This is a genomic window from Pseudomonas sp. LBUM1649 (genome assembly GCF_059716155.1).
This window is the reverse complement of record NZ_CP166807.1, coordinates 4,674,311-4,731,981: the sequence shown is the minus strand read 5'-3', so window position 1 is coordinate 4,731,981 and position 57,671 is coordinate 4,674,311. Positions and strand designations below refer to the sequence as shown.

Here is a 57,671-nt window from a genome sequence, read left to right as displayed (position 1 = left end):
GACGCGCTGTACCAGCAGCCGACCGTCGAGCACGTCTTCGATCTGTACGGTCCGTCGGAAGACACCACCTATTCCACCTGGACCCGCCGAGAAGCCGGTGGCCGCGCCAATATCGGCCGCCCGCTCAAGCACACCGCCAGCTATCTGCTGGATGCGGACCTGCAACCGGTGCCACAAGGCGTATCCGCCGAGCTGTACCTCAGCGGTGCGGGCATCACCCGTGGTTACCTGGCACGGCCAGGCCTGACCGCGGAAAAGTACGTTCCCAACCCGTTTTCCAGCACCGGCGAACGCCTGTACCGCACGGGTGACCTGACCCGTTATCAGGCCGACGGCACCTTGCAGTACGTTGGCCGTATCGACCATCAGGTCAAGGTTCGTGGCTTCCGTATCGAGCTGGGCGAAATCGAAGCACGGCTGTTGCAGCAGGCTGCCGTGCGCGAACTGGCGGTGCTGGCCCAGGACGGTATCAACGGTCAGCACTTGGTAGCCTACGTCGTGCCGAACGAGTCGGCGTTGCTGCTCGACCCCGACGCGCAAGCGACCCTGCGTGAATCCCTGAAGGCGGCCTTGCGTCAGCACCTGCCGGACTACATGGTTCCGGCGTTCCTGCTGTTCCTCGAGCAACTGCCGCTGACCCCCAACGGCAAGATCGACCGCAAGGCGTTGCCGGCGGTGGACGGCAGCCAGCAACAACGCGAACACGTCGCGCCACGCAGTACCCTGGAAAAATCCCTCGCCGCGATCTGGCAGGACGTGCTGGCCATCGACAACGTTGGCCTGGAAGACAATTTCTTCGAGCTGGGCGGCGACTCCATCGTCTCGATGCAGGTGGTCAGCCGTGCACGGCAGGCCGGGATCGTGCTCAGCCCCAAGGACCTGTTCCAGCACCAGACCATCCGCAGCCTGGCCCAGTCGGCGCGCAGTGGCGAGCAGCAACTGATCGACCAGGGCCCGGCCAGCGGCGTGGTGGCGTTGGCGCCGGTGCAACACTGGTTCTTCGAACAATCGATTCCCGCCCGTCAGCACTGGAACCAGTCGCTGTTGCTGATGCCGCGCCAAGCGTTGAACGTCGAAGCGCTGGACCGCGCCCTGGAACATTTGCTGACCCATTACGACAGCCTGCGCCTGCGTTATCAACACACTGCCAGCGGTTGGCAGCAGGCCTATGCCGCGCCGACCACCGACTCGGTGCTTTGGCAGCGTCAGGCGCCATCGCTCGAAGCGCTCAATGCCTTGTGCGATGAGGCCCAGCGCAGTCTCGATCTGCACAACGGGCCATTGCTGCGCGCGCTGCTGGTCGCGATGGCCGATGGCAGCGAACGGTTGCTGCTGGTGATTCACCACCTGGCGGTGGACGGCGTGTCCTGGCGTGTACTGCTGGAAGATCTTCAGCACTTCTACAACGGCGGCACTGCGCCGGCGAAAACCAGCACCTATCAGCGCTGGGTCGCGCGCTTGCAGGAGCATCTGCCAGCTTTTGAACACAGCCTCGGCCACTGGCAGACCCAACTGCAAGACGCACCGGACGACCTGCCGTGCGAGCGCCCGAGCGGTGCGCTGGAAAACCGCTTCGAACACAAACTCGAACTCAAGCTCGATACCGAGCAAACCCGCAAGCTGCTGCAACAGGCTCCGGCGGCCTACCGCACTCAGGTCAACGACCTGCTGCTGACCGCACTGGCCCGCGCCGTTTGCCTTTGGAGCGGGCAGGGCAGCACGCTGATCCAGCTCGAAGGCCATGGCCGCGAAGACCTGTTCGATGACGTCGATCTGACCAGCAGCGTCGGCTGGTTCACCAGCCTGTTCCCGGTCCATCTGAAACCCGCCGCCGACCTCGGCGCATGCATCAAGTCCATCAAGGAACAACTGCGCAACGTTCCTGACAAAGGCCTGGGCTATGGCGCGCTGCGCTACCTTGGTACGCCGCAGGTTCGTGCCGAACTGGCGGCGCTGGCGCAACCGCGCATCACCTTCAACTACCTGGGGCAGTTCGATCGTCAGTTCGATCAAGGCGCGTTGTTCACCCCATCCACCGAAGGCAACGGCGTGGCGCAGGACCCGGCGGCGCCGCTGGGCAACTGGCTGACGGTCGAAGGTCAGGTCTACGGTGGCGAGTTGTCCCTGAGCTGGGGCTTCAGCCGCGAGATGTTCGACATCGCGACCATCCAGGGTCTGGCCGACGAATACGCGCTGCAACTCAACGCGTTGATCGATCACTGCTGCACGCTGCCAGCACCCCAGGCCACGCCGTCGGACTTCCCGTTGGCGCAGATCGATCAGGCGCAACTCGATGGGTTACCGCTCAGCATCGCGGCCCTCGAAGATCTGTACCCGCTGTCGCCGATGCAGCAGGGCATGCTCTTTCATACCCTGTACGAGCCGCAAGTCGGCGCCTATATCAGTCAGCTACGCCTGGACATCGGCGGCCTGGACAGTGAGCGTTTCACCCGGTCCTGGCAGGCTGCGGTCGAGCGTCACGACATCCTGCGCAGCAGCTTCCACTGGCAAGGCCTCGATACCGCACATCAGGCGATTGCCCGTCAGATCGCGTTGCCACTGCAAGTGCTTGAAGCGACCGATACCGACGCCCTGGCTGATGCCGAACGCGCTCAAGGTTTCGAACTGGGCACGGCACCGCTGTTCCGTTTGAAGCTGGTGCGTACCGGCACTGACACCTGGCACCTGATCTACACCAGCCATCACATCCTGATGGACGGCTGGAGTAACGCGCAGTTGTTGGCCGAAGTGATCCAGCACTACGCCGCCGGCCAGCCGTTGCCAGCGCCCACCGGGCACTACCGCGATTACCTGGGCTGGTTGCAGCAGCAATCAACGGTCGCCGGCGAACAATTCTGGAAAGCCGTCCTGGCACCGCTTGAAGCGCCAACGCTGCTGGCCGAAGCCTTGCGCCCTCCCGCCGGTGGCGAAGGCAGCGAGGAATATCGCGTGGCCATCGACCGTCGCGCCACCCAGCGTCTGGCCGAGTTCGCCCGTCAGCAGAAAGTCACCCTCAACACCCTACTGCAAGCGGCGTGGAGCCTGTTGCTGCAACGCTACACCGACCAGGATTGCGTGGCGTTCGGCGCCACTGTGGCCGGGCGTTCGGCGCCGTTGCCGGGGATCGAAGAACAGCTCGGCCTGTTCATCAACACCCTGCCGCTGGTGTGCGCGATGAAGCCGGACCAGACCGTCAGCCAATGGCTGGACGAATTGCAAGGCCTGAACCTGGCCATGCGCGAGTTCGAGCATGTGCCGCTGTACGACATTCAGGGCTGGGCGGGGCAGCAGGGCTCAGCGCTCTTCGACAGCCTGCTGGTGTTCGAAAACTTCCCAGTCGCCCAAGCGCTGAAGCAGGGCGCACCGGCCGGGTTATCGTTCAGCAACCTGCACAACCACGAGCGCACCCACTATCCGTTGACGTTGGGCATTGAACTGGGCGAAGGCCTGGGGTTGGAGTTCAGTTATGACGCGGCGCGTTTCAGCGCGGCTCAGGTCACACAGTTGTCAGCCAATTTGCAGCACCTGCTGATGCAATTGGTGGCATCGCCGGATGCGGCGTTGGGCGAGTTGGAACTGCTCGATGTCGAGGGAAAAAACGCGGTGCTCGCGATCAGCCAGCCGCCTGCGGTTGAGTTATCCACAACGCTTTTGGCCCACGAACAAATCGCCGCGCAAGCCGCTGCCACTCCAGATGCACTGGCATTGCAGGTGGACGGCCACACGCTGAGCTACGGCCAACTCAATGCACAAGCCAACCATCTGGCCCAGCGCCTGATCGACAAGGGCGCCGGGCCCGGCAAACGCGTCGGCCTGGCCGTGCGTCGCGGTCCGCAACTGATCGTCAGCCTGTTGGCGGTACTAAAAAGCGGCGCGGCCTACGTGCCACTGGACCCGAAATACCCGGCCGAACGCCTGGCCTACATGATCGACGACAGCCGCCTCGACGTGTTGCTGCACCAATCCGGCCTGCTCGAAGAAGTTCCAAACGTACGGTGCCTAACCCTAGAAGACACCTCACCCCCTGTAGGAGCAAAGCTTGCTCGCGATAGCGGTCTCCCAGCCGCCGAAGATCTCGCCTACATCATCTACACCTCCGGCTCCACCGGCCACCCCAAAGGCGTCGCCATCACCCACGCTGCCCTGCGCGAGTTCTGCCAAACCGCCGCCGACTACTCCAAGCTGTCACCCACGGATCGCGTCTTACAGTTCGCCACCTTCAGCTTCGACGGCTTCATCGAGCAATGCTTCCCCGCGCTGTGCGTCGGCGCGGCGTTGATCATGCGTGGCGATGACCTGTGGGACGCTGGCCGACTGGCCGCCGAAATCGTCGATCAGGGCGTGACCGTGGCCGACTTGCCGGCCGCCTACTGGTTCCTGCTGGCCGGTGAATGCGCCAGCGGTGTGGTGCGCAACCTCGGCGATTTGCGCCAAGTGCACGTCGGCGGCGAAGCCATGTCGGTGGAAGGTCTGCGCCTGTGGCATCAGGCCGGTCTGAGTCACGTGCGCCTGCTCAACACCTACGGGCCGACCGAAGCGACAGTGGTGTCCAGTGTGCATGAGTGCCGCCTGGAGGATGCCAGCGATGCATTCGGCATCCCGATCGGTCGCGCCATCGCCGGTCGCGCGTTGTACGTACTGGATTCGGCCGGTCAGTTGCTGCCGGCCGATGGCGTCGGCGAGTTGTGCATCGGCGCGCCGGCCTGCCTGGCGCAAAGCTATTTCGACCGTCCGGCGCTGACCGCCGAACGTTTCCTGCCGGACCCGTTCGCCCGCGAACCGGGTGCGCGGCTGTACCGCAGCGGTGACCTGGCACGCTACAACGCAGGCGGCGATCTGGAATACGTCGGTCGCATTGACCATCAAGTGAAGATTCGCGGTTTCCGCATCGAGATGGGCGAGATCGAAGCTTGTCTGCAAGCCCGGGACGAGGTGCGCGAAGCCGCCGTCATCGCCCAGGACGGCACACTATTGGTGGCGTACGTCGTGGCCAGCGGCCCGGTGGTTGCTCAGGTCGAGTATCTCCAAGGGCTCAAAGCCGTTCTGCAGCGGTCGTTGCCGGAATACATGGTGCCCAACCACATGGTCCTGCTGGACAAGTTGCCGCTCAACAACAACGGCAAGCTCGACCGCAAGGCCTTGCCACGGGTCGAAGCGGGCGATGTGCAACGCGACTTTGTTGCCCCGACGCAAGGGCTGGAAACGCAACTCGCGCAGATCTGGCAAGAAGTGCTGCAGGTCGAGAAAGTCGGTCGCGACGACAATTTCTTCGAGTTGGGCGGCCATTCGTTGCTGGTGCTGCAAGTGATCTCCCGCGTACGACAGCAACTGCAACTTGAGCTGTCGGTGAGCAGCCTGTTCTCCGCGGCGAATCTGGCGGAGTTTGCCGAGCGCGCTGCGCAAGCGAACCTCAGTGGCCAGCCGCAGCTGCAACGCGCATCGGACGATCAGCCACGCCTCCTGTCCTACGCCCAGCAACGCCAGTGGATTCTCTGGCAACTAGACCCGCACAGCGCGGCCTACAACATCCCGGCGGCGCTGCGCCTCAAAGGCCCGCTGAACCGCGAAGCCCTGCGCAAAACCTTCGCCCAGTTGCAGGTCCGCCACGAAACCCTGCGCACCACCTTCGAACAGGATGGTCAGCAGGCGAGCCCGGTGGTGCATGTTGAGCTGCCGTTGCAGTTCAACGAATGGCCAATCAATGAGTCGGCGATCAACAGTGCGGTAGCCGCAGAAATCGCCCAGCCTTTCGATCTGCGCAACGGCCCGCTGTGGCGCTGTTTGCTGCTGCAAGTCAGCGCCGAAGACCATGTGCTGGTACTCACCGTGCACCACATCGCGGCCGATGGCTGGTCGATGCAGGTGATGGTCGATGAATTCAGCGCGCTGTATCAGGCGGCTGTCCAAGGCCATACGGCAAACCTGTCGAGCCTGCCGGTGAACTACAGCGACTACGCCCGCTGGCAGCGCGACTGGCTGGAGGCCGGCGAGGGCGCGCGGCAATTGAATTGGTGGCGCGAGCAACTGGCGGGCAGCCAGGCGCTGCTGGAGTTGCCGAGTGAACTGACCCGTCCGGCCCGCCGCAGCGAGCGAAGCGAGCGCGGCGCCAGTCTGACGCTGAACGTCGATCGTGAATTGCTGGCCGGTTTGCGCGTGCGCGCGCAGGAACAGCAAGTGACGCTGTTCATGCTGTTGCTGGCGAGTTTCCAGACCTTACTGCACCGCCAGAGCGGGCACGCGGGCATCAGCGTCGGCGTGCCGAGCGCCGGACGTTCGCGTCTGGAAACCGAAGGCCTGATCGGCTTCTTCATCAATACCCAGGTGCTGCGCGCCGAGATCGACGGGCAGCAACCGTTCAGCGCCTTGCTGCAACAGGTCAAGCAGGTCGCGCTGGACGCGCAGGCTCATCAGGACTTGCCGTTCGAGCAACTGGTGGATGCCCTGCAACCGGATCGCAGCCTCAATCACAGCCCATTGTTCCAGGTGCTCTACAACCACCAGCAACAACTGGGCGCGAGTGTCGAGCGCGTGGTCGCCGGCCTGCAGGTCGAGCGCTTGCACTGGCAGCAACACACCGCGCAATTCGATCTGCTGCTCGATACCCAGGAGCAGGGCGACACGCTGGCCGCCAGCCTGAGCTACGCCACCGATCTTTACGACGAGGCCTCGATGCAGCGCTTCGCCGAGCAGTGGCTGAACCTGTTGCGTGCAGTGGTCGAAAACCCACAGCAGCGCGTCGCCGAATTGGCATTGCTGCAAGCGCCGCAAAAGCACGCGTTGATCCAGCACTGGAATCCGACGTTCGAGGCGCAACCTCAATCGCCAAACTTGCATCAGCTGTTCGAAGCTCAAGCCGCGCAACAGCCCGACGCCATCGCACTGACCTATGAAGGCGAGCAACTGACCTACGGCGCGCTCAATGCCCAGGCCAACCAACTGTCACGCAAACTGCGCGAGCAGGGTGTCGGCCCCGAAGTGCGGGTGGGTATCGCCACCGAGCGGGCGATGCCGCTGGTGGTCGGCTTGCTGGCGATTCTCAAGGCCGGTGGCGCCTACGTGCCGCTTGACCCGCAATACCCGGCCGAGCGCCTGAGCTACATGATCGATGACAGCGGCATTGGGTTGCTGTTGACCCAGGCTCACTTGATCGACGGCTTGCCGGCCCGCGAAGGCGTGCAGGTCCTGGACCTGGCGGCGTTGCAGCTGGACCACTACAGCGCCGACAACCTGCCGCCGTTGGCGACCCCGGACAATCTTGCCTACGTGATCTACACCTCCGGTTCCACCGGCCGACCCAAAGGCGCCTTGCTCAGCCATGGCAACGTCGGACGCTTGCTCACGGCCACCGCTGCCGAATTCAATTTCGGCGCGGACGATGTCTGGACCCTGTTCCACTCCTATGCCTTCGATTTTTCGGTGTGGGAGTTGTTCGGTTCACTGTGCACCGGCGGGCGCCTGGTGATCGTGCCGTACTACATCAGCCGCGAGCCGCAGGAGTTCCACCGCCTGCTCTGCGATGAAGGGGTGACGGTGTTGAACCAGACCCCGACGGCCTTCCGTCAGTTGTTGCCGATAGCCTGCGCCAGCCCACGCCACCTGGTGTTGCGCCAGGTGATTTTCGGTGGCGAAACACTGGAAGTGGCCAGCCTGCGCCCATGGTTCGAACGCTTCGGCGACCAGCAACCGACCCTGGTCAACATGTACGGCATCACCGAAACCACGGTGCACGTGACCTACCGCGCGATCCGCCTGGCCGACCTCGACGGCAAGGCCCAGAGCCCGATCGGCCTGCCGATCCGTGACCTGCGCTGGTATTTGCTCGACAGCCAGTTGCAACCGGTGCCGGTGGGCGTGGCGGGTGAGCTGTACATCGCCGGCGCCGGCCTGGCGCGCGGTTATCACGGGCGTTTCGGCTTGACCGCCGAGCGCTTTGTGCCGAGCCCCTTCGATGCCTCGCAACGTCTGTATCGCAGCGGCGACCTGGCGCGCCAGCGCGCCGACGGCAGCATCGACTACCTGGGGCGGATCGACCAGCAAGTGAAGATCCGCGGGTTCCGCATCGAACTGGGCGAGATCGAAGCCGCGCTGCTGGCACAACCGGGCGTGCGCCAGGCGGTGTTGAGCGTGCACGCGGGCGACGCCGGGCCACAGTTGTGCGCCTACGTGGTGGCCGAGCGAACCCCACACGACCCAATCGCCTGGCGCGACAACCTGCGCGCCGCGCTGAAGGTCGACTTGCCGGACTACATGGTGCCCAGCCACTGGCTGTTGCTCGATGTCTTGCCGCTGACCAGCAACGGCAAGCTTGATCGCAAGGCCTTGCCGGTGCCGGATGCCGAGGCCTGGCAACGACCCTTCGAAGCCCCCGAGGGCGAGCTCGAACAGCAACTGGCGGCGATCTGGGCCGACGTGCTGGGCGTGGCGCAGATCGGCCGGCTCGACAACTTCTTTGAACTGGGCGGGCATTCGCTGCTCGCCGCCCAGGCCAGTGCCCGTGTGGAACTGGAACTGGGTATCGAGCTGCCGCTGCGCGCGCTGTTCGAAAGCAACGACCTTCAGGCTTATGCCGCCACGGCCGGGCACCAAGCCCCGACTGACAACGATGCACGTCTGGATGCGCTTGAGTCGCTTCTAGACGAGATGGAGATCAACTGATGGAACACAGCACTGCCTCGCGTATCGCCTCCCGCTTCGCTGGCCTGCCTGCCGACAAGCGCCGCGAGTTTCTGACAAAAATGCAGGAGCAGGGCGTGAGCTTTGGCCAACTGCCGATCCCGCCCGCCGCCGGGCCGCAAGCGACGTTTGAGCTGTCCTATGCGCAGCAGCGCCAATGGTTCCTCTGGCAGCTCGACCCGCAGAGTTCGGCCTACAACATTCCCGCGGCCCTGCGTCTGCTGGGGCCGCTGAATGTCGCGGCGCTGCAACAGAGTTTCGATGTATTGCTGGAGCGGCATCAGAGCCTGCGCAGCCGTTTTGTCGAGGACGACGGCCAGGTGATGCAGGCCTTGGCGTCGTTCACCACGCTACCCATCGAGCAGCACGACCTGTGCGGCTCGCCAGAAGCGCAGCGCCTCGAACTGGCGATGAAAAAAGTCGAGCAGGAAATCGCCCGACCGTTCGATCTGCAGCATGGGCCGCTGTTGCGCGTCAGCCTGTTGCAGCTGGACGTCGAGGATCATGTGCTGGTGCTGACCCTGCACCACATCGTCACCGATGGCTGGTCGATGGGCGTGTTGGTGGAAGAGTTTTCCCGACTGTATGCCGCCCATTGCCAGGGGTTGCGCGCGGAGCTGCAAACGCTGCCGATCCAGTATTCGGACTACGCCGCGTGGCAACGTCGGTGGATGGAAGCGGGGGAGCTTGAACGTCAACTCGATTGGTGGCGTGAAAAGCTCGGCAGCGAACAGCCGCTGCTGGAGTTGCCGACGGATCGCCCGCGACCGGCGCAACCGAGCCAGCGCGGTGCGCGTCTGGATTTCGCCCTGGATGCCACGCTCGCATCCGGCCTGATGTCCCTGGCCAAACAGCACGGCGTCACGCCGTTCATGCTGTTGCTGGCCAGTTTCCAGGCCTTGCTCTATCGCTACAGCGGTCAGGCCGACCTGCGCATCGGCGTGCCAATCGGCAACCGTAATCGCGCCGAAACCCGTGGCTTGATCGGCTTCTTCGTCAACACCCAGGCGATGCGCGCCGAACTCGACGGGCGACTGCCGTTCACTCAGTTGCTCGACCAGACCCGCGCCTTTGCGCTGGATGCCCAGGATTATCAGGACTTGCCGTTCGAGCGCCTGGTGCAGGCGCTGCAAGGCGAACGCAGCCGGAGTCACAGTCCGTTGTTCCAGGTGATGTTCAACCACCAGCAAGCCAAACCCGCAGCCGTCAGCGGCTTGCTGGCCGGCCTTCGTGTCGAGGCGCTGAACGCCACGGCGCACACCACGCAATTCGATCTGCAACTCGACACCCAGGAGGAGGGCGACAAGCTGTTCGCCAGCCTGACCTACGCCACCGACCTGTTCGACGCCGAGCGCATCGAGCACCTGGCCCGGCATTGGCGCAACCTGCTGGCCGGGGTGCTGGCGAACCCGCAAACCCCGCTGGCAGAGTTGCCGTTGCTGGAGGCCGACGAGCGCCTGCGCATCCTCGACGACCTCAACGACACCGCTCAAGCCTATCCAGGCGAAGTCTGCATTCAGCGGCATATCGAAGAACGCGTGGTTCAAAATCCTCAAGCGACGGCCCTGGTGTTCCAGGGCCAATCCCTGAGCTACGCCGAGCTGAACCTGCGGGCCAACCGCCTGGCCCACCACTTGCGCGCCCAAGGTGTAGGTCCGGAAGTGATCGTGGGCATTGCTTGCGACCGCTCATTGGAAATGGTCGTCGGCCTGCTGGCGATCCTCAAGGCCGGTGGCGCCTACGTGCCGCTGGACCCGGAATATCCGCTTGATCGCGTGAGCTACATGATCGAAGACAGCGGCATTTCCCTGCTGTTGACCCAGGAGCACCTGCTTGCGCAACTGCCGACGCCGGACAGCGTGCGCACCCTGTGCCTGCAAGCGGACGCCGAGTGGCTGAACGACTTGCCGGGCGATGATCTACCCAACCTGGCTGTCGCCGAAAACCTCGCCTACATGATCTACACCTCCGGTTCCACCGGAAAACCGAAAGGCGCGGGCAACCGTCATATTGCGTTGCATAACCGCCTTGAGTGGATGCAGGCCGCCTACAACTTGCTGCCCACGGACCGCGTGCTACAAAAAACGCCGTTCAGTTTCGACGTGTCGGTGTGGGAGTTTTTCTGGCCGTTGATGAAAGGCGCCACACTGGTCATCGCAGCGCCGGGCGAGCATCGCGATCCGCAACGCCTCGCCGCACTGATCGTCGAGCAGGCAATCACCACGCTGCACTTCGTGCCATCGATGCTGTCGGCCTTCATCGCTGCCGACGAAGCGCTGGCCTGCACCTCGCTGACCCGCCTCATCTGCAGTGGTGAAGCATTGCCGATGGAGCTGCAACGCCAGACCCTGCGCAGCCTGCCGCAAGCCAATCTGTACAACCTGTATGGCCCGACCGAAGCGGCCATCGATGTGACCCACTGGACCTGTGTGGAAGAGGGCCGCGACAGCGTGCCGATCGGCCGACCGATCGCCAACCTGCGCACCTTTATCCTCGACAGCGAACTGCAACCCTTGCCGCTGGGCGCGGTGGGTGAGTTGTATCTCGGTGGCGTCGGTCTGGCGCGCGGTTATCACCGTCGTGGCGCACTGACCGCCGAGCGTTTCGTCGTCGACCCATTCGGTAGCGGCGAGCGTCTGTACCGCACCGGTGACCTGGCGCGCTACCGCGCCGATGGCGCCATTGATTACTGCGGTCGGATCGACCACCAGGTGAAGATTCGCGGCTTGCGTATCGAACTGGGGGAAATCGAAGCGCGCCTGCAAGAACATGTCGAGGTGCAGGAAGCCGTGGTGCTGGCCCTCGACGGCCCGAGTGGCAAGCAACTGGTGGCGTTCATCGTGCCGAAGGATCGCGGCTTGGTCAGCGCCGATACTCAGCAGCAAGGCGCCTGGCGCGAAACCCTGAAAAGCCATCTGCTCGGCAGCCTGCCGGACTACATGGTGCCGGCGCAGACCGTGCTGATCGAACAGATGCCCCTGAGCCCCAACGGCAAACTCGACCGCAAGCGCCTGCCGGCACCGACCGCGCAAGTCAGCCAGCGCGCGTTCGAAGCGCCACGCAGCGAACACGAGCGCGTGTTGGCGCAGATCTGGCAGGACGTGCTGGGCCTGGAGCAGGTCGGGCGTCAGGACAACTTCTTTGAACTGGGCGGTGACTCGATCATTTCGATCCAGGTGGTCAGTCGCGCCCGCCGCTCCGGCCTGAGCCTGCAACCGCGCGACCTGTTCCAGCAGCAGACCCTGCAAGCGCTGGCCGCGGTGGTGAAGGAACAAGCCGCCCCGCTGGCGCAACAAGGGCCGGTGGACGGCGTGCAAACACTTACGCCAATCCAGCGCTGGTTCTTCGAAGAACCGATCCCGCAGCGCGCCCACTGGAACCAGGCGGTGTTGCTGACGCCGCGCGAAACCCTCGAACTGCCGCGCTTGCAAGGCGCCTTGCAACGTGTGCTCAAGCAACACGATGCCCTGCGCTTGCGTTTCAGCCAGGTCGACGGTCAATGGTCGGCGCGATACGTCGGCGCCGACAGTGCCGATGTCATCGACATGCTCTGGACCGCCCGCGTCGCCAGCGATGCGTCGCTCGAATCGGTGTGCGACGAAGCTCAGCGCAGCCTCAGCCTGCAAGACGGGCCGCTGCTGCGCGTGGCGCTGATTGCCCAGGCCGATGGTTCGCAGCGGTTGCTGTTGGTCATCCACCATCTGGCGGTGGACGGTGTTTCGTGGCGCGTGTTGCTGGAGGATTTGCAGGCCGCTTATCAAGGCCAGGAACTGCCGCCCAAGACCAGTGCCTTCCAGGCTTGGGCGGACAAGCTCGATGCCTATGCAAAGTCCGAAACTGCCATGAATGAATTGAGCTGGTGGCAGTGCCATTTGGACGGTGCCAGTGATTCGTTGCCGGCGGCCAATATACAAGCGAATCAGGCCGGGCATCTGCGCCAAGGCGTCAGCATCGGTCTGGACCGCGAGCAGACCCGCCAGCTGCTGCAACAGGCCCCGGCGATCTATCGCACTCAAGTCAACGACCTGCTGCTGACCGCATTGGCCCGTACCCTCAGCCGCTGGACCGGCAGCGAATCGGCGCTGATCCAGCTCGAAGGCCACGGCCGCGAAGAGCTGTTCGACGACATCGACCTGACCCGCACCGTCGGCTGGTTCTCCAGCCTGTTCCCGGTGCGCCTGACGCCGACTGCCGACCTCGGCGGCTCGATCAAGGCGATCAAGCAGCAACTGCGGGAAATCCCCGGCAAAGGCCTGGGCTACGGCCTGTTGCGCTACATGGGCGATGCTCCGGCTCAAGCGGCCCTGGCCGCATTGCCACAGGCTCGAGTGACCTTCAACTACCTCGGCCAGTTCGACCCGAGCTTTGCCGAGGACGCGTTGTTCACGCCTGCCGGGGAGTCCAGCGGTGCTGCGCAATCGGCCGATGCACCGTTGCCCAACTGGTTGTCGGTGGACGGACAGGTCTATGGCGGTGAACTGAAACTCGACTGGACCTTCAGCCGCGAATGCTTCGACCTTCGTGAAATCGAAACCCTCGCCGCCGATTTCCGCAATGAATTGCTGGCACTGATCGAGCACTGCCTGAGCGACGGCGCCGGCGGTGTGACCCCGGCGGATTTCCCGCTGGCGCGCCTGAGCCAGGAACAACTCGACGCGCTGCCAGTGCTGCCGGCGCAGATCGAGGATGTGTATCCGCTGTCGCCGATGCAGGCGGGTCTGTTGTTCCACAGCCTGTATGAATCCGAATCCGGCGCCTACGTGAACCAGCTCAGCGTCGAAGCCCGTGGCCTCGATGCCGAACGGCTGGGCCGGGCGTGGCAAGCGGTGCTCGACAGCCATGCGATCCTGCGCAGCAGTTTTCATTTCCCTGAAGGTTTCGAAGCGCCGGTGCAACTGGTGCATCGACATCTGCAACTGCCGATGACCTGCCTTGACTGGCGTGGCCGCGAGGATCAGGCCAAAGCGCTGGCTCAACTGATCGACAGCGAGCGGCTGCAACTGGATTCGACCAAGGCTCCGCTGATGCGCCTGACCCTGGTGCGCCTGGACGACGAGCGCCAGCAACTGGTCTACACCCATCATCACTTGCTGCTCGATGGCTGGAGCAATTCGCTGCTGCTCAGCGAAGTGCTGCAGCGTTATGCCGGGCAGGACGTGCAGGCGCCAACCGGGCGTTTCTCCGACTACATTGGCTGGCTGCAACGCCAGGATGCCAAGGCCGACGAGTTGTTCTGGCGCGGGCAATTGGCGAGTCTCGACAACCCGACGCTGCTGGCTGAGAGCCTGAGCCTCAACAACCCGTCGGACACTGCATTCGCCGACCATCGCCAGACCTTCGATGTCGCGACCAGCAAGCGTTTCAGCGACTTTGCCCGTCAGCAGAAAGTGACGCTCAACACCCTGGTACAAGGTGCGTGGGCACTGTTGCTGCAACGCTACAGTGGTCAACGCAGTGTGGCGTTCGGTGCCACCGTGGCTGGTCGCCCGGTGGATTTGCCGGGGGTCGAAAGCCAGCTCGGACTGTTTATCAACACCCTGCCGGTGATCAGCAGTCCGGACGTGGTGGAAAGCGTCGAGCACTGGCTGACGCGCTTGCAGGCGCAAAACCTGGAACTGCGCGAGCACGAATTCACCGCACTGGGCGACATTCAGCGCTGGGCCGGGCGTGCCGGCGAGCCGCTGTTCGACAGCCTGCTGGTGTTCGAAAACTTCCCGGTGGCCGAGGCGCTGCAACAGGGTGCGCCGGCCGGGCTGAGCTTCTCGATCCCTCAGAACCACGAGCGCACCAACTTCCCGCTGACCCTGGCGGCCACCGCCGAAAGTCAGCTCAGCCTGAACTGGAGCTACCAGTGCAGCCACTTCAGCCGCGAGGCGATTGCACGCATGAGCGAGCACCTGGCCGCGCTGCTGACGGCGATGGTGGCCGCGCCACAGGCGGCCTTGAGCGAACTGGACCTGCTGACCGCCCCGGAGCGCACCCAGCAATTGCTGGAGTGGAACCCGCCGTTCAGCGCAGAAGAAAACCCGCTGTGCGTGCATCAACTGATCGAGGCCCAAACCGTTATCCGACCTGACGCCACGGCGCTGATCTTCAACGACCTGGAATTGAGCTTCGACCAACTCAACCGCCGCGCCAACCAGTTGGCCCATCGCCTGCGCGCATTGGGCATCGGCCCGGAAGTGCGGGTCGGCCTGGCCATGCAGCGTTCGCCAGAGATGATCATCGGCCTGCTGGCGATCCTCAAGGCCGGCGGCGCCTACGTGCCGCTGGACCCGGCCTACCCGGCGGAGCGCCTGCGCTACCTGATGGAAGACAGCGGGATTTCCCTGCTGGTCAGCCAATCCTGGCTGCGGGAAAAACTGCCATTGCCTGAAGGTTTACCGGTTCTGGAAATCGACCGCGAACCGCTCGAGGGCATGGCCGAAACCAACCCGGTCAACCTGACCTGCGGCGAAAACCTCGCCTACCTGATCTACACCTCGGGCTCCACCGGCCGGCCCAAAGGCGTCAGCGTGGCCCACGGCCCGTTGGCCATGCACTGCGTGAAGATCGGCGAGTTGTACGGCATGACCCCGGACGACCGCGAACTGCAATTCGCCTCGATCAGCTTCGACGGCGCCCACGAGCGCTGGCTGACGCCGCTGGTGTTCGGTTCGGCAGTGATGCCCCGCGACGACGAGTTGTGGAGCGTGGAACGCACCTGCGCCGAGATTGAAAAGCACGGCATCACCATCGCCTGTTTCACCCCGAGCTACCTGGGGCAGATCGCCGATTTCATGGGCGAAGCCGGGCGTGATCTGCCGATCCGTTCCTACACCCCGTGCGGTGAAGGGATGGCCAGGCATGCGTTCGACGAGGTGCAGCAAGTCCTGCAACCCAAGCGCTTAATCAACGGCTATGGCCCTACCGAGACGGTGATCACGCCGCTGATCTGGCTGGCCTATCCGGACACCGAATTCGACTCGGCGTTCATGCCGATCGGCCGGCCGGTGGGCAACCGCAGCGCCTACATCCTCGACGGCGGCTTGCAGCCGTTGCCGGTCGGCGTGGCGGGTGAGTTGTACCTGGGTGGCGAGGGCGTTGCCCGTGGTTATCACCAACGTCCGGACCTCACCGCTGAACGTTTCGTGCCAGACCCGTTCGTGCCGGGGGCGCGTCTGTATCGCAGTGGCGACCTCGCCCGGTTCCGTGCCGATGGCGTCGTCGAGTACCTCGGCCGTATCGACCAGCAAGTGAAGATTCGCGGCTTCCGTATCGAACTCGGCGAAATCGAAGCCTGTCTGCTCGAACATGAAGGCGTGCGTGAAGCCTTCGTGATCGATCGCGACGGTCCGGTGAGCCGTCAACTGGTGGGCTACGTGGTGCCGCGCGATCCGCTCGCTGACGAGCAGGAGCTGCGTGACGCATTGACGGCGCACCTGCGCAGCCGCTTGCCGGCGCACATGCTGCCGGCGCATTTGATGTGCCTGGCCGCGTTGCCGCTGACGCCGAATGGCAAGCTGGATCGCCAGGGTTTGCCAGCGCCTGAAGCGACTCGACAGACTCAGGATCAGGTGGCCGCCGCGTCGCCTGCCGAAGCGTTGTTGGTGGAAATCTGGCAGGACTTGCTCGGTCTGGAATCGGTGGGCGTCACCGAGAACTTCTTCGAACTGGGCGGTGACTCGATTATCTCGCTGCAAGCGGTGAGTCGTGCCGGGCAGCGTGGGCTTGTGTTCAGTCCAAAGCAGTTGTTCGAGCAGCAGACCATTCGGGCACTAGCTGCGGTGGCGAGCCGTCGTGAAACGGCTTTGATCGAAACACCGACAGTCGAGGCGTTTGCGCTGGTGCCCCACATTGATGTGGCCTCCCGCGACGGTCTGCAAGACCTCTATCCGCTGTCGCCGATGCAGCAGGGCATGCTTTTCCACTGCCTCGAATCGCCGCAGCTCAACCCTTACGTCAACCAGTTGAGCGTGGCCGTGGATGGTTTGCAGGTGCCTCGATTCCGCGCCGCCTGGCAAGCGCTGATTGAGCGTCATGAAGTGCTGCGCGCGGCGTTCCGTTGGCGCGACGGCCTGGCCGATCCGCTGCAGGCGGTGTTCGCCGAGGTCGAATTGCCGATCGAAGAATTCGACTGGCGCGACCGCAGCAACACCGAGCAGGCGCTGAGCGAACTGGCGGCCGCCGAACAGGCCAAGGGTTTCGACCTGAGCTGCCCGCCGCTGATGCGTTTCTTTCTGGTGCGCCTGGGTGACGACCGTTACCAGATGATCTGGATCTACCATCACCTGCTGCTGGACGGCTGGAGTGCTTCGCGCCTGCTGGGCGAGATGCTGCGCCTGTACCACCACGACAGCCTGCCGGCGCTGACCGGGCGTTACGCCGACTACATCGCCTGGCTGCAACGTCAGGACGAGGCGCAGGCCGAAGGCTTCTGGCGTGAGCGCCTGGCGTCGCTTGAGGCTCCTACCATCCTGGCCACGGCGTCGGGTGCCACAGGCTCCGGCCACGGCGTGATGTACAGCGACCTCGACGCCGAGGCGACGCGCAAGTTGCACAGCTTCGCCAAGCGTCAGCGCGTCACCCTCAACACCCTGGTACAAGGCGCCTGGCTGTTGCTGCTGCAACGTCACAGCGGCCAACGCAGCGTGGCGTTCGGTGCCACGGTGGCGGGGCGGCCGACGGGGCTGGCCGGTGCCCAGGACATGCTCGGCCTGTTCATCAACACCTTGCCGGTGATCCAGACCCTCGATCCGCAACAGCCGCTGGGCGAGTGGCTGCGCGACTTGCAGGATTACAACCTGGCCGTGCGCGACTACGAACACACGCCATTGTCCGACGTCCAGCGCTGGGCCGGGCAGGGTGGCCAGGGCCTGTTCGACAGCATCATCGTGTTCGAAAACCATCCGGTGGACCGTGCCTTGCGCGGTGGCGAGGAAGGTGAGTTGCGCTTTGCCGAAGTCGGCAGTGGCGGCGTCACCAACTTCCCGATGGACTTGATGGTCAGCGCCAATGACCAAGGCCTGGAAGTCGAGTACCTGTACCTGCGTGATCGCTTCAGTGAACAGGAGGTGGAACGGATTCGCGCACAGATGGAAGGTTTGCTGCGTGCGCTGCCAGAGGACGCTGACTGCCTGCTCGGTAACATCGGCCTGCCCGAAGCACGCTTGAGCCTGCCGCAAGCGTGCAGCGATAACGCCGATCTGCTGCACAGCTTCAATCAGCATGTGCGCACCCAACCGCAGAAAATCGCCTTGTTCTGCGAGGATCGCGAAATCAGCTACGCCGATCTGGAAAACCAGGCCAATGCGCTGGCGCAGCTGCTTATCCGTCGTGGCATTGGCCCGGAAAGCCTGGTGGCGGTGGCCTTGCCGCGCTCGGAACGCACGATCGTCGCGTTCCTTGCCGTGCTCAAGGCCGGTGCGGCGTATCTGCCGCTGGACCTGGCATACCCGGCCGAGCGCCTGGCCTACATGCTCAGTGATTCGGCCGCCAGCCTGTTGCTGTGCGACAGCGACCTGGGTGATCGCCTGACACTGGCTGACAGCCCGCCACGCTTGTTGCTTGATCAGCTGAGCGTTGCCGGCAGCACCGAATGCCCGGTTTCCCATCCACTGCCGGGGCACCTGGCGTACCTGATCTACACCTCCGGTTCCACCGGCCAGCCCAAAGGCGTGGCGGTGGAACGTGGGCCGATTGCCCGGCATTGCCGCGGCATCATCGACCTCTACGAACTGGCGCCCCGCAGCCGCGAACTGCACTTCATGTCGTTCGCCTTCGACGGTGCCCAGGAACGCTGGCTGAGTGTGCTGTTGGCCGGCGGCAGCCTGGTGATTCGCGAAGACAGCCTGTGGACCCCGGAACACACCCTGGAGGTGCTGCATCGCCACAGCGTCACCGTCGCCTGCTTCCCGCCGGCGTACCTGCAACAGATGGCCGAAGTGGCCGAGCACCTGGGCAATCCGCCGGCGGTCGAGGTGTACTGCTTTGGCGGTGATGCGGTGCCGGACGCAAGCTTCGAGCAGGTCAAGCGCGCCTTGGGTGCGCAACGCCTGGTCAACGGCTACGGCCCGACCGAAACCGTGGTCACGCCGTTGCTGTGGCGTGCCGAAGCCAGCGAAACCTGCGGGGCGGCCTATGCGCCGATTGGCCGTGGTGTCGCGGGCCGTGGCCTGTACATCCTCGATGCCGACCTCAATCCGTTGCCGGTAGGTGTCAGCGGCGAGTTGTACCTGGGCGGCGAATGCCTGGCGCGCGGTTATCACCAGCGGCCGGGCATGAGCGCCGAGCGTTTCATTCCCGATCCGTTCGCGGCCGGTGGCCGCATGTACCGCACCGGCGACCTGGTGCGCCAGCGCGAGTGCGGGTTGATCGACTACCTCGGCCGGCTCGACCAGCAAGTGAAGATCCGCGGCTTCCGTATCGAGCTGGGCGAGATCGAAGCCCGTCTGCGTGACTGCGCAGGGGTGCAGGATGCCGCCGTGGTGGTGCACGACACGCCGACTGGCAAACAGTTGGTCGGTTATGTGGTGGCCGCCGCTGCCGCCGGGCTGGATCGGCGCTTGAAGGCCGATCTGCAGGCGCAGATGCCAGACTACATGGTGCCGGCGCGGATCCTGGTGCTAGAGCGCTTCCCGCTGTCGGCCAACGGCAAGCTCGACCGTCGCGCACTGCCTGTGCCGGAATGGGCGCTTGGCGGTTACCGCGCGCCGCGCAATGCGCTGGAAAGCGCGCTGGCCACGATCTGGCAAGAGGTGTTGGGTGTGCCGCAAGTGGGCATCGACGACAACTTCTTTGAACTCGGCGGCGACTCATTGCAGGTGCTCAAAGTGATCTCGCGGGTGCGCAGCCAGCCACAACTGGGCTTCGAATTGAAGCTACGGGATCTGATGCAGAAACCCTGCATCGCCGAACTCAGCGGCTATCAGGTCGCAGAACCGGCGCAAGCGCCGGACCCGCTGCTGGCGTTGAATGGCCGGGTCACCCACGTGCCGGCGCTGTTCTGCCTGCACGCCGGTTTCGGCACGGTGTTCGACTACGAGCCGCTGGCCCGTCGCCTGGAAGGCCGGCGCACGGTGTACGGCCTGCAATGCCGCATGCTGCTCGACCCGCAATGGCAGGATCAGTCGCTGCTGGCCATGGCCCAGACCTACGCGCAGCGAATTCGCACACAGCAAGCTGAAGGCCCGTACTACTTGCTCGGCTGGTCGCTGGGTGGCGCGTTGACGCAACTGGTCGCCCATGAACTGGAAAGCCAGGGGCAGACGGTGGCGTTTGCCGGGCTGGTCGACAGTTATGTGGCCGGTACGGCGGAGGCGGGGGATTGGCGCGAAGATTTGGCGGACTTCCTGAAGTTTGTCCTCGGTCAACCGTCTGAAGAAGCACAGGCATTGATTGCCGTGAAAGCCGCAGGCCTGAACGAGCGCGAAGGCGCCGCCGCGGTGATCGAAGCGGCCATGCACGGTTCCAATGGCCACGCGGCATTGGGCGCCAGTGAACTGACGCAGATCTTTGCCACCGGTTCATCGCTCAAACAGCTTGCTCTGTCGCAGCGGCAATTGCCGAAGGTACAGGTTTCGGCCCACCGCTGGTGGGTGGCCGGGCGCGACGACGAACGCCGGGTGTTCGAAGCCCAGGTGGGGCATCACGGAATGGATCGTCTGTTGGCCGGTGGGCACTACGAGTTGCTGCGTGGTGATCAATTGCTCAATGAACTGGAAGACTTGCTGGAGCGTCGCTTGGCCACTGCATGACAAAAATTGTGGCGAGGGGATTTATCCCCGTTGGGCTGCGAAGCAGCCCCAAAACATAGGGACTGCTACGCAGTCCAACGGGGATAAATCCCCTCGCCACAGATGACAGCACTCACCTCAGGGAGCGTCGCTCGTTTCAAGATTGATTATTGACCTCTTTGTGTAAAAGGATTCCCCTCCATGGCCGTACTGCCAGAACTTGAAGCTTTCCTCGAACTCGCCGAGTTCGGCCGCCTCACCGGCAAAAGTCGCCCGATGCACGAACAGACCCCGCAACAAGCGCGGATCGACTTCGAAGCATCCTCCGGGTTCCTCGATGTGCCGCTGGACAACATCGCTTGCGACAACTTCACCATCACCGCCCGCGACGGCCACAGCATCGCGGCGCGCCTGTATCGCGACGGCCAAACCGTCAACGACCTGCAACCGGTAATCCTGTATTTCCACGGCGGCGGCTACGTGGTCGGCAGCCTCGACTCCCACGACGCACTGTGTCGACGCCTGGCGGCCCAGGGCGGTTTTGCCGTATTGACCGTGGATTATCGCCTGGCCCCTGAATGGCGTTTTCCAACCCCTGTGCAGGACGCCTGCGACGCCGGCAACTGGCTGGCTCGCGAAGGCGCTGCCCGCGGCCTGGACGCCACACGAGCGGCACTGGCCGGTGACAGCGTCGGCGCGACACTGGCCACGGTGTTGTCGATCATCGCCGTTCGCGAACCTGCAGAACTGGCGTTGAAACCCAAGGCCCAACTACTGGTTTACCCCGTCACCGACGCCACCACCCACCGCGCCTCACACCGGGTTTTCGCCGAGGGTTACTTGCTGGAAACCCCGACCCTGGACTGGTTCTACGCCCATTACGCACGTACCCCTCAGGACCTCGCCGACTGGCGCTACTCGCCGCTGCTGGCCGAGGACCTGTCGGGTTTGGCGCCGGCGCTGGTGTACCTGGCCGGTTATGACCCGTTGCATGACGAAGGCTTGGCCTACGCCGAGCGCTTGCGGGCTGCGGGGAATGAGGTGACGTTGCTGGAGCAACCGGGCATGACCCATGACTTCTTGCGCATGGCGGGGTTGTTGGGTGAGGTGGAAGGGATTCACGCGGAAGTGGCGGGGTGGGTACGTTCAAGGATTTGATCTGAAGTAAAAAGCCGCCATTTCTGAGTTGGGAATGGCGGCTTTGCTGTGCCTGAAAAACAAAACATTCCGAAATACGGAAATTTCCCACGTCATCGGTGGAATTTTCCGGCATTCATTTTCGCTGCCTCTTGTTAGCTTTCTCGGCCATTACCGCTTGTTGATGTCGTCATGGACAGAGACTCGCACGGTTGTCGTTCTCAGCTCAAGGATCAGCCTATGTTCGCACCGGCCAATGTTGCTCATTTCGAACTGAAAATCCCCACGGTTCCCAACGATTTCAAGGTACTGGCCTTTGACGGTACGGAAGCCATCAGCGGCTTGTACGCGATCCGTATCGAGCTGGTCAGCGAGTACCGTGACCTTGATCTGGAAAGCCTGCTGCGCCAGCCGGCGTTTCTCCAGTTCGGCCTCGATGGTGAAGGCATTCATGGGTGCATCGAAGATGTCTCGGTGGGTGAAAGCGGCAGGCGCCTGACCCGTTACCAACTGAACCTGGTGCCAGCACTGCACTACCTGCAGTTCAGCCACAACCAGCGGATTTTCCAGAGCCTGACCGTTCCGCAAATCATCGCCCAGGTACTCAAAGGCCATGGCATTCTGGCCGATGTGTTTACCTTCCACGTCTCCCCCGGCCCCGAGCGCGTCTACTGCACTCAATATGCGGAAAGCGACTACGAACTGGTCCAGCGGTTATGCGCCGAGGAGGGCATTGCCTGGCACCATCAGCACTCTCCCGATGGCCATAGGCTGGTGTTTACCGACCATCAGAATTTCTTCCCCAAGCTGGGTGCAACCCCTTATCAACCTGGCAGCGGTATGGTCGCAGAGCACCCGGTGATCGATCGTTTTTCCACGCGTTTGAGCACCCGGACCAGCACGGCCATGCGCCGCGACTACGACTTCACACGCCCGAACCCGCCACTCGAAGGCCGCGTCACGACCGGGAGCGGGCCGGAACTGGAAGACTATCGCTACCCCGTGTTCATCGACAATGAAAAACACGCTAAGCAGCTTGCCCGGCACGCGCTGGAACGTCATCGCACTGATTACCAGCTGGCCGAGGGCAGCAGCGATCAACCGAATTTGCGCAGTGGCCACTTCTTTGACCTGACCGAACACCCGCGTCAACCCTACAACGATTTGTGGTTGTTGCTCAGTGTCAGTCACGCTGGAAAACAACCCCAGGTACTTGAAGAAGTGATGCCCAGCGAGGTGAAGCCCGAAGACGGTTTCACCCAGGGTTACCGCAACCGCTTCAGCGCGATGCCTTGGGATGGGTCTTATCGCCCGCCGCTGGTCCCGCGCAAAACGCTGCTGGTCAGCCAGACCGCCCGTGTCACCGGGCCTGAGGGCGAAGAAATCTTTTGCGATGAGTACGGGCGGGTCAAGGTCGAGTTTCATTGGGACCGCGCCGGCCTGGGCAATGACAAGAGCAGTTGCTGGCTGCGGGTGTCATCCAACTGGGCAGGAGACAGGTTCGGCGCGGTGACCATCCCGCGCATCGGCATGGAAGTGGTGGTGACTTACCTGGAAGGCAATCCGGATAATCCGTTGATTACCGGTTGCGTGCCCAATGCGATCACTGCCGTGCCGTACCCCTTGCCGCAGCACAAGACCAAAACCGTGCTGCGCAGCCGCAGCTCGCCCGCCAGTGGCGGCTACAACGAGCTGTCGATTGAAGACCGTGCCGGGCAAGAAAAAATTTACCTGCGCGCCCAGCGCGACCTCGAACAGCTGATCCTCAACGACAGCGACACCCGGATCGGTAACGACCGCCGTGAGCAGATTACGCGAGACAGTCACAGCCTGATTGGCAACGACCGGTTCGAACAGGTCGGAAAAAACAGTTCCAGCCTGATCAAGGGCGACGAACTACACACCACGCAAGGCCAGCGCCACACCATGATCGGTGGTAACGAGCTGATCAGCATTGCGGGCAACAGCAGCACCACGGCCAGCGGCACGCTGGTGATTCAAGCCGGGCCCCAGGTCCATGTCACTGCCGCCAATGTGGTGATCGATGCCGGCATGAGCCTGACGCTCAAGGCCGGTGAGCACTACATCGTGATCAACCCAGAGGGGATTTTCAGCAGTGTGCCCATCGAAGAGGGTGGCATCCCGTTGGCGGGAGTGCCGCCGGCCCCGCCGTTGTCGGCCAAAGGGTCGGTAGCCGCGGTGGTTCAGGCGCCCGTGTTGGCACCCGCGCAGCGCTTGGTGCTGATGGCCAAAAAGCCTGTTTGCGCGATGTGCGAAGTCCTCAAACAGCAGAGAGGGGCAACCCATGCTTGAGTTGCCGCCATTGCCAGATGACCTGCCCTGGTCGTTACCGTCCTATCTGCTGTTGGACGGGGTCAGCGCCGCGAATCTGGCGCATCGCCTGCACCGCTGGGATAACCCGGTGTATTGCCTGTACCACGGCACGCGCTGGCATGAGCTGGCGAACATCTCACCCTGTCTGGTCACGCTCAAGGGGGCAGGGGATTCACTGCTGGCGTACTTCCAGGAACATGCGGCGCTGGAATGGGGGTATCTGCTGTTCAGCGAGGCCGACGCGTTAGCGCTTTGCAAACATTGGCGCCGCCTGCTCAGTGTTGAGCAGGCAGAGGGCGTGGATGTCATGCCGCGTATTGCTGATCCAGCCGTCATGCATCAGTTGTTCCATCTCGCCGCGCAAGACAACAGCGCACGTTGGTTTGGGCCTGTCGCAAGCGTCTGTCTGCCCGATGGGGTAGCGGGCGTCTGGCGGCAGCACATCCGTCTCGATCACGCCCGCGCTGAACCGCAAACGTATCGGCTGACCGATCAGGAGCTTACGGCACTGGGAGAGGTCGAGTTTCGCACCGTCGTCTCAGCCTTGGGTGAGCACTTGCAAGCGCACTTCCCGGAGTTCATGGCGAATTTTCCAGGGCCTGAGTGTCGTCAATATGTACAAACACTGGCGAGCGAAGCCTACCAGCAAGGCTTTTCCTCAGATCAGGAAATGGCGCTATACGCGAACGTTTTTGCTTATCTGGCCGGGCAACCGGTGATTGAACATCCTGATATTGCGCAACTGCTGGCGGGGGCGGCAGCGGGCGCGCCATTGGCGCGCGTACAACGTGCTGCCGAGCTGGCCGAAAGCCGTGCTGCCGATCGACAAGGAGGCCTACTGTGACTGTCCGACAACAACCCAAAGTCAGCGCCAATACGGCGGCCATGGCCATGAGCGCCAAGGACGCCCGTTCACCCATCGGGCTGTGCCCCTTGATGGGCCAAAAAGTGCAGCTGCTGCCGTTGCGCTACGGCCTGGTCGAGCACCTCGATCCCTCTGCGAAACTGTCAATGCCGCTCAAACTGAACAGCCAGCCCCTGGGCATTCGGCTGCTGCGTGACGGCTTCCTGTACATCATCGATAACAACACCGGCTACCTGCACGAATACCGCGTCGAACAAGGGCAGATCAGCAAACTGCTGTGGCAGGGCCAGGAGGTGGCGGGCGACACGCGCACCGCGTCGGTCAGCGAGCCGCATCTGGTGTTCACCCGGCAACACCGCTTGTACGCCAACTATTCGGAAATCCAGTGGACGGCCTTCAAATGCGCGCAAATGCTCAAGGACGCCACCGAGCGTGAACGCCTGATGCAACGCATCGATCTGGCCAGCGCTTGCCCCGTTAATGGCGGTCCTGGCTTGTTGAGCAAGCTGCAGGCGGAAAAATGGTTGGCGGAAGTGGCGCCACCCATCGCGCTAGCCACGGGCAAGGGCCCCGAGGCATTGCCCGAGGGCGCCCACCCGCAGGAACGCCAACCCTATAGCTGGGAAGCCGCGTCGCTGTTCAAGGAAACGGCGATCGAAGCGCTCACCAGTCGGGTGCTGGGCGTCTACCAGAACGACTATCTGTTTTTGGTCTTGCGCGACGATTTTGGCGTGATGCGCGACCTGGCCAGCGCCCAACTGCAGGTGGCGGACTGGATCGAGCACTGGAGTGCCGACGAGGTGGCTCAGCGCAAATACCTCACCGGCGCTTACATCCAGTCCTTGTATGAGGTGGGGCCGGCGCGCCTGCAAGACTTGGCCACCACGGATCCCGCGGTCAAAGCCCTGCAGGACGACCTCAACCCGCAACAGCAGACGGCGGTTCATGATTACTTACGGGCCAAGCGCGAACACAACGGGCAGTCAATCTATGGCGACGAGCAGGCCTGGCGAAAGGCGGCGACCAGCAATCCTTACGCGCGCGCCTTCGTCAACCTGCTCGATGCCCTGGGCGAAGCGCTGTGGCAAAAACATCAAAGCACCATCGGCGGCCTCCACCTGCGAACCTGGGAGGCGCTGAACGGCAAGGCCATCGGCGAGCGGGGCATTGATCACCTGGTCAAGCGGGCGGAGATGCAAGCGTTCGTCCGCCAGCAGCAAACGCTGCTCAGCCATTGGCAACAGCGCCTGCACGCCATTCGTGAAGACCGCTTGAACATGATTACCGGCGGCCACTTTCACCGTGCCGCCTGGTACTACGATTTCGAGCAAAACACGCAAATTCAGCATCGCCTGGAAACCGAATTCGTCTGTGTGGCAGCCCTGTGCAGCCATCGCGACGCGACTGAAAGGCTCGCCGCTTTCCTCGAACAAAACCCGCTCACCGTCGTAGCGGGGCTGGAAACCCTGACCCTCGCCGATCAACTGGATATGAGCAAGAAGCTGCTGGATCTGAGCAACTTCTCGATCCAGGTCGCCACGGCTCCGGACAGCCTGGCCAGCGTCAACGCGCTGGCCAATCAATTCAACAGCCTGATGAATGAACGGCTGCCCAACTATGCGGATCTGAATACGCGGTTCAAGGGGCTACAGAGTTTGTTGGATGGGGCGTACAACCCGGCCAGGCAACTCAGCATTGCGGACGAGCTAGAAACTGCCCATGACGCATTAAAGCAGCGACAGCACATCGACCCCAATAACTTCCTCCGTGACCTCGGACAGTCGACACGCCTGCAACTGTTGCGCGAGTTTTCCCGCAGCGGCTTGACCTTGCGGGCGGCGTCGGCTGACGAAATCCAGGCCTTCAACAAGACCCGCGATGCCGCCCTCGATCTGCGCCGCCACCTCAAGCGCGCCTACCAGCTGCGCCGTCTTGAGTTGTCACGGCAAACCCACGGCTTGAGCGCGCCGGGCAGCGAGCAGGCGCATAACCAGCGGATCAATGAGCTCAAGGTTGCGCTGCTGCCGCTGGAAGAGCGTCTCAGCCGGGCGTTGACGGTGGGCGGCGGCGGGCGGCGGCAGATCGGTGCGGTGGTCGAAGGCATGGACCCGGCGCTGCGTAAGGAAATGCAGCGCACGGTGCGGGATTTCCGCGCGACGGGGACGTTTGGCAAGCCGCTGAGTGGCGCCCTGAACTCCGGTGGAGATGGCATTGCGCTGTTGTTGTTTGTGTATCAGGGGCAGAAGTTTGTTGAGGTGTTGAGTTCAATCCTGAAAAAGGATGACCGCTCTATATCTGATAAAGCGGCTTTTGCAGAGTCCTTGATCGGAATGTCGGCGGCAGGTTTTGCCTTGGTACAAGGCTTGTCAGTAACGATCCTTCAAGCGCATATCGAACAAATGGACAGTGCCGCCGGCAAGCTCAATACCATGAGCCGCCTGGGACGTTGGGCAGGTATCGCAGGGTCGGGTGCGTTTGGATTTGGTGCTGCGGCTGCGGCCATTGATTTAGGCAAGCATTCCCAGCAATGGGGTAAAGCGCTCGCCGCAGGCAATCATCAGGCATTGGCGGCTACGACCCTGCAAATCGCGGGCGACGGCATTCTCGTGGGCACCAACACCTGGGGCGCCAAACACACGACAACAATCATCAGCCAGATCCTCAAGAAGCCTGCTCAACTGCGAGCCCTGGCCTGGGCCGAAGCCAGCCCGCGGCTGCTGAGCATCGCCGCCAGAGTCAACGTGGTGGGGCTGATCGGCACGGCCCTGCAATTGGTCGGCGAAGGCCTGTACAACTACTTCAACTTGGACGCCCTGCAAAAATGGTTGCAAGCCAGCGCCTGGGGCTCGGCCAACCTGCAACGCAGCCTGGCCGAGGACTGGAGCGCCTTGGCCCGGGTGGTGCAGCAACCGACCTGTGAGCTGGTTCGCAAAGGCCAGCGTACCTACTTACAACTGCGACTGCCGGGTGTGCGCACTCGCGAAATGGACAGTCGCCAACTGCACCTGCGGGCCTTTCATCAAACCCGCGATCGGCAATCCGAACCCTACAGTCGGCAGGCACCGCCCGTCCGTTGGCAGGCAAACAGTGCGGCCTGGGCTGCAGTTGCCATGGTCGTCAGCCAGGAAGACGAGGCGCTGACCCTTCAGCTGCCGATCAGCGAAGCCCAGCAAACGTCGGATTTCGCTTTGGCCCTCAACATCCGCTACCAACTGGAGGACGAGCGCAACTTGTTTCACCACACCAATTTTATCCTGCGCGACCTGCGCATCGCGACGGTGCGGGGCGTACGGTTGCCGGCCGAGGGCCGGTTTGTGCTCGATGACGTGGAAGCCTTGCCCAGCGGGCTCGAAAAGACGCTCTTCAGGCGGTTCAAGCGCGAAGAAATGGCGGCGCTCGATGATTAGCCAACTGTTCAAGCGCAGAAAACCGCCGGAAACCCCAGCGCCGACACTGGACATTCGCAGCCAGCGGCCCCGTGCCGGGGAGCTGCGGGTCAGGGGCTTGAATGAAACCCTGTTCCTGGCGCCATTGCCGGTGTACACCGGTCAGGCACAAGTATCTCGGCGTAACTTTTCGGCGATGAACGAGATTTATCTGGAGTTGGGGGGCAGCAACTACGGGATGGTAGAGCTGGGGAAAAGATTGGCGTTCATGCTCTGGATGCCTATGTTTGTAGCTTTTATAGCTCCAAGTATATTCATCCTATATGGGGTGCTTTTTTATCCAGAAAACTTCAGGAACCCATTGCAAGAGCTACTCATGTTCTTTGAAGTTACTACCAAAGTTTCGCTTCCTTTCATTCTGCCCATCGGTGCATTCATCTACAGCATGCTCTCCAACGTCCGAACCCTGGCCAAAAGCTACCCGGTCCGCTTCAACCGCCAGCGCCGCGAAGTCTGCTACATCGATGACACCAGCCATCGAGTGCTGATCGTGCCCTGGGAGAGCGTGGTAGCCTGGGTCGCCCGCAGCCAGGGCGTGACCAGCTACGGTGCGATGCGCGATTACACTTTCGGCATGGGCCTTGAGGACGAAGAGCACGACACCGTGCAGTTTATCTTGTCGGCCCAACCCAGCGATGCGCATGCGCTGGGCATGTGGACGTCCATCCGCAACTACATGGAAGACGGGGAACTGGTGGATACGCCCAACCCCATGCTTGCCGCGTTGGGGATTACCCTGACCGAGGATGAGCTCAAACCTTATGAAGGGCTGCACACTTTTGAAATCGAACGGCTCGACGCCAGGGCATTGGGTAGGCTGGACGACGGAGGAGGCGATCTGACTGCCGAAGAGCGCAAGCGTTGGGGATACTCCAAGCGTTCCCACTGGCCTCTGCGCTGGTGGTACGTCAGACGGGTGATCGTGTTCTGGAAAATGCCCTACCTGATCGCCGAGTGGGCGCACAGCAAGGGCCGTCCGACCCTACCGGAAAACGTGCAAGCCTGGTCGCAACCGCTGCCCCCCGAACAATGGGCCCAGCCCAGCTCGGCCCTGCAAAAAGCCAACGCCCTGGTCAAGACCGCTATGGATAAAAAAGGCGCGAGCTTCGTCGATGCCTGCAAAGCAGCGGGACTGCATTGAACCCTGCGTTGCACACATCGCCCGGCGGCCAACTGCAAGCCAGCGCCTGGGGCACGGCCAACCAGCAACGCAGCCTGCCCGAGGACTGGAGCGCCTTGGCCCGGGTGGTGCAGCAACCGACCTGTGAGCTGGTCCGCGAAGGCACGCGCACCTACCTGCAACTGCGACTGCCGGGTGTGCGCACCCGCGAAATGGACAGCCGTCACCTGCGCCTGCGGGCCTTTCATCAAACCCGCGATCGGCAACCCCAACCCTACAGTCGGCAGGCACCATCTGCACGCTGGCAGGAAAACAGTGCGGCCTGGGCTGCGGTAAACGTGGTCGTCAGCCAGGAGGAAGAGGCACTCACGCTTCAGCTGCCGATCAGCGAAGCCCAGCAAACCTCGGATTTCGCCCTGGCCCTCACCATCGGCTACCAACTGGAAGCCGAACGCAACTTGTTTCACTACACCAATTTTGTCCTGCGCGACCTGCGCATCGCGACGGTGCGGGGCGTACGGTTGCCGGCCGAGGGCCGGTTTGTGCTCGATGACGTGGAAGCCTTGCCCAGCGGGCTCGAAAAGACGCTCTTCAGGCGGTTCAAGCGCGAAGAAATGGCGGCGCTCGATGATTAGCCGACTGTTCAAACGCAGAAAACCGACTGAAGCTACAGAGCCAACACCGGACATCCGTAGCCAGCGGCCATGTGCTGGTGAACTGCGGGTCCGAGGCTTGAATGAAACCCTGTTCCTGGCGCCCTTGCCGGTGTACACCGGTCAGGCACAAGTATCTCGGCGTAACTTTTCGGCGATGAACGAGATTTATCTGGAGTTGGGGGGCAGCAACTACGGGATGGTAGAGCTGGGGAAAAGATTGGCGTTCATGCTCTGGATGCCTATGTTTGTAGCTTTTATAGCTCCAAGTATATTCATCCTATATGGGGTGCTTTTTTATCCAGAAAACTTCAGGAACCCATTGCAAGAGCTACTCATGTTCTTTGAAGTTACTACCAAAGTTTCGCTTCCTTTCATTCTGCCCATCGGTGCATTCATCTACAGCATGCTCTCCAACGTCCGAACCCTGGCCAAAAGCTACCCGGTCCGCTTCAACCGCCAGCGCCGCGAAGTCTGCTACATCGATGACACCAGCCATCGGGTGCTGATCGTGTCCTGGGAGAGCGTGGTGGCCTGGGTCGCCCGCAGTCAGGGCGTGACCAGCTACGGTGCGATGCGCGATTACACCTTCGGCATGGGGCTGGAGGACGAAGAGCAGGACACCGTGCAGTTTATCTTGTCGGCCCAACCCAGCGATGCGCATGCGTTGGGGATGTGGACGTTCATTCGCAATTACATGGAAGAAGGGGAGCAGGTGGATACGCCCAACCCCATGCTTGCCATATTGAACATCACCCTGAGCGAGGACGAACTCAAACCTTATGAAGGACTGCACACCTTTGAAATCGAACGGCTCGACGCCAGGTTTATGGGCGATCTCGATGACGAAATGGATGATGCATACCGCAAACGTTATGGCCATCCCCAACCCACAAGATGGCCCCTGCGCTGGTGGTACGTTCGTCGTGTGCTGACTTTCTGGAAAATGCCCTACCTGATCGCCGAGTGGTCCCACCGCAAGGGCCGCCCGACCCTGCCGAAAAGCGTGCAAGCCTGGTCGCAACCGCTGCCCCCTGAACAACGGGCCCAGCCCAGCCCCGCCCTGCAAAAAGCCAACGTCTTGGTCAAGACCGCCATGGACAAAAAAGGCGCGAGCTTCGTCGACGCCTGCAAGGCAGCGGGGTTGCATTGAACCCTGCGCTGCACACCTGGCCCGGCGGCCAACTGATTTGGCGCTAGCAGAACAGATGGTGCGCGAAGCGATCTTGATCTACAACCAGGAGCGATCGCACCTGTCCTTAAAATACAAAACGCCCCGTGCGGGGCGTCGGGCGCTGGGGTGAACCAGGTGTAAACCTATTTCAGGACTAGACTTGGCGCAGAGCCCGCAAACAGTTGACCGAGGTGAACTCGGATTTCGTGTCCAACGGAGATCCTCTGGGGGAGCGAGCTTGCTCGCGAAGGCGGCCTCCGTTCAAAGTGCTGTTTAACGGCTGTCAGCGTTACTTCGCGAAAACTACATCACCTTGCGTAACTGCCTACAGGTACACCAGAATCCGCCGGCTTGTGCGCCTTGGGGGCGCTCGGTAACTTGGTTCGCGTCACTGATTGTCAGTGATCGGGTTTAGTAGCCCGGCTAGTTTCCTCGGTTGCACCAGTGTCATCCAGTCAGGCATCGGCCTGCACTTGATGGTGGCTGTGCGCATGGCGTCTTCGGGCGCGCCGGGTTTTGGGAAACTTTACCGGTCTACTAACTTGCGCACGGCCACCACCCTTTTGTGTAGTAGCGAGATGGTTGTGGTCCTTACTGGAGAAAATTCCCATGTTCAAGGTCACACCGAATCCGCCGGACCTCGATCCGACATCATCGTCAGAAAATTCCGACTCAAACAATCCCAACGACCGCATCCCCTCAGCCGCCGATATCCAGGCTACCCCGCGCAAGCTCTGCAGCATGTTCATCGTCAACCCTGAACTCGATGTCGAAACCCTGCTGGCCCACGCCTGTGAGTCGCTGGCTTCGGCCAATGTCATGGCGTTGGATCTGGCGGATCATATGGAAGGGACTAGTCGTAATTCGTTGTTGGGGATTGCGCAGGTCATCATGCTGGGGGAGTTGGCGGTGAACCGGGCGCTGGACCGGATCGATCCGCCTGAGTAATCAATGTTGGGGCGACTGACGCCTTCGCGAGCAGGCTCGCTCCCACAGTTGACCGAGGTAAACGCAGACTTTGAGCTTACTGAAGATCCCCTGTGGGAGCGAGCCTGCTCGCGATGGCGGCAGCACAGGCACCGCAATATCGGCCCATAAAAAATGCCCGCATCTCTCGATACGGGCATTTTCAATTTCAGCTCAGCCTCAGAAATCGTACTTCGCGGTGATCTGCATGTTGCGCGGTTCGCCGTAGAAGGTGGTGCCGAAGTTGCCAAGGCCGGTCAGGTAGCGCTTGTCGAAGACGTTGTAGGCATTGACGGTGAAGCTCAGGTGGTCGTCGTACTGGTAACGGGTCATCAGGTCGACGAGGGTGTAGCCGCCTTGTTTGAGCATGGTGCTGCCGCCTTCGCCGCCGCCCACGTTAGGGCTGTAGCTCTGGCCGTAAAACGCGCTCTGCCAGCTGACACCGCCACCGACGGTGACCTGGTCCAGCGCGCCGGGCAGACGGTAGGTGGTAAAGGTGCGCACCACGTGTTCCGGTTTGCTCGTGGCCAACGGGAAACCGAAGATGCGTTGATGGTCCTTGTCGCGAGTACGGGCATAGGTGTAGCCGGCCGATACGTTCCAGTCCTGAGCCAGTTCACCGGCCAGTTCCAGTTCAACGCCATTAGTGGTGGCACCGTCGACGGCTTTGTAAATGCCGTCACCGGTAATCTCATTGGTGCCGATCGGCTCAGCAAAGTTGTCCTGCTCGATGCGGAAGAAGGCCAGGCTGGCGTTGAGTTTTCCTTCGAAGTAGGCCGCTTTCAGACCGGTTTCGTAGCTGTCGCCTTCAACCGGGTCCAGGGTCTTGCCATCGGCGTCCTTGTTGATTTGTGGCTGGTAAATGCTGGTGTAGCTGGCGTAGACCGAGTAGGTATCGTCCAGGTCATAGACCACACCGGCGTAAGGCGTGACGACGCCGTGTTCCTTGTAGCTGGCGTGTGTGTCTGTCAGGCCGGCGCCCGGGTAGTAGGAGTAATCTTCGTTGTACTTGTAGGTGCTGACTCGGCCGCCGAGGATGAACGACAGGTCGTCGGTCGGACGCAGGCGTGTGGCCAGGTAGGCGCCATTCTGGCTCAGGGTGCGCTCGTATTTACCGTTTTTCGGGAAGTCCGGTTTCGCAATATGGCCTGCCCAGTCAAAGATGTTGCCCGGTACCAGTCCATCGGAGTCGGTGGGGGTACCATAGGTTGCGCCAGTCTGACGGGAGTGTGCCGCCATGAAACCCGCCACCAGTTCATGTTCGCGACCACCCAGGGAGAACGGACCGGTGACGTTCACGTCAGCGGTGTTCTGTACGCGATGGCCTTCCCAGTGCCCCTGGTAAAAGAACATGCCTTCGCCGGTGTCGCGGTTCGGGTAACCACCGCTGGCCGAGGCCAATTGAGTATCGTGATCGGTGGTTTTCTGGTCGAAGCTGGCCTTGAATTTCCAGTCGTTGGCCAGCGCTTGCTCCAGGGACGCGAAGTAGGTGGTGCTGTCGAAGTCACGACGGCTCCAGTCGGCGCCCGGGTTGAAGCCGCGGGAGAAGTTGGTCTTGCCGCCGTCGGCATAGTAAACGGTGTTACCGGTCCAGGAACTGCCGCGCGGGGTGGCGCTGGACTTGTCGACGCCCAGGGTCAGCAGGGTATCGTCGGTCAGGTCGGCTTCGAGAACACCGTAGTACAGGTCTCTCTTCTGGCTGTAGTGGTCGATGTACGAATCTTTGTCCTGCAAGGCGCCGACAAAGCGGCCGCGCACGTTGCCGGATTCGGTCAGCGAGCCGGAGATATCGCCTTCGGTGCGGTAGCTGTCCCAGTAACCAGCGGTGGCGCTGACCGAAGCCTTGAATTCCTTGGTCGGCTTCTTGCGGATCAGGTTGACGGTTGCGGACGGGTCACCCGCGCCGGTCATCAGGCCAGTCGCGCCTTTGATGACTTCGATGTGGTCGAGGCTGGCAGCGTCATCGCTGTTGTTCGGGTTTTCACCGTACACGCCGTCGTAGGGGATGTTGACGCCATCGTACTGAAAGTTGGTGATGGCAAAGCCCCGTGCGGAAAATTCGGTACGGTCGCTGTCGTACTTCTGGGACGTGATACCGGGGGTATTCTTCAGCGCATCGCCAACGCTCTGGACGCCGCGATCGTCCATTTGCTGACGGGTCACCACGGTCACCGACTGCGGCGTTTCGCGAATGGTCAGCGGCAGCTTGGTGGCGGTGGTGGTCGCACCCATGGTGTAGGAGTCGGTGCCTTCGGTGGTCAGGCCCAGGGCCTGGCCGGAAATGGTGGTGGCGCCCAGTTGCAGGCTCGACGAGCCGCCAGACACCAGCGTCACGCTGTTGCCGTTGATCTGGAACGAAATGCCGGTGCCCTTGAGCATCTCAGCCAGGGCCGCGGAAGGCTCCAGCGAGCCGGATACCGCACGGGACTTGATGCCGGCCACCTGATCTGGGCTGTAGAGGATTTGCAGGTTGGTCTGCATGCCCAGTTGGGTCAGCGCGCTGGACAGCGGCTGAACCGAGATACTCACTTTCACAGGTGCTGCATTGGCCATCGAGCTCCCCAGCAAGGTGGCGGTCAGCAGAACGCTGGTCAACAGGGTTTTATGCAGTGACGGGCGCTGTACAGCCAGCGCGAGAGGTGTACGGCGTGGAAGAGATCGCATTACTTGCCTGTGCTCCTGAAAAGTGTCGTGCAGAGTTTTTGTTAATAGGAATGATTATTAAGACGAGATGCGATGGCGAAACCGGAAAGAAATCCGGAAAAAAGTTTTATTGGGCCAAAACGCAAAACCTGTGGGAGCGAGCTTGCTCGCGATAGCGGTGGATCAGTCGCCTTCTATGTTGAAAGTGACGACCCCATCGCGAGCAAGCTCGCTCCCACAGGTTTGTGTGGCGTTTATGAGAACAGCGATCAGGCAGGCATCAGCTCGGTGACGACCCGTCCGCTTTCCATGCGCACCAGTTGGTCGGCGACATCGAAGTAACGGTCATCGTGGGAGATCACGATGATGGTCTTGCCCAGGCGCTTGAGGTCCGGCAGCAGCTCGGTGTAGAAAATCCGCCGGAAGGCCGGGTCCTGGTCGGCCGCCCACTCGTCGAACACCAGCACCGGACGCTCTTCCAGCCACGCATTGACCAGCGCCAGGCGCTTGCGTTGGCCGGTGGACAGGTCGGTGGTGGTGAAGTTGCCGTCCTTGACGTTGACCTTGTGCGCGATCTCCAGGCGCTGCAGGTACTTGTTGGCGTCTTCGGGGATCTGCGTGTCGCCCTGGACCACGTCGTCGAACAGGTAGTAGTCGGCGAAGATGGTGGTGAACAACTGGCGATAGTCGTCGCGGTTGTGCGCGTCGATGACCTCGCCGTTGACCCGGATCTGCCCCTGTTGCGGCGAGTACAGGCCCAGCAGCAACTTGATCAGGGTGGTCTTGCCACAGCCGTTCTCGCCGACGATGAAGGTGATGTCGCCCTGCTTGATCGACAGGTTGACCGGGCCCAGCTGGAACGGCGCCGCACCCTCGACCGACGGGAAGGCGTAGCGCACGTCCGCCAGTTGCAGTTCGTGCACGGCCTGTTTGACGTTGCGCTGGTCGCCGAGCAGCAGGTGCGGTTCCGGGGTGGAAAACTGTTCGGACAGTTCAGCGATGCGCCGGAAAGCGATCTGCGCGCGGCTGACGATCGGCAGGGTGCCGATCAAATGTTCCAGCGGGCCTTTCATGTACAGCAGCACCAGTACGAAGCCGCTCATGACGGTCTTGTCGGCGCTCGGCCAGAACGTTTGCAGGGCCAGGGCCAAGCCGATGACCACGAAGAACAGCATCGAGCCGAAGGTCTTGGCGATGACGAAGGTGTTGATCGAACGCACCTGGGTGTTGCAGATGAATTCGGCGGTGCCCTTGATGCCCGAGGTGAACATGCGCTGGCGGCGTGGGCGGTGGATGCGCAGTTCCTTGGCGCCTTCGGCAATCGCGTTGTAGTGCTTTTGCAGCTCGTCTTCGGCGTCGCGGGCGGCCATGAAGCCTTGCACGCCCTTGCTCTGGGCGTAGGCCTGGATTGCGCTGCCGATCAGGATCGCGGCCACCATGATCAGGAACATCGGCCACGACAGGATCGCCAGGTAGCCCATGCAACCCAGGGTCACGGTCACGGAAATCGCCAGCGGTGCGAAGGCGAAGGCGAAGTCGCTGATGGTGTCGACGTCGTGGGTCAGCACCGGGATCAGGCGATGGCTGCGATAACGCTCGATCTGTTCGATCGGCGCCGACAGCACCTTCTCGCCCAACTGTTTGCGCAGCTTGGCGATGATGTGCTGGCCGACGTAGTTGGTGCCGATGTCGGAGCAGATCGAACTGGCCAGCGCCAGCAGGCACAGGCCGGCGAACAGCGCGACCACGCCCTGGGTCAGGCCGCTGTCCGAATGCAGGGCATTGTTGATGGTCGCCAGCAACACCGTGACGCTCAGGCCGCCGACCATGCCAAGGAAAATGGACGCAGCGACGATGAGTCGAAAGGGTTTGAGCAGGGCGAACAATTCGCCGATGGCGCCTCGGGTAGGCAGGGTCATGGAAGACAGTTCCTTGGGTCGGAAGGCAGATACCCAGTAGAACGTCTGGTCGAGGGTTTAATTTAGAGGGGGGCGACTGGTGGTGACGAAGACCACCAATCCCCTGTAGGAGCGAGCACGCTCGCGAAGAACGCAGGTGCACCGCTGGGTACCTGGCTTCCCGCGTTATCGTTGACGACCATCGCGAGCAAGCTCGCTCCTACAGGGGACGGTGTGTGGGTTTAGAGTTCGCGCGCTACTCGAAAGCCCATCCAGTCCCCACGCTCTTGAGGGTACTGGCTGTTGCGGTTACCGGAGCGGGAGAACACCGGGGCTTCACCCCAGTCGTTGCCGCGGATGCGCACGGCTTCGCAATTGGCTTCCAGCCAGGCGCTGCCATCGGTGGGGGCGCCGACGTAGTTGGGGTGTTCGCAATCTTCGACCCATTCATAGACGTTGCCGTGCATGTCGTACAGGCCGAAGGCGTTCGGCGGGTAGCTGCCCACTGGCGAGCTGTAGCTGTAGCCGTCCGCTGGGCCGTAGGTGTTGGCGTGTTTGGCGATGCTGTACCCCTTGCCTTCATCGAACGGGAAGGGGAAGGGCCCCTGGGTGCCGCCGCGCGCGGCGTATTCACGCTGGGCCTCGCTGACCATGCTGTACGTCTGCCCGGTCTTCTTCGACAGCCAGGCGACGTAGTTCTTCACGTCATCGAAATTCATGCACACCGCCGGCTGGCGCGGGCTCTGCGGGTAGCGCGGCTTGCTGGCGACGCACTCGCGACCTGGCCGGGTATCGCCGTTGGCGATGGTCACGCCGCTTTCCTTCACATAGCTGTCCCACTCACCGGCGGTGATCTGGAAACGGCTCATGGCGAATGGTTTGGCGAAGGTGACTGCATGCATCGGACCTTCATCGGGCTCGCGGCCGACTTCGTCATCGGGCGTGCCCATGGTGAAGGTCCCGGCGGGCAGCACGACCATTTCCGGGCAGTTCTTGCAGTCCTTGAATACCTTGCCCGGTGGCGGGGCAGTGGCGGCCTGTACGGCGGAAGGCAGCAGGCCGGCCATGAGGGTGGACAAGGCGAGGGCCTTGAGTGGCAGGGTTAATGGAGTGTTGGTCATGAATCCTCTCGATCAAAGTAAAACGAGATTTCGTCAAATGGGGGGTATCTGTGGCGAGGGGATTCATCCCCGCTGGGCTGCGAAGCGGCCCCAAAAGGCGGGACTGCTGCGCAGTCCAGCGGGGATAAATCCCCTCGCCACAGTTCGTTCCCACAGGAGGGGCAGCTTCATGATGTCTTGTTGAGCAACACCATGAAGCGGTCGATTTCGTGTTCATTGTTGAGCAGGCCGGGGGCGATGCGGATCACCGGGCCGACGTCGCGGTCCACCGCATCGCAGACCACGCGGCTCTGCATCAGTTGGCTGGCGACCTTTTCGCAGTCCTGGTCCTTGATCCGGAAGAACGTAAAACCGGCGGACAGTAGCGGACTCTTCGGCGTGACCAGTTCGATCCGCGGCTGTTCCAGCAGGCGATCCTTGGCATAGGTGTTGAGTTCATGAATGCGCGCCTGGACCTCGGCCTTGCCCAGGTCCAGGTGCAGCTTGAACGCTTCGTCCGCGGCCCAGCGATGTTCGAAACTGTGATAGCCGCCGGGGGTCATGATGGTCGCGAAGTCGGTGGATTCGCTGAAGGTCGGAATGATCGGCGTGACGTCCTTGACCTCGGCGGAGCGGGCGCAAATGATCCCGGTTCCACGGGGGCCGAACATCCATTTGTGAGTGCCGGCGATGAAGAAGTCGCAGTGCATGTCGGGAAACTCGAGGTCCTCGACGCCAAAGCCATGCACACCGTCGACCACATACAGGATGCGGTCTTTCTCGTCGCGCTTACGGTTCTGCTCTTCGACCAGTTTGCCGATTTCGCCGATCGGCAATTTCACGCCGCTGCCCGATTGCACCCAGGTCATGCCCAGCACGCGGGTTTGCGGGCGGATGCCTAGGGCGATCGAACCCAGCACCTCGTCCACGGAAATGTCGTGGCTGTTCTCGAACAGCTTGAGTTTGCGCACTTTCGTGCCTTGGCGTTGCTGACGAAATTCCAGGGTGTAGTGGGTGGAATAGTGTTCGTGTTCGCTGACGAGGATTTCCTGGTCCGGCCGCACATGAATCCCGCCATAGATCATCGCCAGTCCTTCAGTGGTGCTGCCGGTCAGCGCGATCTGCTCGGGTTTGGCATTGAGGTAACGCCCGGCCCAGACCCGTACGTTGTGCTCGCGTTTCTCGGTTTCCTGCAGGTCCCAGTCCATGGCCCGACCAGGGTTGCGGTCGATGTTGGCACGGTGCATGTCGATCGCGTTGCGCACCGGCGTGGGGTGCGAGGTCACGAGGAAATTGGCGAAATGCAGGTAGTCCGGGTCCTGATTGAACAGCTGGCGCAATTGCGCCCATTTGCCCTTGGGCAGGGGTTGCGGCTGCTGTTGTAGATTGCCGGCCAGCGCTGGCAGGTTCATACCAGCAGCCAGGGGCAGGCCGGCGGCGAGAATGCCGGCCTGTTTGAGGAATGAGCGACGGTTGGTCATGGCTTCGGGTTCGCTTGGCAAAAGTGGCATCAGTTTTTGGCGACGGGTCTGGAGGATTTCTCGACCTGGTCCCAGACCCGCAGGAAATTGCCGCCCCAGAGTTTGGCGATATCAGCCTCGCTGTAACCGCGGCTGATCAGCTCGGCGGTCACGTTGCGCGCCTCGCTGACGTCCTTCCAGCCGTCCAGGCCGCCGCCATCGTTGAAGTCGGAACTGATGCCGACGTGATCGATGCCAATTTTCTTCACTGCGTAGTCAATCGCGTCGCCATAGTCCTTGAGGGTGGCCTTGGGTTCTTCATCGACAATCGCGTAGAGCTGGCTGGCGTATTCGCCGAATCGTTGTTCAGACCACACGGTGATGATCGGGTCGCCCGGCATCAACGCCATCTCCAGGTCTTGCAACGGTTGCAGGTCGAAACGCGCACGCAGGGCGTTGAGTTTGTCCCGGGTGGCCTGGCTCAGCGGGCGGATGTAGGTTGGGAAGCCGACAATCTGCACCACGCCACCGCTATCCTTGATCAACTGCATTTCGTGGTCGCTGAGGTTGCGCGGGATGTCCACCAGGGCGCGCGGGGCGGAGTGCGAGGCAACCATCGGCGTGCGGCTCAACCGGGCCACTTGCTCCAGGGCCTTGGTCGACATCTGCGACACATCGATGATCACGCCGAGGTCGTTGAGACGGTGCACGGCCTGCTTGCCGATGTCCGAGAGACCGCCGAGGGCGTCCCGGGAATCGTTGAAGAACGGCAACGGCCTGGACGAATCGGCCCAGGCGTTGTTGCCCACATAGCTGAAGCCGAACATGCGCATGCCCCGCGCCGCCCATTGGTCCAGTGCATTGAGGTTGTTGCCCAGCGGGTAGGCGTTGAGCATGCTCAGGAAGATCGCGAACTTGCCTTCGCCATGCAGGCGCCGGAAATCGTCGGGGGTGTAGGCGATGGCGGCCTGATTGGGGAAATCACGCACCAGGGCGCTGATGATTTTGTAGCGGGTTTCCTGTTCGAAGCGTGCCTCTTCGATGAACCCGGCGGTGGGACGATGCGGCGCGTTGGGGCCGTTCCAGATCTCCGGCCAGCCGAAAATCGTCAGGGCCGCGCCGGACAGGCGTCCACGCCCGGTCTTGACCAGGTCGAACTGGCCGCTGCCGTCCTTGTCGGCTTCATTGCCGGCGGTGCCGAAATCCATGGGTACGGTGATGTGGCTGTCGAACGAGAGAAGGCGCTCATGCAATTCATCGGCCTGCTTCATCACCTTGACCGGGTAGCCGGGATTGTCCTTGAACCAGTAATCCCAGGCCGCAAAGCCAGCACCTGCGCTGATCGCCAGGGCCAGCGGCAGGCCGATGAAAAGAGCCTTTTTCGAACGTGGTTTTGTCATTGCCGTCTCAGTCATGGAGCCTTTGCTATCTGGGAGGAACGAGTCAGCCGAGAAGGAATTTAGTGTTTGTGCGGAACGACACAAAACCTGTAGGAGCAATGCTTGCTCGCGATGCTTTTAAATTTATGGGGGCAACAAACGTTCTAGCTTGGATAAAGCCTGCTTCATGGCTGACACAGGTAGGGCAATGAAGATTTCTCGACGATGGTTCATGGCAGGCCTGGCGCTAACCGGTGCTGCCGTGCCTGCGGCTTTTTATGGGCATCGCGGATGGACGAAGCCGGATCCGACGATCACCCCCGGCGAAGCTTCGTTCGATGTGGCGGATGTCGCCGGCCAACGCTTGGCGGATACACTGCGAGGTGTCTGGCAGATCCGTTTCGAAGGTTGTGATGCCGGACTTGAAGGCTTGCCACGGGACGGCCTGGAGCTGTTTCTCGACATCGGCCACAAAGGCCGTGGCCTGGTTGGCTTTCTCGACACCGCCGAGCGTTTGCGGTCCACCGATGCGCCGCGTTATCGGGTGCTCGGTGATATCGCCGGGGTCAAACCGGCGCAGTTGAGTTGGCGCTTGCTCAGCGCCGGTGGCAGTTGTGACTACGAGTTCAGCATGGCGCTGGACGAAGTCTGGGCCGGTTTCGGTAATGCCGGCAGCGGCAGTCTCAGTGGTCGCGTGCTGGATCTGGATCGTCCCTTGATGATGACGGCCCAGGACAATCGCTTCGTCGCGGTCAAGAAAGTGTTCCCTGAAGCCCGCGAACGAACCGGTCTGAATCCGCCGCTGTTGGCCTGGCTGACGTCCCAGGAGCATCGGTTGTTCCACCAGCTCTGGCATGCGTCCAGGGATAAATGGCACACCTTGCCCGAAGACAAGCGCAACGCCTTGCGCGGCATCGGCTGGCAGCCTGGGTCGCGGGACCAGGAGCGTGACGCCCGTGGCAAGCGCAAGGATCGCAACGGCTCCGGCGTAGACTTTTTCTTCATGCACCGGCACATGCTCGGCACGGCGCGTTCGATGATGGACTTGCCGTCGTGGACGCAATTCCCCTTGCCGCAACCGGAGCTGGCCCGGGACCGCATCGGCTTCGCCAATTACTTCGACAACCACGACGGCACAGCGCTGCCGCCCACCTGGCTGGCCGAAGACGATGACGAGTATTCGCAATGGGTCAGCGACATCAAGACCGCCGAGACCTACCACAGCAATTTCCAGGTCTGGGAGTCGCAGTACCGCGACCCGCGTTACCTGTCGAAGTTGACCCTGGGGCAGTTTGGCTCAGAGGTCGAGTTGGGCCTGCATGACTGGCTGCACATGCGTTGGGCCTCGGTGCCGCGCGATCCGTCCAACGGCCAGCCGGTGCCGTTCGCCCGCGATCCGGCGGATTTTTCCGCGCGCTGGTATGCGCCGGAAAACGACTTCCTCGGCGATCCGTTTTCGTCCCATGTGAACCCGGTGTTCTGGCACTTCCACGGCTGGATCGACGATCGCCTGGAAGACTGGTTCCGCGCGCATGAGCGTTTCCATCCGGGGGAAGTGAGTCGGCTTGAGGTCAATGGCGTGCAGTGGTTCGCACCGGGGCGCTGGGTCGAGATCGACGATCCGTGGCTGGGGCCGGGGACCCATGGTTGCAGCACTACGCCGGGCTTGCAGGCGGGTAAATCGGTGGAAATGGATCCGGAGACCATGAAGCTGGCGTTGCGGATTACCTTTGGTGAGGATGAGAAGAAACTCGCGGATCTGTTCAGGAAAGTGCCGCAGCGACCGTGGTATGCGCGGAATCTGAAGGCCAAGCCGGTCGTTACATGATCGTTCCCACGCTCTGCGTGGGAACGCCTCAACGGACGCTCCGCGTTCGGCTCTGGATGGGACGCAGAGCGTCCCGGGCTGCATTCCCACGCAGAGCGTGGGAACGATCAATTTAGGAGCTGCCGAAGGCTGCGATCTTTTGATCTTAAAGTGTTTGCCACCCCCCACCCAACGCCTTGTACAACGCAATGCTCGCCTGCATCCGCGACAGCCGCAGCTGCACATTCAAATCCTGCGCCGCATACAGCGTGCGTTGCGTCTCCAGCACCGTCAGCAAATCCTCGGCACCCGCTTCATAGCGGCTTTGTGCGATGTTGAACGCGGTCTGCGCCTGGCTCAGTTCCTCGCTTTGCCACTGCCGCTGTTCGTCCAGCCCACGAATGCTGTTCAAGGCTTTTTCCACGTCGGCGAAGCCATTGATGATCGCGCCGCGATAGGTTTCCAGCAGTTCTTCCTGGCGCGCCGTGGCCTTGTCGCGCTCTGCGCCCAGTCGACCGATGTTGAACACCGGGGCGAGCAATCCGGCGGTCAGGTTGTAGAAAGGGCTGCGCAGAATATCGCCCGCACTGTCGGCGCCGGAGCCGATTTCCGCGCTCAGGGTCACGGTCGGCAACATCGCGGCGCGGGCAACGGTGACGTCGGCCTGGGCAGCGGCCAGTTGCGCTTCGGCCCGGGCGATGTCTGGGCGCCGACTGAGCAATTCACTGGGCACGCCAGCGTCGATGCCAGGCCAGGACAATTGATCGAAGTGTTCCTGGCCCAGCGCCAGTTCCTGCACCGGGCGGCCGAGCAGGGTGGCGAGGCTGATCTGCGCGTCCCTGGCCTGCTGCTGCACCAGCGGCAATTGCCGTTGCTGCGCCGCCACCAGGCTTTTTTGCTGAGCCAGTTCCAAGGCTGTCGCCGAACCTGAGTCGAAGCGGGTCTGTACCAGTTTCAACACGTCCTGTGCGTTGGCGAGGTTCAACCCGGCGATGCGACTCTGCTCCTGCAACGACAAGGTTTGCGCATAGGTGTTGGCGACACCGCTGAGCAGGGTCAACTCCACGGTCGCCTGATCGAACTCGCTGGCCCGCAACGCGAATTGCGCGCTGTCACGGGAAGCGCGCTGGCCACCCCAGAAATCGATTTCGTAACTGGCGCTCAGGCTGGCGTTGAAGTAATCGACGGCGCTGTTGTCGCTGTCCGCATCCAGTTGGCTGTAGCCATCGCCACGCAGCAGTTTCTGCCGGTTGGCATTGACCGCGGCCTTGACCTCCGGCAGCTGCGAGCCACCGGCGACCACGGTTTCGGCCTGTGCCTGGCGCACCCGCGCAATGGCCGCGGCCAGGTCGTAGCTGCCGACCCGGGCCTGTTCGATCAGGCGACCCAGCTGCGGGCTGCCAAAGCGGTTCCACCATTGCTGGTTGTCGCGGGTGGCGCCCATGGTGTGCGGCGATTGCCAGGCGGCGGGCGGCGCAATGCCGCTGTCCGGGCGCTGGGCGGGACTGCCGCAGGCGCCTAGCAGCAGGCAGAGGGTCAGCAAACTCAATTGCGGCTTCATGGCGAGATCATTCACTGGTAAGGGCCGTGACCGGGTCGAGTCGGGCAGCTTTGCGGGCCGGCATGAAGCCGAAGACAACACCGGTGACCAGGGCGCAGCCGAACGCGCCCAGCACCGCTATCAAGGAGAACGCGACGGCGACTTCGCTGAGGATCAGCACGCCGCCGACGATCAGCGCCAGGGCGATCCCGGCCAGACCACCGACCACCGAGAGCATCACCGCTTCGGTGAGGAACTGGCGCAGGATGTCTCGCTGACGGGCACCGGTGGCCATGCGTATGCCGATCTCGCGGGTCCGTTCGCGTACGGTCATGAGCATGATGTTCATCACGCCGATGCCACCCACCAGCAGCGAAATCGCGGCAATCGAACCGAGCATCAGCGACAGGGTATTTTGCGTGCGCGCTTCGGCCTGGATCATCGCCGCGTTGTTGGTCAGCTCGAAATCCTTCTTGCCGTTGTGCAGGTGCAGCATCAATTGCTCGATGGCGTGTTCCGTCTCCTTGACCTTGCGCGCATCGGCGGCGGCAATCGCGATGTATTCGGGATTGTAGGTGCCGAACAATCGGACGCTGGCGGCGGAGTAGGGGATGGCGATGCGGTCGTCGCTGTCGGAGTCGCCGGAGCTGGCGCCTTTTTCCGCCAGCACGCCGACCACCTGGAACGGCACGTTTTCGATCAGGATGTACTGGCCGATGGGATTGGCCACGTCCTTGAGCAGTTTAGTCCGCACCTTGTGTCCGATCACCGCGACCGCCGCAGCGTTTTGTTCATCGGCCTCGGTGAAGTAGCTGCCTTCTACCACCGGCCAGTTGAAGATCGCCGGGAAGTTGGTGTCGTTGCCGCCGACGTAGCTCAGGTGGTCGAGGTTGCCGAAACGTACCCCGGCTTCCTGGCCGTTGACCGGCATGATGCGCATCACCTGCGGCAAGCTCGCCACCGCCTTGACTTCGTCCAGGGTGACGATGCCCAGCGGTGTTCGCGGGTTGGGGGACGAGCCGCTGAGGTAAATGATGTTGGAGCCGAACGCGCCCATCTGTGCCATGACCTGGCGCTTGCTGCCTTCGCCGACGGCGAGCATCACCACCACCGACGCCACGCCGATGATGATTCCCAGCAGGGTCAGCGCGGTGCGGAACTTGTTGATCCACATCACCCGCCAGGCGGCCTGCACTGCGTCGACCAGCTCGCCTTTCCAGGCGCCGTTGGCTTGTGCGCCTTCAGTCAGACGCTTGCGCAGATCCACCGCCTGCAACGCACCGGGATTGGCAGAGGTTTGCGCGGCGGGATTGTCCCGGGCGCTGTCGCTGATGATCAGGCCGTCGCGGATCTCGATGATGCGCTTGGCCCGCGCCGCCACTTCGCGGTCGTGGGTGATGAGGATCACCACGTGGCCCTGGCTAGCCAGCTCGTCGAGCAGCGCCATGACTTCCTTGCCGCTGTGGCTGTCGAGGGCGCCGGTGGGTTCGTCGGCGAGGATGATATGGCCGCCGTTCATCAAGGCGCGGGCGATGGACACCCGTTGCTGCTGGCCACCGGAGAGCTGGTGCGGACGATTGCCTGTGCGCGTGGCCAGGCCGAGGCGCTCAAGCAGGGCGGCGGCGCGGGCATGGCGTTCGGCGGCCGGGGTGCCTGCGTAGATCGCCGGCATCTCGACGTTTTCCTGGGCCGAGCCGGACGGGATCAGGTGGTAACCCTGGAACACGAAACCAAAGGCTTCGCGGCGCAGCCAGGCCAGTTCGTCACTGCCCAGGGCGGCGACGTTTTCTCCGGCGAAGCGGTATTCGCCCGAGGTCGGACGGTCGAGGCAGCCGAGGATGTTCATCAGTGTCGACTTGCCGGAGCCGGAGGCGCCGACAATCGCCACGAACTCACCGGCATGGATCGACAGGTCGATGCCGCGCAACACGTGCACTTCAGGCGCGTCGCCACCGCCGTAGGCTTTGCGGATGTCCGAAAGGTCGATCAGGGGCGTCTGCATTCAACCGCCACTCCCGTCGGCCGGGCCGATCAACAAGTGATCGCCTTCCTGCAGGCCGTCGAGGATCTGCACCCGCAGGCGGTCGCTGATGCCGGTGCGTACGTTGCGCTGTTCGATGCTGCCGTTCTTGGCCACCACTTGCGCGGTCTGGCTATCGGCTTGCACGCCTGCCTGCAGGGTGGCGATCGGCGCGGTCAGGACGTTCTGCGCTTGGCCTGCGACGAAAAATACCTGGGTGGTCATTTCCGCCATCAGCGCGTTGTCGGCGTTGTCGACGTCCAGTAGCACGGTGTACAGCACCACCCGCGCGCTGCCGCTTTTGCTCGAACTGGCAGGGCTGCCGCCGCCCTGGCTGGTCTGGTCCAGGGGTTTGGGCGGCACCGGCAGAATCTGCCGCACGGTGCTTTTCCAGCGCCGGCCGCCGCCGCTGAGGGTGGTGAACCAGGCGTTCATGCCGGGTTTGACGTGGCCGATGTCGGCTTCGGAGACCTCGGCCCACACGGTCATCGGCGACAGTTTGGCGATGCGCAGAATCAGCGGGGTCTGCTGCTGGGCGTTGAGGGTCTGGCCTTCCCGGGCATCCAGTGCGACCACGGTGCCGGACATCGGCGCGTAGATCCGGGTGTAGCCAAGCTCGGCCTGATCGCTGCGCAGGCTGGCCTGGGCCTGGCGAATCTGCGCCTGGAACATGTCGATGCGCGCCTGGGTGGCACGCAGTTCGGCCCGGGCGGTCTGCACGTCTTCTTCGCGGGTGGCGTTGCCGGCCTTGAGGTTTTGCTGACGCTGGTATTTCTGTTGGGCGAGGTCGTGTTGCGCGCGTTGCTCCTGGAGTTGCGCCTTGAGGTTTTCGATGGAGAAACGCCCGGCATCGAGTTTGGCCTGTTGCGTGGATGGATCGATTTCCACCAGCAACTGACCTTCCTTGACCACGTCACCGACTTCCACATGGATCTTTTGAATCTGCCCGGACGCCTGGGCGCCGACGTCGACATAGCGCCTGGGCTGCAGGGTGCCCAATGCCGTGACACTGCTTTCGATGTCGGTGCGGGTGACCTGCACGGTGGCGAACTGGTCGCGCCCGGGTGGGATGAACTGCCAGGCCGCGACGGCGATAACGGGGATCAGGCTGAGTGCTACAAGCAGGGCGCGTCGGGTGTGACGGGGACGTTTCATGCAGGGTTCCAAAGCAGTTGAACACTGCCGTGGAGCCGGCAGGGAAATGGAGCTGTCCTGTAAACGAGTAAAGGGCCGGGGGATTTAGGGTTGCGACGCAATCAACTGTAGGAGCGAGCTCGCTCGCGATGGTCGTGAACGATAACGCTGGAAAACTGACACCCCGCGGCGCTCTCGAGTTCATCGCGAGCAGGCTCGCTCCCACAGCCCATTGACTATTTGTCGGGCAAGACAAAGCAACACTTTAAATCTATATGAGAATTACTATAAATTACGCACCTCAAACTGCCACTACCGTGCCACTGCCTGCTTTTGTGGTCGAGTAGCGGGCTCAAGGACAGAAACCGCACCCGTGCGGACGGGAGTCATGTTGGAAAACTACTATCGAGAGCTGGTGTGTTTCCTCAACGCCAAGCTCGGCAACCGTCAGGTGGCCGAAGATGTGGTGCATGACGCTTATCTGCGAGTCCTGGAGCGCTCCAGCGACACGCCGATCGAGCAGCCCCGGGCATTCCTTTATCGCACGGCATTGAACCTGGTGATCGACGATCACCGACGCAATGCGTTGCGTCAGGTCGAGTCGCTGGAGGTGCTCGACAACGAAGAGCGCTATTTCAGCCCATCGCCTCTCAGCAGCCTCGATCACGGCCAGCGCCTGGACATGCTCCAGCGCGCCCTGGCGGAATTGCCGCGACTGTGCCGCGAGAGTTTCCTGCTGCGCAAGATCGAAGGCCTGTCACACCCGCAGATCGCCGAACACCTGGGAATTTCCAAGGCGTTGGTCGAGAAACACATTGTCAATGCGATGAAGCATTGTCGGGTGCGCATGCTGCAATGGGATGCGCATTGATCCTCGCGTTAATCTGTTCTTGTTAAATTTTATTTCACTGTCCTCGTTCCTAATCAACAGACGACCTGCTGTCCTGCTCAAGGCCGGTCAGGTCACTTAGGCTTATCTCCCCGCCGCTCGGGGGTTCATCCAGAGGACACTGGAAATGACACAGGCAATTGCATCGCCCATCGTTCACGACCTGATCGGCGTCGGTTTCGGCCCTTCGAACCTGGCGCTGGCCATCGCCCTGCAAGAGCGCGGGCCGACCCAGGGCGAGCTGGATGTACTGTTTCTCGACAAGCAAGCCAACTACAGCTGGCATGGCAACACCCTGTCGACCCAGAGCGAGCTGCAGATTTCCTTCCTCAAGGACCTGGTGACCTTGCGCAACCCGACCAGTCCTTATTCGTTCGTCAATTACCTCAAGGCTCACGGTCGCCTGGTGGACTTCATCAACCTGGGCACGTTCTATCCGTGCCGCATGGAGTACAACGACTACCTGCGCTGGGTGGCCGCGCAATTCGAGAAACAGAGCCGTTATGGCGAAGAAGTGCTGACCATCGAACCGGTGCTGCACAACCAGCAAGTCGAAGCGCTGCGGGTGATTTCTCGCGACAGCACAGGCCATCAACATGTGCGAACCAGCCGTTCGGTGGTGGTCAGCGCGGGCGGAACGCCGCGAATTCCCGAGGCGTTCAAGGCGCTCAAGGGCGACAATCGCGTGTTCCACCATTCGCAGTACCTGGCGCAGATGGCCACGCAGCCGTGCGTGAACAACCAGCCGATGAGCATCGCGATCATCGGTGGCGGGCAGAGCGCGGCGGAAGCCTTCATCGACCTCAACGACAGCTTCCCGTCGGTGCAGGTCGACATGATCCTGCGCGGTTCTGCCCTGAAACCGGCGGACGACAGTCCGTTCGTCAATGAGGTGTTCTCGCCGGAGTTCACCGACCTGGTGTTCCAGCAGGAAAGCAGCGAGCGTGAGCGCCTGGTCAACGAATACCACAACACCAACTATTCGGTGGTGGACATCGACCTGATCGAACGCATCTACGGCATTTTCTACCGGCAGAAAGTCTCGGGCATCGCTCGCCATGCGTTCAGTACCCTGACCACCATTGAAAAAGCCAGCGCCACCGAGCGTGGCATCGAACTGGCGGTGCGCAACAACGCCACCGGCGAAGTCACGGTCCGTCACTACGACGCGGTGGTATTGGCCACCGGTTACGAGCGGCAGATGCACCGCAAGTTGCTGGCCCCGCTGGAACAGTACCTGGGTGATTTCGAAGTGGATCGCAACTACAAATTGATCACCGATGAGCGCTGCAAGGCCGGCATCTATATGCAGGGCTTCTGCCAGGCCAGCCATGGCTTGAGCGACACGCTGCTGTCGATCCTGCCGATTCGTGCGGATGAGATTGCCGGGTCGCTGTATGACCATGGCAAGAAGCGCGGGCATCCCTCGATGGTGGATTTGCTCCTGGCGACTGCCAGCTGAGTTTTTTGGCGGTTGTAAGGCCGCCTTCGCGAGCAGGCTCGCTCCCACAATGGAACTGTGTTCGCAGGGCTAATGTGGGAGCGAGCCTGCTCGCGAAGAGGCCCTGAAGAACACCACAACGCTTGAATCCTGAACCCTCCCTGAAGAATCCTGCGATTCCCCCAACCTTCCCCAACGCTGCGTTTACTCTCCAGAAACGAGGCTGACTCTGGGGGCGCCGCCATGAACCTGACCCTGCTCAAGGAATTCTTCGCCGGATTTCTGCGCACCCGCCACATCGCCCGACACTTCCGTCGACTGGCGCTGCTGGAAAACTTCACCGACACCACGGTCAGCCGTGAGGTGCCGCCGAGCCTGGCGCAAACCCTGGTCCGCGCCGCGTCCAGTTCGAAGTCGAACATGAACAGCCGTTGCCATGGTGGATACACCTGTGGCACTGCTACAGAAACCCGTTCAACCTGCTGCTGACGTTGCTGGCGGTCATCTCCTGGCTGACCGAAGACATGAAGGCCGCCAGCGTGATTTTTTCCATGGTGGTGCTCTCGACCTTGTTGCGCTTCTGGCAGGAAAGCAAAGCCAACCAGGGCGCCGATGCGCTCCAGGCGATGGTCAGCAACACCGCGACGGTGCTGCGTCGAGACCCGGGAAACAACAGCGTCCAGCGCTTCGAATTGCCGATCAAGCAACTGGTGTCGGGGGACCTGATCCTGTTGTCGGCCGGCGACATGATCCCAGCCGATTGCCGGGTACTCGGTGCCAAGGACCTGTTCGTCAGCCAGGCGGCCATGACCGGCGAATCGATGCCAGTAGAAAAATTCCCGCGTCAGCGCAACAGCGACACCGTCAGCCCGTTGGACCTCGACAACATTCTGTTCATGGGCACCAACGTGGTGTCCGGTACGGCCATGGCGCTGATCCTCACCACCGGCAACAGCACCTATTTCGGTGCCCTGGCCCAGCGCGTTGGCGCCACCGACCGCGCACCGACCTCGTTCCAGGCCGGGGTCAACAAAGTCAGCTGGTTGTTGATCCGCTTCATGTTCGTCATGGCGCCGCTGGTGTTATTTATCAACGGCTTCACCAAGGGCGACTGGACGCAGGCACTGCTGTTCGCACTGTCGATTGCCGTCGGCCTGACCCCGGAAATGTTGCCAATGATCGTCACCTCGACCCTGGCCAAGGGCGCGGTGTTTCTGTCGCGCAAATAAAGTCATCGTCAAACGCCTGGACGCCATCCAGAACTTCGGCGCGATGGATGTGCTGTGCACCGACAAGACCGGCACCCTGACCCAGGACAAGATCTTCCTGGCACGTAGCATCGACGTCTGGGGCAATGATTGCGAGGACGTCCTGGAAATGGCTTACCTCAACAGCTACTACCAGACCGGCCTGAAAAACCTGCTGGATGTGGCGGTGCTCGAACACTTGGAAATTCACCGGCAACTGAAGGTCGGCACGGCGTTTCGCAAGGTCGACGAAATCCCGTTCGACTTCACCCGACGGCGCATGTCGGTGGTGGTCGGCGTGGGTGATCAACCGCATCTGCTGATCTGCAAAGGCGCCGTAGAGGAAGTGCTGGCGGTCTGCACCCGGGTGCGCCAAGGCGTGGTGGATGAAGGGCTGAGCGAAGCGCTGCTGGTGCGGATTCGTCAAGTCACCGCGGCGTTCAATGGCGAAGGGCTGCGGGTTGTCGCGGTGGCGGCACGGCCGATGCCCGAGGGGCGCGACAGCTACAGCCTCGCTGATGAACAGGCGCTGACGCTGATCGGTTACGTGGCTTTCCTTGATCCGCCGAAAGATAGCACGGCACCGGCGCTCCAGGCACTGGCGGCCCATGGCGTGGCGGTGAAAGTGCTCACCGGCGATAACGAACTGGTGACGGCCAAGATCTGCCGCGAAGTCGGCCTGGAGCAACAAAGCCTGCTGCTGGGCAACGACGTCGAACGCATGAGTGACGCCGAACTGGCGGTAGCTGTGGAGCGCACGAACGTCTTCGCCAGACTGACGCCGTCGCACAAGGAGCGCATCGTCCGCCTGCTCAAGGGCAATGGCCATGTGGTCGGGTTCATGGGCGACGGCATCAACGACGCTGCGGCCCTGCGCACCGCCGATATCGGGATTTCCGTGGACAGTGCCGTGGACATCGCCAAGGAAGCGGCAGACATCATCCTCCTGGAAAAAAGCCTGATGGTGCTGGAGGAGGGCGTGCTGGAGGGGCGGCGGACCTTCGCCAACATGTTCAAGTATATCAAGATGACCGCCAGTTCCAACTTCGGCAATGTTTTCTCGGTGCTGGTGGCCAGCGCGTTCATTCCATTCCTGCCGATGCTACCGATGCACCTGCTAGTGCAGAACCTGCTCTATGACATTTCGCAGACCGCCATTGCGTTCGATAACGTCGACGAGCAAATACTCAGGCAACCGCAGCGCTGGCAGCCGGCGGATGTCGGTCGGTTCATGCTGTTTTTCGGGCCGATCAGCTCGATCTTCGACATCACCACGTTTGCGCTGATGTGGTACGTGTTCGCCGCCAGTACTCCGGATCGTCAGACTTTCCTACGCAGGCGTGGGAAATGATCCGCGTCAGACTTAGCAGGCGGTATTTCGGATTTTTCCTACAGAATGCGCGATGGGTCTTCCGTAGCCTTGCAGCCTCATCAAACTGACCCGGGGGGCCACGTTGCCCAGCAAGTCCTTACGCATCCTGATCGCCGACGAACAACACTTCAACCGGATGAAAATCGAGCGGTTGTTCAACCAGCTCGATTACTTCCGGGTGGCGCCGGTGCAAAGCCTCGAGGAGCTTCTGAACCTGGTCGAGTATGGCTGCGAGCCATTTGATCTGCTGGTCATCAATGCTGGCCTGGCGCACGGCAAGTTGGACCTGCTGGATTTCTGTCTCGACAACGGGCAGCTGGCGCACGCGCTGATCTTCGATGGCCAGAGGGCGCAGCTCCCCGCCATTGCGGCCTGTGAGCGGCACAAGGTGCAGGTGAGCCACGCTTTGCTGCCGGACCTGGCGACGATCCAGCGGTTGATGGCGATCATCGATCGACCACGACCGTTCGTCGGGACTGTCATTTCTGTCAGGTAGTTCAATCGGGTTTTACGTGCAAGAGTCTATGCGCAGCTACTGTGTCCAGTCCGGGTCCTTGCCCATGGACCGTCAGTGTCCGAATGTCGTGTTTATGCATAGGGAGTTGCCATGAAGTCAGCGTTGGTTGTGGACGACCATCCGGTGATTCGCGGTGCAGTCAAAATCGTACTCAAGCTGGAGGGATACAAACGCATCCACGAAGCGGCCTGCGGTAACGAAGTCTTGCCGATGATCCGCGAGCATAAACCTGAATTGGTGGTGCTGGATCTCAACCTGCCGTCGATCGACGGCCTGGGTGTACTGGCGCGGATCCAGATGGACGAGGTGCACTGCCGGGTGGTGGTGTTCACGGCCCAGGAACCGGCTTTTTTCCAGGATCGTTGCATGCGCGCCGGTGCACTGGCCTACGTCGCCAAGACTAACGATCTGCAGCATTTGCACAAAGCCGTGCACGCCGTGATGGCCGGCTACACCTATTTCACCCGGTTGCCCTCGAGCTCGGTGTCCGTGAGCCAGGTGCAACGCAGTGAAAAACAAATGATTGAGAGGCTTTCGGACCGCGAGTTGTCCATTTTCCAGTATCTGGCCCGGGGCACGAGCAACAAGGCTATCGCCGAAATCATGCACCTGAGCCACAAGACAGTCAGTACCTACAAAACCCGTTTGACTGAAAAACTCAACGTGGAGTCGTCGGTGCATCTGAGGGATCTTGCCATGCGTCATCATTTGATCTGAATGAACACTATTCGATACCTGCTGTTGGCTCTTTGCCTGGGGGTATCGAGTGTCTTTGCGCAGCCGCAAACATTGACGTTGCTGGGCCGTTCCAGCGTGGAAGGCCATGTGCTGCAGTTGTCGGCAGCCGATTCGCGCTGGTTGCAGCAAAAAGCCCGTTTGGTGCTCGCCGTTTCAGCCCCGGATTATCCGCCTTTCGACATCACCACCGATCACGCGCTGGAGGGGGTGACAGCCGACTACGCCGATCTGCTCCGGCAGCTGCTGCAGGTGGAGATCGAAGTCCGGCGCTATTCATCCCGCGAAGACGCCGTTCGAGCCGTCAAGCAAGGGGCGGCAGACCTGCTGGGAACGTCCAACAGCTACGAGTCCCAAGACCGGCAATTACAAATGTCCCGCGCCTATGCGGTGGATCAGCCGGTATTGGTGACCCGCATTGATTCACCACAGGTACTGGACCCGACACTGGCCGGCAAGCGTCTGGCAACGCTCTACCACTACTTGCCTGAACAAAGCGTGCAGCGGTTTTATCCCAAAGCCCAGGTTCAGCTTTTCCCCTCGACATTGGCAGCGGTCGGCGCGGTCGCCTTTGGCCAGGCGGATGTCTACCTGGGCGATGCGATCAGCGCCCATTACCTGATCAGCAAAAACTACCTGAACAACGTTCAGCTGGCTGACTTCTCGCCCATGGAATCGGGGCGCTTCGCCTTTGCCATGGCCCGCGACAACCCGGCGCTGCTGCGCATTGTCAACAAGGCCCTGACGGCGATAACAGCTAATGAACAGATGAACATCCTGCGACGCTGGGGAGCGAGCGGGGTGTCCATGCCGGGCACGCAGTCACTGCAATTGAGTGTGGCCGAGCAGGATTGGCTCGACCGGCACCCGCGCGTGAGTGTGGCGATCAACGAGAACATCCCGCCGATCACGTTCATGGACAGTGAAGGCAAGTTTCGCGGCATCGGTGTCGATGTGTTGGCGAAAATCAGCCTGCGCACCGGCTTGCAATTCGACATCCGGGCCATGCGGTCAGTGGCCGAGATGCTGCAGGCGATCAAGAGCGGCCAGGTCGATGTGCTGGCCGGTATCGGCCTGAGTTCCCGGCGTGAGGAAGACTTGCTGTTTACCCGGGCGTTTCTGACCAGCCCTTCCGTGCTGGTGACGCGCCTGGCGCCGGACAGCCCCAGGACCCTGGATGATCTGGCCGGAAAAACCCTGGCGCTGACCCAGGGCAATATCGCTGGCGAGTTCATTCGCCAACACTTCCCGTTGATCCGTTGTGTGGATGCGCCACTGTCGGCCGATGCCATGGAAATGGTCGCCCAAGGCAAGGCACAGGGTGGCATCAACTCATTGATCAGCGCCCGTTACCTGATATCCCGGCAGTACCGTGATCGCCTCCAGGTCACCAGCACGGTGGGCACCGATCCCGCGCGCAGTACCCTGGCGACCGGTCGCGACGCCACCGAGTTGCATTCGATCCTGGACAAGGCCTTGCTCAGTATCCCCCCGGAAGAAATCGACGAGCTGATAATGCCTTGGCGAAATGACCTGATGGTGGAGCAGAGCTATTGGCTGCGTCATCGCCAGAGCATTTTCCAGGCGTTCGCGGCCGCCGGCGCCTTGCTCTTGCTCGCCCTGGCCTGGATCGCCTGGCAGCGCCGGCAGATCCGCCAGCGCCAGCAATGGCTTGCCCGATTGCAGGAAGCCAAGGATGCCGCCGACGATGCCAACCGGGCCAAGACCACGTTCCTGGCGACCATGAGCCATGAGATCCGCACGCCGATGAATGCCCTGATCGGCATGCTTGAACTGGCGCTGAAAAGCGCCGATGAGGGCGTTACCGACCGCGCGGCCATCGAGGTGGCGTCAAATGCCGGGCAACAGTTGCTGGCCCTGATCGGCGACATACTGGACATTGCCCGTATCGAGTCCGGGCATTTGTCGCTGACACCGGAGCGGGCCAATCTGCAGGCGCTGGTGGTGTCGGTGTGCCGGGTCTTCGAAGGCCTGGCTCGGCAGAAGAACCTGCAGTGGCGGATCGACCTGGACGAACACAGCGACCGCGATGTGTTGATCGACCCCACGCGTTTCAAGCAGGTGCTGTCCAATCTGCTGAGCAATGCCATCAAGTTCACCCACAAAGGCGAGGTCAGCCTGAGGTTGCGGGTCGTGCCCGCGTCGCCGGACCGTGTCGCGGTCAGTGTGTGTATCGAGGACAGCGGCAGCGGTATCAGCGCCTTTGACCAGCAACGCCTGTTCAGCCCGTTCGTGCAGGCCGGGAACCGTCAGGCATCAGACCGACAGGGCTCCGGCCTGGGGCTGGTGATCAGCCGCACGCTGTGCGAAATGATGGGCGGGCGGTTGCAACTCGCCAGTGTCCTGGGGCGCGGCACCCGGTTGGACATCAGCCTTGAACTGGTGGCATTGCAGACGTTGGCCGCCACTGAAATGGCGCCGAGCGAATCGCCGGCAAGGACCCGGCCGCTGACGATTCTGGTGGTGGACGATTACCCGGCCAATCGGTTGCTGCTTTCGCGGCAACTGAGTTACCTCGGGCACCAGGTTCTGCTCGCAGAGGATGGCCAGCAAGGTTTCGAGCAATGGCGCGAACACGTCTGCGATCTGGTCGTCACCGACTGCAACATGCCGGTGGTCAGCGGTTATGAACTGGCGGGTGCGATCCGCGATGAGGAGCGCTTCCAGGTGGGGTCGCCGACGGTGATTCTGGGCTTCACCGCCAGCGCGCAACCTGAGGAGAAAATTCGTTGTATTGAAGCGGGCATGGACGATTGTCTGTTCAAACCCATTCGATTGGTCGACCTGAGCGCATGGTTGGCCAGCAGATTTTCCAGCGAATCGGCAGGCGTGCCCGAAGCGCCTTCCAGCACCGAAATCGATTTAAGCGGGTTGCAACACTACACGGGGGCCGACAGTGAACTGATCGTTCAACTGCTGCAAGATCTGGCCGTGACCAACCGCGATGATCGCGAACGTCTGCTGCAAGAACATGCCATGGGTAATTACCACGGCTTGAAGGACCTGGCGCACCGCATCAAGGGTGGGGCGCAAATGGTCCGGGCGCAGGCTCTGGTGGCGTGTTGCGAACGACTGGAGCGTGCCTGTGGCGAGGGCGATGCCTCACTGATCGACGCAGCCGTCGATCAGTTGCACCAAGCCATGACGCGCCTGGACCACAGTCTTGAACAGGGCTGGGGCTTGAACCCGGCTGTTTAATCCCAGACCGGCGCAAGGCCCTTGGGGCTGGTCAGGCGATGGCCGCGATCCAGGCTGGCGATCGATGCATGTCGGCATCACTCAACGTGATGGCGCTGGCCTTGAGGTTGCCGGCGAGGTTGGTGCGTTTGGTCGACGAAGGAATCACCCAGCTGCCGCAGGCTGCGATCTTTTGCTTTTTACCCCCGAGCCTCAAGAATCATGCAAGTCGTCGACCCCGTCGCATACAAGCGCCCATCCACATCATAAATCCGCCCCTCGGCCAACGCCGTCGAGCGCCCCAGATGCACAATCTTGCCCTCGGCCCGCACCGGTCCGTTGGCGCTATTCAACGCGCGGACATAACTGATACGCAGATCCAGCGTCGTATAACCCTGGCCTTTTTTCAGTTGCGTATGGATCGCGCAACCCATGCACGAATCCAGCAGGGTTGCGGCATAGCCGCCGTGTACGGTGCCCAGCGGATTGTAATGCCGCGAATCCGGTGTGCCCTGAAAGACGAACAGCCCGGCGGACCATTCGATCGGGATGAAGTCCATCAGCGTGCCAATGGGCGGCGAGGGCAGTTCGCCGTTGCCGATGCCCTCGAAAAACTCGGTGGGAGACAGCGCGCTGACTTCGGCCAGGGACAAGCTGCCAGGCCCGGCCAGACGGGCGCGCATGGCCTGTTCCTGAGCGATCCATTGGGCGAGCGTGGCTTCGCGGTTTGGGCTTTGCATGATCATGACCTCGGATAGTGTGAATATTATGGTTGTAATCCAGGTCAATATTATGTCCGAAATAAAATCCCCGCCACCCCTCAATCAGCTCGTCGCTTCCAGCTAAAGCTTGCCGCTGCGCCTAAGCTATATCGGCGTGACCGAACTCCTCCCCTAGAAAGTCGATTAACGCCCGCACTGACGGCAGCAGTCCGCGACGTGACGGGAAAATTGCATGGACGATCCCGCATTTGGGTGCCCAGCCCGGCACCAACTCCACCAGTCGACCAGCGGCAATGTCGTCCCGCACCACCACGATGGGCAGGTGTGCGATGCCGACCCCCGCAAGTACGGCGTGGCGCAGTGCCAACAGGTCATCGGTGACCATTCTGGGCGTGTGCCTAATCATCGCGCTGGCGCCGTCGGCGCCGAACAACTCCCACTGATACTCACGCTGCCCGCCGCCCCAGTGCAGGCTGGGCAGGCCACT

The 57,671-nt window shown here is 62.1% G+C and carries 26 protein-coding genes and 2 pseudogenes (2 of these 28 running past the window's edge); 17 read left to right on the top strand and 11 right to left on the bottom strand.

Going from position 1 to position 57,671, the window contains the following annotated elements; translation table 11 throughout:
* From ACA058_RS21820 to ACA058_RS21775, 10 genes are all read left to right on the top strand, one after another.
* Positions 1-8,655 carry the 3' portion of an amino acid adenylation domain-containing protein gene (locus tag ACA058_RS21820; protein WP_497635858.1) on the top strand. It extends 2,340 nt beyond the left edge of the window, so only the last 8,655 of its 10,995 coding nucleotides appear in the window; its start codon lies beyond the left edge, outside the window; the stop codon is at positions 8,653-8,655.
* Entirely contained in the window at positions 8,655-20,408 is an 11,754-nt protein-coding gene (locus tag ACA058_RS21815) for a non-ribosomal peptide synthase/polyketide synthase (protein ID WP_497635857.1), read from the top strand. The genes ACA058_RS21820 and ACA058_RS21815 overlap by 1 nt, the downstream gene beginning before the upstream one ends.
* Before the next feature lie 180 nt (positions 20,409-20,588).
* Positions 20,589-21,545, top strand: coding sequence for an alpha/beta hydrolase (locus ACA058_RS21810; RefSeq protein WP_497635856.1), 957 nt, complete (start codon positions 20,589-20,591; stop codon positions 21,543-21,545).
* 219 nt (positions 21,546-21,764) lie between these two features.
* The gene (locus ACA058_RS21805) at positions 21,765-23,837 is read left to right on the top strand and encodes a type VI secretion system Vgr family protein (RefSeq protein WP_497635855.1); all 2,073 of its coding nucleotides are present in this window, start codon (positions 21,765-21,767) and stop codon (positions 23,835-23,837) included.
* The gene (locus tag ACA058_RS21800) at positions 23,830-24,702 is read left to right on the top strand and encodes a DUF4123 domain-containing protein (RefSeq protein ID WP_497635854.1); all 873 of its coding nucleotides are present in this window, start codon (positions 23,830-23,832) and stop codon (positions 24,700-24,702) included. Before ACA058_RS21805 ends, ACA058_RS21800 begins: the two co-directional genes overlap by 8 nt.
* Positions 24,699-28,130: a toxin VasX gene (locus tag ACA058_RS21795; RefSeq protein ID WP_497635853.1), complete on the top strand. Its 3,432-nt coding sequence runs from the start codon at positions 24,699-24,701 to the stop codon at positions 28,128-28,130. Before ACA058_RS21800 ends, ACA058_RS21795 begins: the two co-directional genes overlap by 4 nt.
* Positions 28,131-28,485: 355 nt before the next feature.
* Complete coding sequence (locus ACA058_RS21790) at positions 28,486-29,310, top strand: DUF6708 domain-containing protein (RefSeq protein WP_497635852.1); 825 nt, start codon at positions 28,486-28,488, stop codon at positions 29,308-29,310.
* Between the two features lie 8 nt (positions 29,311-29,318).
* Positions 29,319-29,924: a hypothetical protein gene (locus ACA058_RS21785; RefSeq protein ID WP_497635851.1), complete on the top strand. Its 606-nt coding sequence runs from the start codon at positions 29,319-29,321 to the stop codon at positions 29,922-29,924.
* A gap of 355 nt (positions 29,925-30,279) precedes the next feature.
* The gene (locus ACA058_RS21780) at positions 30,280-31,095 is read left to right on the top strand and encodes a DUF6708 domain-containing protein (protein ID WP_497635850.1); all 816 of its coding nucleotides are present in this window, start codon (positions 30,280-30,282) and stop codon (positions 31,093-31,095) included.
* Between the two features lie 630 nt (positions 31,096-31,725).
* Positions 31,726-32,064 carry a DUF6124 family protein gene (locus tag ACA058_RS21775; RefSeq protein WP_497635849.1) on the top strand — a complete coding sequence of 113 codons (339 nt, stop codon included), beginning with the start codon at positions 31,726-31,728 and terminating at the stop codon, positions 32,062-32,064.
* Between the two features lie 198 nt (positions 32,065-32,262).
* On the opposite strand, the gene ACA058_RS21770 is transcribed toward ACA058_RS21775, so the two are convergent.
* From ACA058_RS21770 to pvdM, 5 genes are all read right to left on the bottom strand, one after another.
* Positions 32,263-34,746 carry a TonB-dependent siderophore receptor gene (locus ACA058_RS21770; protein WP_497635848.1) on the bottom strand — a complete coding sequence of 828 codons (2,484 nt, stop codon included), beginning with the start codon at positions 34,744-34,746 and terminating at the stop codon, positions 32,263-32,265.
* Positions 34,747-34,994: 248 nt separating this feature from the next.
* The gene (locus ACA058_RS21765; protein WP_497635847.1) at positions 34,995-36,644 is read right to left on the bottom strand and encodes a cyclic peptide export ABC transporter; all 1,650 of its coding nucleotides are present in this window, start codon (positions 36,642-36,644) and stop codon (positions 34,995-34,997) included.
* Positions 36,645-36,865: 221 nt separating this feature from the next.
* Positions 36,866-37,744, bottom strand: a complete 879-nt coding sequence (pvdO, locus tag ACA058_RS21760; protein ID WP_497635846.1) for a dihydropyoverdine dehydrogenase — start codon at positions 37,742-37,744, stop codon at positions 36,866-36,868.
* Between the two features lie 167 nt (positions 37,745-37,911).
* Entirely contained in the window at positions 37,912-39,204 is a 1,293-nt protein-coding gene (gene pvdN, locus ACA058_RS21755; protein WP_497635845.1) for a pyoverdine-tailoring periplasmic protein PvdN, read from the bottom strand.
* Between the two features lie 29 nt (positions 39,205-39,233).
* Positions 39,234-40,583, bottom strand: coding sequence for a pyoverdine-tailoring dipeptidase-like protein PvdM (gene pvdM / locus ACA058_RS21750; RefSeq protein ID WP_497635844.1), 1,350 nt, complete (start codon positions 40,581-40,583; stop codon positions 39,234-39,236).
* Positions 40,584-40,770: 187 nt separating this feature from the next.
* On the opposite strand from pvdM, the gene pvdP reads away from it, so the two are divergent.
* On the top strand, positions 40,771-42,390 hold the full coding sequence (gene pvdP, locus ACA058_RS21745) for a pyoverdine maturation tyrosinase PvdP (protein ID WP_497635843.1): 1,620 nt from the start codon (positions 40,771-40,773) through the stop codon (positions 42,388-42,390).
* Positions 42,391-42,535: 145 nt separating this feature from the next.
* Here the strand turns inward: pvdP and ACA058_RS21740 are convergent, their stop codons facing one another.
* Genes ACA058_RS21740 through ACA058_RS21730 form a run of 3 tightly spaced genes read right to left on the bottom strand, consistent with a single transcriptional unit; the run spans position 42,536 to position 47,084 of the window.
* Complete coding sequence (locus tag ACA058_RS21740; protein WP_497635842.1) at positions 42,536-43,930, bottom strand: efflux transporter outer membrane subunit; 1,395 nt, start codon at positions 43,928-43,930, stop codon at positions 42,536-42,538.
* Positions 43,931-43,937: 7 nt separating this feature from the next.
* Entirely contained in the window at positions 43,938-45,911 is a 1,974-nt protein-coding gene (locus ACA058_RS21735; RefSeq protein ID WP_497635841.1) for a MacB family efflux pump subunit, read from the bottom strand.
* Positions 45,912-47,084 carry an efflux RND transporter periplasmic adaptor subunit gene (locus ACA058_RS21730; RefSeq protein ID WP_497635840.1) on the bottom strand — a complete coding sequence of 391 codons (1,173 nt, stop codon included), beginning with the start codon at positions 47,082-47,084 and terminating at the stop codon, positions 45,912-45,914.
* Positions 47,085-47,451: 367 nt separating this feature from the next.
* Between ACA058_RS21730 and ACA058_RS21725 the strand changes: the two genes are divergently transcribed.
* The 6 genes and pseudogenes from ACA058_RS21725 to ACA058_RS21700 all read left to right on the top strand — a co-directional run bounded on the left by ACA058_RS21725 (position 47,452) and on the right by ACA058_RS21700 (position 56,483).
* A complete protein-coding gene (locus ACA058_RS21725; protein WP_497635839.1) occupies positions 47,452-47,934 on the top strand; it encodes a sigma-70 family RNA polymerase sigma factor in 483 nt (160 codons plus the stop codon).
* 145 nt (positions 47,935-48,079) lie between these two features.
* The gene (locus ACA058_RS21720; RefSeq protein WP_497635838.1) at positions 48,080-49,414 is read left to right on the top strand and encodes a lysine N(6)-hydroxylase/L-ornithine N(5)-oxygenase family protein; all 1,335 of its coding nucleotides are present in this window, start codon (positions 48,080-48,082) and stop codon (positions 49,412-49,414) included.
* A gap of 222 nt (positions 49,415-49,636) precedes the next feature.
* Positions 49,637-51,976 (top strand): annotated as a pseudogene (mgtA, locus tag ACA058_RS21715) (magnesium-translocating P-type ATPase); the annotation flags it as partial.
* A 118-nt stretch (positions 51,977-52,094) separates the two neighbouring features.
* Complete coding sequence (locus ACA058_RS21710; RefSeq protein ID WP_497635837.1) at positions 52,095-52,508, top strand: response regulator; 414 nt, start codon at positions 52,095-52,097, stop codon at positions 52,506-52,508.
* 111 nt (positions 52,509-52,619) lie between these two features.
* Entirely contained in the window at positions 52,620-53,246 is a 627-nt protein-coding gene (locus ACA058_RS21705; RefSeq protein WP_497635836.1) for a response regulator, read from the top strand.
* Positions 53,247-56,483, top strand: a complete 3,237-nt coding sequence (locus ACA058_RS21700) for a transporter substrate-binding domain-containing protein (protein WP_497635835.1) — start codon at positions 53,247-53,249, stop codon at positions 56,481-56,483. It abuts the gene before it with no gap.
* Here the strand turns inward: ACA058_RS21700 and dkgB are convergent.
* From dkgB to ACA058_RS21685, 3 genes and pseudogenes are all read right to left on the bottom strand, one after another.
* Positions 56,480-56,640, bottom strand: a pseudogene (dkgB, locus tag ACA058_RS21695) (2,5-didehydrogluconate reductase DkgB); the annotation flags it as partial. The gene ACA058_RS21700 and the pseudogene dkgB overlap by 4 nt on opposite strands.
* A 22-nt stretch (positions 56,641-56,662) precedes the next feature.
* Positions 56,663-57,202 carry a PaaI family thioesterase gene (locus tag ACA058_RS21690; RefSeq protein ID WP_497635834.1) on the bottom strand — a complete coding sequence of 180 codons (540 nt, stop codon included), beginning with the start codon at positions 57,200-57,202 and terminating at the stop codon, positions 56,663-56,665.
* Between the two features lie 121 nt (positions 57,203-57,323).
* On the bottom strand, positions 57,324-57,671 hold the 3' portion of the coding sequence (locus ACA058_RS21685) for a LysR substrate-binding domain-containing protein (RefSeq protein WP_497635833.1). 561 nt of this gene lie beyond the right edge of the window; only the last 348 of its 909 coding nucleotides appear in the window; the start codon falls outside the window, past its right edge; it ends in the stop codon at positions 57,324-57,326.

What these genes read in the sequence shown, in the direction of transcription:
- ACA058_RS21805 (WP_497635855.1), top strand. Translation starts at nt 21,765, where the DNA reads ATGTTCGCACCGGCCAATGTTGCTCATTTCGAACTGAAAATCCCCACG.
- pvdM (WP_497635844.1), bottom strand. Translation starts at nt 40,583, where the DNA reads ATGACAAAACCACGTTCGAAAAAGGCTCTTTTCATCGGCCTGCCGCTG.
- ACA058_RS21765 (WP_497635847.1), bottom strand. Translation starts at nt 36,644, where the DNA reads ATGACCCTGCCTACCCGAGGCGCCATCGGCGAATTGTTCGCCCTGCTC.
- ACA058_RS21735 (WP_497635841.1), bottom strand. Translation starts at nt 45,911, where the DNA reads ATGCAGACGCCCCTGATCGACCTTTCGGACATCCGCAAAGCCTACGGC.
- ACA058_RS21815 (WP_497635857.1), top strand. Translation starts at nt 8,655, where the DNA reads ATGGAACACAGCACTGCCTCGCGTATCGCCTCCCGCTTCGCTGGCCTG.
- ACA058_RS21780 (WP_497635850.1), top strand. Translation starts at nt 30,280, where the DNA reads ATGTTCTTTGAAGTTACTACCAAAGTTTCGCTTCCTTTCATTCTGCCC.
- ACA058_RS21770 (WP_497635848.1), bottom strand. Translation starts at nt 34,746, where the DNA reads ATGCGATCTCTTCCACGCCGTACACCTCTCGCGCTGGCTGTACAGCGC.
- ACA058_RS21775 (WP_497635849.1), top strand. Translation starts at nt 31,726, where the DNA reads ATGTTCAAGGTCACACCGAATCCGCCGGACCTCGATCCGACATCATCG.
- ACA058_RS21690 (WP_497635834.1), bottom strand. Translation starts at nt 57,202, where the DNA reads ATGCAAAGCCCAAACCGCGAAGCCACGCTCGCCCAATGGATCGCTCAG.
- ACA058_RS21725 (WP_497635839.1), top strand. Translation starts at nt 47,452, where the DNA reads ATGTTGGAAAACTACTATCGAGAGCTGGTGTGTTTCCTCAACGCCAAG.
- ACA058_RS21810 (WP_497635856.1), top strand. Translation starts at nt 20,589, where the DNA reads ATGGCCGTACTGCCAGAACTTGAAGCTTTCCTCGAACTCGCCGAGTTC.
- ACA058_RS21800 (WP_497635854.1), top strand. Translation starts at nt 23,830, where the DNA reads ATGCTTGAGTTGCCGCCATTGCCAGATGACCTGCCCTGGTCGTTACCG.
- ACA058_RS21720 (WP_497635838.1), top strand. Translation starts at nt 48,080, where the DNA reads ATGACACAGGCAATTGCATCGCCCATCGTTCACGACCTGATCGGCGTC.
- pvdP (WP_497635843.1), top strand. Translation starts at nt 40,771, where the DNA reads ATGAAGATTTCTCGACGATGGTTCATGGCAGGCCTGGCGCTAACCGGT.
- ACA058_RS21730 (WP_497635840.1), bottom strand. Translation starts at nt 47,084, where the DNA reads ATGAAACGTCCCCGTCACACCCGACGCGCCCTGCTTGTAGCACTCAGC.
- ACA058_RS21705 (WP_497635836.1), top strand. Translation starts at nt 52,620, where the DNA reads ATGAAGTCAGCGTTGGTTGTGGACGACCATCCGGTGATTCGCGGTGCA.
- pvdN (WP_497635845.1), bottom strand. Translation starts at nt 39,204, where the DNA reads ATGACCAACCGTCGCTCATTCCTCAAACAGGCCGGCATTCTCGCCGCC.
- ACA058_RS21700 (WP_497635835.1), top strand. Translation starts at nt 53,247, where the DNA reads ATGAACACTATTCGATACCTGCTGTTGGCTCTTTGCCTGGGGGTATCG.
- pvdO (WP_497635846.1), bottom strand. Translation starts at nt 37,744, where the DNA reads ATGACCAACACTCCATTAACCCTGCCACTCAAGGCCCTCGCCTTGTCC.
- ACA058_RS21740 (WP_497635842.1), bottom strand. Translation starts at nt 43,930, where the DNA reads ATGAAGCCGCAATTGAGTTTGCTGACCCTCTGCCTGCTGCTAGGCGCC.
- ACA058_RS21790 (WP_497635852.1), top strand. Translation starts at nt 28,486, where the DNA reads ATGTTCTTTGAAGTTACTACCAAAGTTTCGCTTCCTTTCATTCTGCCC.